General features: G+C 65.7%; 51 protein-coding genes and 7 tRNA genes (2 of these 58 only partly in view). 37 read left to right on the forward strand and 21 right to left on the reverse strand.

Annotated features, from left to right (window positions below; all coding sequences use genetic code 11):
• The 6 genes from NFU04_RS00495 to NFU04_RS00520 form a co-directional block, all read right to left on the reverse strand.
• Window positions 1-565: the beginning of a cupin domain-containing protein gene (locus NFU04_RS00495; protein ID WP_251307592.1), read on the reverse strand. 638 nt of this gene lie to the left of the window's left edge; only the first 565 of its 1,203 coding nucleotides appear in the window; it begins with the start codon at window positions 563-565; its stop codon lies off the left edge, out of view.
• A 149-nt stretch (window positions 566-714) separates the two neighbouring features.
• Window positions 715-2,079 (reverse strand): adenylosuccinate lyase, encoded by a 1,365-nt coding sequence (gene purB / locus NFU04_RS00500; RefSeq protein ID WP_251307593.1) that lies wholly within the window; start codon window positions 2,077-2,079, stop codon window positions 715-717.
• Window positions 2,080-2,105: 26 nt separating this feature from the next.
• Entirely contained in the window at window positions 2,106-2,744 is a 639-nt protein-coding gene (hflD, locus tag NFU04_RS00505) for a high frequency lysogenization protein HflD (protein ID WP_251307594.1), read from the reverse strand.
• Window positions 2,741-3,880 (reverse strand): tRNA 2-thiouridine(34) synthase MnmA, encoded by a 1,140-nt coding sequence (mnmA, locus tag NFU04_RS00510; RefSeq protein WP_251307595.1) that lies wholly within the window; start codon window positions 3,878-3,880, stop codon window positions 2,741-2,743. The genes hflD and mnmA overlap by 4 nt, the downstream gene beginning before the upstream one ends.
• Window positions 3,881-3,979: 99 nt before the next feature.
• Window positions 3,980-4,429, reverse strand: coding sequence for an NUDIX hydrolase (locus tag NFU04_RS00515; RefSeq protein ID WP_251307596.1), 450 nt, complete (start codon window positions 4,427-4,429; stop codon window positions 3,980-3,982).
• A complete protein-coding gene (locus NFU04_RS00520) occupies window positions 4,426-5,073 on the reverse strand; it encodes a pseudouridine synthase (RefSeq protein WP_251307597.1) in 648 nt (215 codons plus the stop codon). Before NFU04_RS00520 ends, NFU04_RS00515 begins: the two co-directional genes overlap by 4 nt.
• A gap of 294 nt (window positions 5,074-5,367) precedes the next feature.
• On the opposite strand from NFU04_RS00520, the gene NFU04_RS00525 reads away from it, so the two are divergent.
• The 3 genes from NFU04_RS00525 (at window position 5,368) to clpA (ending at window position 10,549) form a co-directional block, all read left to right on the forward strand.
• Complete coding sequence (locus NFU04_RS00525; protein ID WP_251307598.1) at window positions 5,368-7,602, forward strand: NADP-dependent isocitrate dehydrogenase; 2,235 nt, start codon at window positions 5,368-5,370, stop codon at window positions 7,600-7,602.
• A 195-nt stretch (window positions 7,603-7,797) separates the two neighbouring features.
• Complete coding sequence (gene clpS / locus NFU04_RS00530; protein ID WP_251307599.1) at window positions 7,798-8,157, forward strand: ATP-dependent Clp protease adapter ClpS; 360 nt, start codon at window positions 7,798-7,800, stop codon at window positions 8,155-8,157.
• A 118-nt stretch (window positions 8,158-8,275) separates the two neighbouring features.
• The gene (gene clpA, locus NFU04_RS00535; protein WP_251307600.1) at window positions 8,276-10,549 is read left to right on the forward strand and encodes an ATP-dependent Clp protease ATP-binding subunit ClpA; all 2,274 of its coding nucleotides are present in this window, start codon (window positions 8,276-8,278) and stop codon (window positions 10,547-10,549) included.
• Between the two features lie 137 nt (window positions 10,550-10,686).
• Here clpA and infA read toward each other — a convergent pair whose 3' ends face one another.
• From infA to aat, 3 genes are all read right to left on the reverse strand, one after another.
• Complete coding sequence (gene infA / locus NFU04_RS00540; RefSeq protein ID WP_013332816.1) at window positions 10,687-10,905, reverse strand: translation initiation factor IF-1; 219 nt, start codon at window positions 10,903-10,905, stop codon at window positions 10,687-10,689.
• Between the two features lie 118 nt (window positions 10,906-11,023).
• Window positions 11,024-11,761, reverse strand: coding sequence for an arginyltransferase (locus tag NFU04_RS00545; RefSeq protein WP_251307601.1), 738 nt, complete (start codon window positions 11,759-11,761; stop codon window positions 11,024-11,026).
• 29 nt (window positions 11,762-11,790) lie between these two features.
• Window positions 11,791-12,513, reverse strand: coding sequence for a leucyl/phenylalanyl-tRNA--protein transferase (gene aat, locus NFU04_RS00550; RefSeq protein ID WP_251307602.1), 723 nt, complete (start codon window positions 12,511-12,513; stop codon window positions 11,791-11,793).
• Window positions 12,514-12,704: 191 nt separating this feature from the next.
• Between aat and NFU04_RS00555 the strand changes: the two genes are divergently transcribed.
• A complete protein-coding gene (locus NFU04_RS00555) occupies window positions 12,705-15,869 on the forward strand; it encodes a DNA translocase FtsK (RefSeq protein ID WP_251307603.1) in 3,165 nt (1,054 codons plus the stop codon).
• Window positions 15,870-15,985: 116 nt separating this feature from the next.
• On the forward strand, window positions 15,986-16,621 hold the full coding sequence (gene lolA, locus NFU04_RS00560) for an outer membrane lipoprotein chaperone LolA (protein ID WP_251307604.1): 636 nt from the start codon (window positions 15,986-15,988) through the stop codon (window positions 16,619-16,621).
• A 118-nt stretch (window positions 16,622-16,739) separates the two neighbouring features.
• On the opposite strand, the gene NFU04_RS00565 is transcribed toward lolA, so the two are convergent.
• Entirely contained in the window at window positions 16,740-18,077 is a 1,338-nt protein-coding gene (locus NFU04_RS00565) for a replication-associated recombination protein A (RefSeq protein WP_251307605.1), read from the reverse strand.
• Between the two features lie 178 nt (window positions 18,078-18,255).
• On the opposite strand from NFU04_RS00565, the gene NFU04_RS00570 reads away from it, so the two are divergent.
• The 6 genes from NFU04_RS00570 (at window position 18,256) to NFU04_RS00600 (ending at window position 27,969) form a co-directional block, all read left to right on the forward strand.
• A complete protein-coding gene (locus tag NFU04_RS00570; RefSeq protein WP_251307674.1) occupies window positions 18,256-18,801 on the forward strand; it encodes a hemerythrin domain-containing protein in 546 nt (181 codons plus the stop codon).
• Window positions 18,802-19,015: 214 nt separating this feature from the next.
• Window positions 19,016-19,903, forward strand: coding sequence for a LysR family transcriptional regulator (locus tag NFU04_RS00580; protein WP_285835095.1), 888 nt, complete (start codon window positions 19,016-19,018; stop codon window positions 19,901-19,903).
• A complete protein-coding gene (murI, locus tag NFU04_RS00585) occupies window positions 19,900-20,691 on the forward strand; it encodes a glutamate racemase (RefSeq protein ID WP_251307606.1) in 792 nt (263 codons plus the stop codon). Before NFU04_RS00580 ends, murI begins: the two co-directional genes overlap by 4 nt.
• 38 nt (window positions 20,692-20,729) lie before the next feature.
• On the forward strand, window positions 20,730-21,839 hold the full coding sequence (gene trmA, locus NFU04_RS00590; RefSeq protein WP_251307607.1) for a tRNA (uridine(54)-C5)-methyltransferase TrmA: 1,110 nt from the start codon (window positions 20,730-20,732) through the stop codon (window positions 21,837-21,839).
• Window positions 21,840-22,008: 169 nt separating this feature from the next.
• Window positions 22,009-26,847 (forward strand): NAD-glutamate dehydrogenase, encoded by a 4,839-nt coding sequence (locus tag NFU04_RS00595; RefSeq protein WP_251307608.1) that lies wholly within the window; start codon window positions 22,009-22,011, stop codon window positions 26,845-26,847.
• Window positions 26,848-26,952: 105 nt separating this feature from the next.
• Window positions 26,953-27,969 carry a quinone-dependent dihydroorotate dehydrogenase gene (locus tag NFU04_RS00600; protein ID WP_251307609.1) on the forward strand — a complete coding sequence of 339 codons (1,017 nt, stop codon included), beginning with the start codon at window positions 26,953-26,955 and terminating at the stop codon, window positions 27,967-27,969.
• Window positions 27,970-28,158: 189 nt separating this feature from the next.
• Here NFU04_RS00600 and rmf read toward each other — a convergent pair whose 3' ends face one another.
• Complete coding sequence (rmf, locus tag NFU04_RS00605; protein ID WP_146804486.1) at window positions 28,159-28,365, reverse strand: ribosome modulation factor; 207 nt, start codon at window positions 28,363-28,365, stop codon at window positions 28,159-28,161.
• A 298-nt stretch (window positions 28,366-28,663) separates the two neighbouring features.
• On the opposite strand from rmf, the gene rlmKL reads away from it, so the two are divergent.
• Both rlmKL and NFU04_RS00615 read left to right on the forward strand, forming a co-directional pair.
• On the forward strand, window positions 28,664-30,868 hold the full coding sequence (gene rlmKL, locus NFU04_RS00610; RefSeq protein WP_251307610.1) for a bifunctional 23S rRNA (guanine(2069)-N(7))-methyltransferase RlmK/23S rRNA (guanine(2445)-N(2))-methyltransferase RlmL: 2,205 nt from the start codon (window positions 28,664-28,666) through the stop codon (window positions 30,866-30,868).
• A 97-nt stretch (window positions 30,869-30,965) separates the two neighbouring features.
• Window positions 30,966-31,331 (forward strand): glutaredoxin family protein, encoded by a 366-nt coding sequence (locus NFU04_RS00615; RefSeq protein WP_251307611.1) that lies wholly within the window; start codon window positions 30,966-30,968, stop codon window positions 31,329-31,331.
• 80 nt (window positions 31,332-31,411) lie between these two features.
• On the opposite strand, the gene NFU04_RS00620 is transcribed toward NFU04_RS00615, so the two are convergent.
• Window positions 31,412-31,693: a hypothetical protein gene (locus NFU04_RS00620; protein WP_251307612.1), complete on the reverse strand. Its 282-nt coding sequence runs from the start codon at window positions 31,691-31,693 to the stop codon at window positions 31,412-31,414.
• 94 nt (window positions 31,694-31,787) lie between these two features.
• Here NFU04_RS00620 and pdxB point away from each other — a divergent pair, with 94 nt between their 5' ends.
• A complete protein-coding gene (gene pdxB / locus NFU04_RS00625; RefSeq protein ID WP_251307613.1) occupies window positions 31,788-32,948 on the forward strand; it encodes a 4-phosphoerythronate dehydrogenase PdxB in 1,161 nt (386 codons plus the stop codon).
• Window positions 32,949-33,208: 260 nt separating this feature from the next.
• On the opposite strand, the gene htpX is transcribed toward pdxB, so the two are convergent.
• From htpX to msrB, 4 genes are all read right to left on the reverse strand, one after another.
• Window positions 33,209-34,111 (reverse strand): protease HtpX, encoded by a 903-nt coding sequence (htpX, locus tag NFU04_RS00630; protein WP_146804481.1) that lies wholly within the window; start codon window positions 34,109-34,111, stop codon window positions 33,209-33,211.
• 155 nt (window positions 34,112-34,266) lie between these two features.
• Window positions 34,267-35,499, reverse strand: coding sequence for a pyridoxal phosphate-dependent aminotransferase (locus NFU04_RS00635; RefSeq protein WP_251307614.1), 1,233 nt, complete (start codon window positions 35,497-35,499; stop codon window positions 34,267-34,269).
• A 55-nt stretch (window positions 35,500-35,554) separates the two neighbouring features.
• Window positions 35,555-36,511: a ribosome biogenesis GTPase YlqF gene (gene ylqF, locus NFU04_RS00640; protein ID WP_251307615.1), complete on the reverse strand. Its 957-nt coding sequence runs from the start codon at window positions 36,509-36,511 to the stop codon at window positions 35,555-35,557.
• An 88-nt stretch (window positions 36,512-36,599) separates the two neighbouring features.
• A complete protein-coding gene (gene msrB, locus NFU04_RS00645; protein WP_146804478.1) occupies window positions 36,600-37,001 on the reverse strand; it encodes a peptide-methionine (R)-S-oxide reductase MsrB in 402 nt (133 codons plus the stop codon).
• 172 nt (window positions 37,002-37,173) lie between these two features.
• Between msrB and NFU04_RS00650 the strand changes: the two genes are divergently transcribed.
• From NFU04_RS00650 to NFU04_RS00710, 13 genes are all read left to right on the forward strand, one after another.
• Window positions 37,174-37,249, forward strand: a tRNA-Glu gene (locus NFU04_RS00650).
• Between the two features lie 28 nt (window positions 37,250-37,277).
• Window positions 37,278-37,352, forward strand: a tRNA-Gly gene (locus tag NFU04_RS00655).
• Window positions 37,353-37,385: 33 nt separating this feature from the next.
• Window positions 37,386-37,461, forward strand: a tRNA-Glu gene (locus NFU04_RS00660).
• A 32-nt stretch (window positions 37,462-37,493) separates the two neighbouring features.
• Window positions 37,494-37,568: transfer RNA gene (locus NFU04_RS00665), tRNA-Gly, on the forward strand.
• 97 nt (window positions 37,569-37,665) lie between these two features.
• A tRNA-Glu gene (locus NFU04_RS00670) sits at window positions 37,666-37,741 on the forward strand.
• A 21-nt stretch (window positions 37,742-37,762) separates the two neighbouring features.
• A tRNA-Gly gene (locus tag NFU04_RS00675) sits at window positions 37,763-37,837 on the forward strand.
• Between the two features lie 314 nt (window positions 37,838-38,151).
• Window positions 38,152-39,105 (forward strand): ABC transporter ATP-binding protein, encoded by a 954-nt coding sequence (locus tag NFU04_RS00680; RefSeq protein ID WP_251307676.1) that lies wholly within the window; start codon window positions 38,152-38,154, stop codon window positions 39,103-39,105.
• Window positions 39,102-39,875, forward strand: coding sequence for an ABC transporter permease (locus NFU04_RS00685; RefSeq protein WP_251307616.1), 774 nt, complete (start codon window positions 39,102-39,104; stop codon window positions 39,873-39,875). Before NFU04_RS00680 ends, NFU04_RS00685 begins: the two co-directional genes overlap by 4 nt.
• The gene (queF, locus tag NFU04_RS00690; protein WP_251307617.1) at window positions 39,872-40,708 is read left to right on the forward strand and encodes an NADPH-dependent 7-cyano-7-deazaguanine reductase QueF; all 837 of its coding nucleotides are present in this window, start codon (window positions 39,872-39,874) and stop codon (window positions 40,706-40,708) included. Before NFU04_RS00685 ends, queF begins: the two co-directional genes overlap by 4 nt.
• 73 nt (window positions 40,709-40,781) lie before the next feature.
• Window positions 40,782-41,342 carry a nitroreductase family protein gene (locus NFU04_RS00695; protein ID WP_251307618.1) on the forward strand — a complete coding sequence of 187 codons (561 nt, stop codon included), beginning with the start codon at window positions 40,782-40,784 and terminating at the stop codon, window positions 41,340-41,342.
• Between the two features lies 1 nt (window position 41,343).
• Window positions 41,344-41,841 (forward strand): YiiD C-terminal domain-containing protein, encoded by a 498-nt coding sequence (locus NFU04_RS00700; RefSeq protein WP_251307619.1) that lies wholly within the window; start codon window positions 41,344-41,346, stop codon window positions 41,839-41,841.
• Window positions 41,842-41,971: 130 nt separating this feature from the next.
• Window positions 41,972-42,059 (forward strand) — tRNA-Ser (locus NFU04_RS00705).
• Window positions 42,060-42,432: 373 nt separating this feature from the next.
• Window positions 42,433-42,759 (forward strand): hypothetical protein, encoded by a 327-nt coding sequence (locus tag NFU04_RS00710; protein WP_251307620.1) that lies wholly within the window; start codon window positions 42,433-42,435, stop codon window positions 42,757-42,759.
• A gap of 174 nt (window positions 42,760-42,933) precedes the next feature.
• Here the strand turns inward: NFU04_RS00710 and NFU04_RS00715 are convergent, their stop codons facing one another.
• Complete coding sequence (locus NFU04_RS00715; protein WP_251307621.1) at window positions 42,934-43,857, reverse strand: LysR substrate-binding domain-containing protein; 924 nt, start codon at window positions 43,855-43,857, stop codon at window positions 42,934-42,936.
• A gap of 86 nt (window positions 43,858-43,943) precedes the next feature.
• Between NFU04_RS00715 and NFU04_RS00720 the strand changes: the two genes are divergently transcribed.
• From NFU04_RS00720 to NFU04_RS00735, 4 genes are all read left to right on the forward strand, one after another.
• Window positions 43,944-44,822, forward strand: coding sequence for a HalD/BesD family halogenase (locus NFU04_RS00720; RefSeq protein WP_251307622.1), 879 nt, complete (start codon window positions 43,944-43,946; stop codon window positions 44,820-44,822).
• Window positions 44,823-44,859: 37 nt separating this feature from the next.
• Window positions 44,860-46,110 carry a M24 family metallopeptidase gene (locus NFU04_RS00725; protein WP_251307623.1) on the forward strand — a complete coding sequence of 417 codons (1,251 nt, stop codon included), beginning with the start codon at window positions 44,860-44,862 and terminating at the stop codon, window positions 46,108-46,110.
• Between the two features lie 377 nt (window positions 46,111-46,487).
• The gene (locus NFU04_RS00730; protein ID WP_285835096.1) at window positions 46,488-46,634 is read left to right on the forward strand and encodes a GMC oxidoreductase; all 147 of its coding nucleotides are present in this window, start codon (window positions 46,488-46,490) and stop codon (window positions 46,632-46,634) included.
• 393 nt (window positions 46,635-47,027) lie between these two features.
• A complete protein-coding gene (locus NFU04_RS00735; protein ID WP_251307625.1) occupies window positions 47,028-48,689 on the forward strand; it encodes a BCCT family transporter in 1,662 nt (553 codons plus the stop codon).
• Window positions 48,690-48,890: 201 nt separating this feature from the next.
• On the opposite strand, the gene NFU04_RS00740 is transcribed toward NFU04_RS00735, so the two are convergent.
• From NFU04_RS00740 to NFU04_RS00755, 4 genes are all read right to left on the reverse strand, one after another.
• Entirely contained in the window at window positions 48,891-49,622 is a 732-nt protein-coding gene (locus tag NFU04_RS00740; protein ID WP_251307626.1) for a glutathione S-transferase family protein, read from the reverse strand.
• 88 nt (window positions 49,623-49,710) lie between these two features.
• Complete coding sequence (locus NFU04_RS00745; protein WP_251307627.1) at window positions 49,711-50,511, reverse strand: SDR family oxidoreductase; 801 nt, start codon at window positions 50,509-50,511, stop codon at window positions 49,711-49,713.
• A 28-nt stretch (window positions 50,512-50,539) separates the two neighbouring features.
• Window positions 50,540-50,887, reverse strand: a complete 348-nt coding sequence (locus NFU04_RS00750) for a cupin domain-containing protein (protein WP_251307628.1) — start codon at window positions 50,885-50,887, stop codon at window positions 50,540-50,542.
• 29 nt (window positions 50,888-50,916) lie between these two features.
• On the reverse strand, window positions 50,917-51,504 hold the full coding sequence (locus NFU04_RS00755) for an NAD(P)H-dependent oxidoreductase (protein ID WP_251307629.1): 588 nt from the start codon (window positions 51,502-51,504) through the stop codon (window positions 50,917-50,919).
• Window positions 51,505-51,745: 241 nt separating this feature from the next.
• Here NFU04_RS00755 and NFU04_RS00760 point away from each other — a divergent pair, with 241 nt between their 5' ends.
• From NFU04_RS00760 to NFU04_RS00785, 6 genes are all read left to right on the forward strand, one after another.
• A complete protein-coding gene (locus NFU04_RS00760) occupies window positions 51,746-52,117 on the forward strand; it encodes a winged helix-turn-helix transcriptional regulator (RefSeq protein ID WP_251307630.1) in 372 nt (123 codons plus the stop codon).
• 113 nt (window positions 52,118-52,230) lie between these two features.
• Window positions 52,231-52,920, forward strand: coding sequence for an IclR family transcriptional regulator (locus NFU04_RS00765; RefSeq protein WP_251307631.1), 690 nt, complete (start codon window positions 52,231-52,233; stop codon window positions 52,918-52,920).
• Window positions 52,921-53,068: 148 nt separating this feature from the next.
• A complete protein-coding gene (locus NFU04_RS00770; protein WP_251307632.1) occupies window positions 53,069-53,476 on the forward strand; it encodes a GlcG/HbpS family heme-binding protein in 408 nt (135 codons plus the stop codon).
• Window positions 53,473-54,663, forward strand: coding sequence for an MFS transporter (locus tag NFU04_RS00775; protein ID WP_251307633.1), 1,191 nt, complete (start codon window positions 53,473-53,475; stop codon window positions 54,661-54,663). Before NFU04_RS00770 ends, NFU04_RS00775 begins: the two co-directional genes overlap by 4 nt.
• Window positions 54,664-55,355: 692 nt before the next feature.
• Window positions 55,356-55,664 (forward strand): hypothetical protein, encoded by a 309-nt coding sequence (locus NFU04_RS00780; protein WP_251307634.1) that lies wholly within the window; start codon window positions 55,356-55,358, stop codon window positions 55,662-55,664.
• A 115-nt stretch (window positions 55,665-55,779) separates the two neighbouring features.
• Window positions 55,780-56,219, forward strand: the 5' portion of a protein-coding gene (locus tag NFU04_RS00785) for a DoxX family protein (protein WP_251307635.1). 7 nt of this gene lie beyond the right edge of the window; only the first 440 of its 447 coding nucleotides appear in the window; it begins with the start codon at window positions 55,780-55,782; the stop codon falls past the right edge of the window.

The following is a 56,219-nucleotide window of genomic DNA, read 5'->3' on the forward strand; positions in this document are numbered from 1 at the left end:
CCGGCTCCAGGACCCAGTCCTCCCCCGGCGTCACCTCGAAGCGCTGGAGGATACGCAGGTCGATGCCGTCGAGGATGGGGGCGTCGTCGGGCACGCGCCCGCCGAGCTGCCAGCGGCGCTGACCGCTGCCCTGGAGCAGGAAGACATCGTACTGGTCGACATGGGGGCCGACGCTGCCCCCCGGGGGAGCGTAGCTGATCATGATGTCGTCCAGGCGCCAGCGCGGCAGGAAGGCGAAGGCCTCGAGGAGCTCGGCCACCTGGGGGACATAGTGGTCCACCGCCTGGACCAGCAGGGTCCAGTCCCGCTCGGGGAGCCTGGCGAAGACGCTCTCATCGAAGGGACCGTGGCTGACCTGCCAGGGGCCCTGGGGACCGCGCTCTTCCACTAGGCGTGCCTCCACCCCGGCCTCGCAGGCCAGGCCGGCCAGCTCGTCCGGCGCCAAGGGGCACGGGAAGTCGGGGAAGGCGCCGCGAATCAGCAGCGGTTTCTGCTGCCAGTAGTCGCGCAGGAAGTCGGCGGCGCTAAGGCCGCCGAGCATGGGCAGTGGCGTATCGGTCGACATAGGGATCCTGGGACTCGAATGGGGTGGAGGAGCAACCGGGCCATAGCGTGAAGCGGGAAGAGCGCCCGCTTCACGGGCTTGAGCTGGAAGCCGGAAGTCGCCCCTGGCGCCTGCGGCAGAAGCCGGCAATCCAGCTTCCAGCTTCCAGCTTAGAGCTTACGCGCCTGCTCGACGGCGTTGCCGATATAGCCGGCCGGGGCCAGGGCCTTGAGCTCGGCCTTGACCGCGTCGGGCAGCGCCAGGGTATCGATAAAGGCTTTGAGCCCGGCCTGATCGATACGCTTGCCGCGAGTCAGCTCCTTGAGCTTCTCATAGGGCTTCTCGATGCCGTAGCGGCGCATCACCGTCTGGATCGGCTCGGCGAGCACCTCCCAGCTGGCATCCAGGTCTTCCGCCAGGCGCGCCGGGTTGGCTTCCAGCTTGCCGATGCCCTTGAGGGTCGCCTGGTAGGCGATCAGGCCATAGGCCAGGCCCATGCCCAGGTTGCGCAGCACCGTGGAGTCGGTGAGGTCGCGCTGCCAGCGGGAGATGGGCAGCTTCTGGGCCAGGTGGCCGAGCACCGCATTGGCCAGCCCCAGGTTGCCTTCGGAGTTCTCGAAGTCGATGGGGTTGACCTTGTGGGGCATGGTGGAGGAGCCGATCTCGCCGGCCACGGTGCGCTGCTTGAAGTAGCCCAGGGAGATATAGCCCCAGACGTCCCGGTCGAAGTCGATCAGGATGGTGTTGAAGCGGCACACGGCGTCGAACAGCTCGGCGATATAGTCGTGGGGCTCGATCTGGGTGGTGTAGGGGTTGAAGGTCAGCTCCAGCCCTTCCACGAAGGCCTGGGCGTGGGCCTCCCAGTCGATCTCCGGGTAGGTGGCCAGGTGGGCGTTGTAGTTGCCCACGGCGCCGTTGATCTTGCCCAGCAGTTCGACGCTTTCGACCTGCGCGAGCTGGCGACGCAGGCGGTAGGCGACGTTGGCCATCTCCTTGCCCAGGGTGGTGGGGCTGGCGGTCTGACCATGGGTGCGCGACAGCATCGGCTGGTCGGCGTGGGCCTCGGCCAGACGTGCCACCTCGTCGGTGACCCGGCGCATCATCGGCAGCAGTTCGTCGAGGCCGCCCTTGAGCATCAGCGCGTGGGAGAGGTTGTTGATGTCCTCGCTGGTGCAGGCGAAGTGCACGAACTCGGTGATGGCGTGCAGCTCCGGCTGGCCCTCGATCTTCTCCTTGATGAAGTACTCCACCGCCTTGACGTCGTGGTTGGTGGTGCGCTCGATCTCCTTGATGCGCTCGGCGTCCTGTACCGAGAAGTCGCGCACCAGGGCCTCCAGGAAGGCCACCGCCTCGGCGGAGAGCGGCGGCACCTCGGTGATCTGGGCGTGACCGGCCAGGGCCTGCAGCCAGCGGATCTCGACGGTGACCCGGGCCCGGATCAGGCCGAACTCGCTGAAGTGTTCACGAAGGGCCGTGGCCTTGTCGGCATAGCGACCATCGACGGGGGAGAGGGCGGTAAGGGCAGAGAGTTGCATGGGTTCGATCCGTACTGGGTGAAGGGTCAATTCAGGGCGTCGAGGGCGCGTTGCATGGCCTTGCGCTGGAAGATCAGCTTCCAGCGCCGCCCGCCCTGCTGGTGCCAGAGCAGGGCGAAGCGAATGCCGGTGAGCAGGGCGGCGCGCACCCGCTCCGGCATGCCGCGGCTCTGCAGCAGCCCCGGGTCGCCCTGTACCACGATGCGGTACTTGAAGTTCGACAGGGTCTGCTGGTAGAGCTCGCCGAGGCTGGCCACCACGTTCTCGTGCTGCTCGCCGAAGTGCTCGGCCTGGCCCTGGATGCGCGGCAGTTCCTGGCCCAGGGTGGCCATCATGCGGTCGTTCTTGCGCAGCTTGTTCATCAGCAGCAGCAGCGAGAAGCCGTAGCGCAGTACCACCGGATTCTGCTGGCGGCGACCGAGCACCGCCTCCAGCACCTCGAGGCCCTGGCGCAGGTGGTTGGGGTGGCCGCCATAGATCGCCTCGAAGCTCTCCGGGTCGGTATCCAGGGTGGCGTGGAGCAGGGTGTTCCAGGCGCGTTCGTCGGCCTGGCCGGTGCGGGCCAGTTCGTCCACCACCCGGGCGGCCTGGAAGACCCCCGCCAGGGCCAGGGCCTGGCGAGTGGTGGCGTCATCGGCGGGACGATGGATGGGCGTCGGGGTCATGCGACGGCCTCCGCCCGATTCCAGGTGGCGCGGATCACCCCGCCGCCGAGGCAGATCTCGCCATCATAGAGCACCAGGGACTGGCCCGGGGTCACCGCCCGCTGGGGCTCATCGAAGTGCACCTCGACGCCGCCGTCGTCCCGAGCGTGCATCACGCAGGGCACGTCGGACTGGCGGTAGCGGGTCTTGGCGGTGAGCCGGGCCTCGGCCGCCGGGGGATGGCCGGCCACCCAGTCCATGGCCTCGGTGGCCAGGCTGTCGCTGTAGAGCAGCGGGTGGTGCTTGCCCTGGACGGCGACCAGGACGTTGCGCTCCAGGTCCTTGGCGGCCACGTACCAGGGCGCCTCGGAGTGGTTGGGCAGGCCGCCGATGCCGAGCCCCTGACGCTGGCCCAGGGTGTAGTACATCAGCCCCATATGTTCGCCGATGACCTCGCCTTCGGGGGTCTCGATGCGCCCCGGCTGAGCCGGCAGGTACTGTTGCAGGAAGTCGCGGAAGCGCCGCTCGCCGATAAAGCAGATGCCGGTGGAGTCCTTCTTGCGGGCGGTCACCAGGTCGTGACGCTCGGCGATGGCGCGTACCTCGGGCTTCTCCAGCTCGCCCACCGGGAAGAGGGTGCGGGCGATGGCGGCCTCCGGCACGGCGTGCAGGAAATAGCTCTGGTCCTTGTTGGGGTCCAGCCCCTTGAGCAGCCGCGGCCGGGTCTCGCCGTCGAGGCGCCCGAGCGCCTCGCCCTGGCGCACATAGTGGCCGGTGGCGATCTTCTCGGCGCCGAGCATCTCGGCGTAGTCCAGGAACACCTTGAACTTGATTTCCCGGTTGCACAGGATGTCCGGGTTCGGCGTGCGCCCGGCCTTGTATTCGGCCAGGAAGTGCTCGAAGACGTTGTCCCAGTACTCGGCGGCGAAGTTGGCGGTATGCAGCTTGATACCCAGCTTCTCGCACACGGCCTGGGCATCCGCCAGGTCCTCCTTGGCGGTGCAGTACTCGGTGCCGTCGTCCTCGTCCCAGTTCTTCATGAACAGGCCTTCGACCTGATAACCCTGCTCGAGGAGCCGCAGGGCGGACACGGATGAATCGACACCGCCGGACATGCCGACGATGACCTTGCCCGAAGATGACCCCGAAGATGACATAGACGCTCTCGGATTGGCGTGGCTGGCAAATAGGCGGGGATTATACCCGACGGAGCCGATCGGCGGTAAGGGTGGCCGGGCGAAGCCGGTGCGTTCCGCTTAGAGGTCGTGGATCACCCCCAGCGGGTAGTGGGGTCCCGCCGCGGCGTCATGGATGCGCCGCAACACCAGGGGGCTACGCAGGCGGCCGTCCCGGTCCAGGGCCTCCAGTTCGTCGAGGGTCAGCCAGTGGCAGGCGAGGATGTCGCCATCGAGGGCGCGCTCGAGGCGGGCCTCGGCCCGGGCGACAAAGCCGTGACTGTGGAAGGTCAGCCCCGAATCGGTGCGAAAGCAGTAGAGTCCCAGGTAGGCCTGGGGGCGGACCCGCCAGGCGGTCTCCTCGAGCACCTCGCGACACACCGCCTCGAGCAGGCGCTCGTCCGGCTCCAGGTGGCCGGCGGGCTGATTGAAGAGGGTGGCGGAGCCGCCGCGCTCCTCTTCCACCATCAGGTAGCGGCCGTCACGCTCCACCACGCAGGCCACGGTGACCCGGGGGCTCCAGCGGCTCATCGGCCGCGCCTCGGCTTGGCGTGGCCCCGGCTCGCCGGCTTGCCGCCGCGCCCAGCGCCCTTGGCGGGGCGTCCCTGGGGCTTGACCGGGGCATGCAGGGTCTCGCGGCGCCACTCCCCGGGAGCCAGGCCGTCCAGGCGCCAGGGGCCGATGGCGATGCGTACCAGGCGTAGGGTGGGGTGCCCCACCCGGGCGGTCATGCGCCGTACCTGGCGATTGCGTCCCTCGCTGATGGTCAGTTCCAGCCAACTGGTGACCGGGTGGCGCCTGGGATCCAGGGGCGGATCGCGCTCCGCCAGGCCAGAGGCGTCCAGGCGACGCACCTTGGCGGGGCGGGTGGGGCCGTCGCCCAGGGTGACGCCGCGACGCAGCGCCTCCAGGGCGGCGTCATCGGGCACGCCCTCGACCTGGACCCGATAGGTCTTGGGCTGCTTGTGGCGGGGGTGGCTGATGCGATGGATCAGCTCGCCGTCATCGGAGAGCAGCAGCAAGCCTTCGGAGTCGTGGTCGAGGCGCCCCGCCGGATAGATGCCCGGCACCCGGATGATATCGGCCAGGGTGGCGCGGCGCTCCGCACCGGCCGCGCGGTCGGTGAACTGGGAAAGCATGCGATAGGGCTTGTGGAGTAGGTAGAGGGTGCTCATAAGGGCAAGCTTACCGGCAAGCGGGGCGGGATGGCAGGGGGAGAGGAGAGGCCCTTACCCTTATTGCTTATGCGTCGAACCGGGCGCGCTGGTATAATGCCGCCGCTCGCCGGGAGCGCCCTCGATACGTCGGGGCCTGCTACAAGCAACCTGCCGGGCGCCGATGTTCCTCGCAAGACCCGGTCTCATCGCCTTGCCGGGCGGGCCGCATAGAGCCCCCGAGGCGGACATCGTCAGCGCGCGCTACCGATCCAGTTTCATGCCACCGCAGTGACCAGAGAGATCAACGCCAACATGTCAAAAACGCCGAAGATTATCTATACGCTTACCGACGAAGCACCGGCCCTGGCCACCTATTCCCTGCTGCCGATCATCGATGCCTACACCGACTCCGCCGGGATCAGCGTTGAGACCCGGGATATCTCCCTGGCCGGTCGCATCATCTGCCTGTTCCCCGAATACCTGAGCGACGAGCAGCAGCTCGGCGATCACCTGGCCGAGCTCGGCGAGCTGGCCAAGACCCCCGAAGCCAATATCATCAAGCTGCCCAATATCAGCGCCTCGGTGCCGCAGCTCAAGGCGGCCATTCGCGAGTTGCAGGGCCAGGGCTACAAGCTGCCCGACTATCCGGACGAGCCCACCAGCGACGTGGAGCGCGACATCAAGGCGCGCTACGACCGGGTCAAGGGCAGCGCCGTTAACCCGGTGCTGCGTGAAGGCAACAGCGACCGTCGCGCCCCCAAGTCGGTGAAAAACTACGCCCGCAAGTACCCGCACCGCATGGGCGAGTGGAGCGCCGACTCCCGGTCCCACGTGGCCTGCATGAGCGAGGGAGACTTCTACGGCAGCGAACGGTCCGCCACCATGAGCGCCGAGGGTGCGGTGAAGATCGAGCTGATCGGCAAGGACGGCAGCACCACCGTGCTCAAGGAGAAGACTCCGGTCCTGGCCGGCGAGGTGATCGATGCCGCGGTAATGAGCCACCAGGCGCTCACGGCCTTTATCAAGGAGCAGGTGGCCGACGCCAAGGCCCGTGACGTGCTCTTCTCCCTGCACCTCAAGGCCACCATGATGAAGGTCTCCGACCCGATCATGTTCGGCATCGTGGTCGAGGCCTTCTACGGCGAGGTGCTGGAGAAGCACGCCGAGGCCCTGGCCGAGGTCGGTTTCGATGCCAACAACGGCATCGGCGACCTCTACGCCACCATCGCCAAGCTGCCCGCCGACAAGCAGGACGAGATCAAGGCCGATATCGAGGCCCTCTATGCCGAGCGCCCGCGCCTGGCCATGGTCAACTCCCACAAGGGCATCACCAACCTGCACGTGCCCAGCGACGTGATCATCGACGCCTCCATGCCGGCGATGATCCGCGACTCCGGCAAGATGTGGGGCGCCGATGATGCCCTGCACGACGCCAAGGCGGTGATCCCGGATCGCTGCTACGCGACCATCTATCAGGCCACTATCGACGACTGCAAGGCCAATGGCGCCTTCGATCCGACCACCATGGGCAGCGTGCCCAACGTCGGCCTGATGGCCCAGAAGGCCGAGGAGTACGGCTCCCACGACAAGACCTTCCAGGTTCCCGCCGATGGCACCGTGCGCGTCACCAACGACGCCGGCGAGGTGATCTTCGAGCACGCCGTGGAGAAGGGCGATATCTGGCGCATGTGCCAGACCAAGGACGCGCCGATCAAGGACTGGGTCAAGCTCGCCGTGACTCGCGCCCGGGACAGCGAGACCCCGGCGGTGTTCTGGCTCGACGCCAATCGTGCCCACGATGCCGAGCTGATCAAGAAGGTCGAGGCCTACCTCGCCGAGCATGACACCAGCGGCCTGGATATCCGTATCCTGGCGCCGGTGGATGCCATGAAGCTCTCCCTGGAGCGCATCCGCCGCGGCGAGGACACCATCTCCGTCACCGGCAACGTGCTGCGCGACTACCTCACCGACCTCTTCCCGATCATGGAGCTGGGCACCAGCGCCAAGATGCTCTCCATCGTGCCGCTGATGAACGGCGGTGGCCTGTTCGAGACCGGTGCCGGCGGCTCCGCGCCCAAGCACGTCCAGCAGCTCCTCGAGGAGAACCACCTGCGTTGGGACTCCCTGGGCGAGTTCCTGGCCCTGGCCGCCTCCCTCGAGCACCTGGGCAAGACCTTCGATAACGCCCGGGCGCGAGTGCTGGCCAAGGCGCTGGACGAGGCCAATGGCAAGTTCCTCGACAGCAACAAGTCGCCGTCTCGCAAGGTCGGCGAGCTGGACAACCGCGGCAGCCACTTCTACCTGGCCATGTACTGGGCCGAGGCCCTGGCCGCCCAGGACGAGGATGCCGAGCTCAAGGCGCTGTTCGGCAAGCTGGCCGAGGAGTTCCACGCCAAGGAGGCGGTGATCGTCGAGGAGCTCAACGCGGTACAGGGGCAGGCCGTGGATATCCAGGGCTACTACCACCCCAACGGCGAGCTGACCGAGCGGGTCATGCGCCCCAGCGAGACCCTCAACGCCGCCCTGGCCCTGGTGGCCAAGGGCTAAGCGGCTTCGCTCGCTTTCGGCACGCGAGCGCTCAGGCCCCCGCCCGACTGACGGGCGGGGGCCTTTTGCGTCTGGCGCTTGCATGCGTGTCCGTCAGGCCGCATCTTGATAAATGAACCCGCCACCGGGGTGGGCGTCCAAGCAGGGTTGAGACGCCCATCGCCGGTCGGCTTGTAGAAATGGATAGTGCTTCATATGTTCAAGACAGAAGAACCCTGGCGGGGTGCCATCGCCGGCATGACCCGACCCGAGGAGGGCGACGGCGACCTGGCGGTGCAGAGCGCCGACCCGGAGCTGGCTCATCCCCCCATGTACAAGGTGATCTTGCATAACGACGACTTCACCCCCATGGAGTTCGTGGTGGAGGTGCTGCAGACCTTCTTTCATATGGATCAGGAGAAGGCGGTGCAGGTGATGTTGGCGGTGCATACCCAGGGCAAGGCGACCTGCGGCATCTTTACGCGTGATATCGCGGAAACCAAAAGCCACCAGGTCAATCAATATGCCAGAGAGTGCCAGCACCCGTTGCTGTGTGATATCGACCAGGCCGATTGAGCGGCCACCGCACTCGCGGGCAATGCCCCCAGGGGGTTGCCAACGTCGTGAAAGTGCCCGATGGTGAAATTGCCGGTGCCCACCGGTCGAAGCCCGAGGCGGCAAGAAGGGGACTGCCATGCTGAGCAAAGAACTTGAACTGACCCTGAACACGGCCTTTACCGTGGCGCGCTCCAAGCGTCATGAGTTCATGACCGTGGAGCATCTGCTGCTGGCCCTGCTGGACAACGCCTCCGCGGCGGATGTGCTCAGGGCCTGTGGGGCCAATCTCGACAAGCTGCGGTCCGACCTGCAGGATTTCATCAACTCCACCACGCCGCTGATCCCCGAGGATCAGAGTGATCGCGAGACCCAGCCGACCCTGGGGTTCCAGCGGGTGCTGCAGCGTGCCGTCTTCCACGTGCAGTCCTCCGGCAAGAGTGAGGTGACCGGCGCCAATGTGCTGGTGGCGATCTTCTCCGAGCAGGAGAGTCAGGCGGTCTACTTCCTCAAGCAGCAGAACGTGGCGCGGGTCGATGCGGTCAATTACATCGCCCACGGCATCTCCAAGGTCGCCGGCCACGGCCAGAGCGCGGCGCCCCAGTCGCCGGAGGCCGAGGAGTCCGAGGAGGGCGTGGCCGAGGGCGGCAACCATCCGCTCACCAGCTATGCCACCAACCTCAACGAGCAGGCGCGGCTCGGCAAGATCGATCCGCTGATCGGCCGCGATCACGAACTGGAGCGGGTGGTGCAGATCCTCGCCCGGCGGCGCAAGAACAACCCCCTGCTGGTGGGCGAGGCCGGCGTCGGCAAGACCGCCATCGCCGAGGGGTTGGCCAAGCGTATCGTCGAGGAGGACGTGCCCGACGTCATCGCCGATGCCGTGGTCTACTCCCTGGACATGGGGGCCCTGCTGGCCGGCACCAAGTATCGCGGCGACTTCGAGAAGCGCCTCAAGGCGCTGCTCGCCGAGCTGCGCAAGCAGCCCAATGCGGTGCTCTTTATCGACGAAATTCACACCGTGATCGGCGCCGGGGCCGCCTCCGGCGGCGTGATGGACGCCTCCAACCTGCTCAAGCCGCTGCTCTCCTCCGGCGAGCTGCGTTGCATCGGCTCGACCACCTTCCAGGAGTATCGCGGTATCTTCGAGAAGGACCGCGCCCTGGCGCGGCGTTTCCAGAAGGTCGATGTGATGGCGCCCTCGGTGGACGACACCATCCGCATCCTCAGGGGGCTGCGCGGCCGCTTCGAGGAGCATCACAAGCTGAAGTACACCGATGCGGCCCTGGAGAGCGCGGTGCGCCTGGCGGATCGCTACATCAATGATCGCCATCTGCCCGACAAGGCCATCGACGTGATCGACGAGGCCGGCGCCCACCAGCGGCTGCTGCCGCCGGAGGTGCGGGTCGATACCATCGACGTGGATCAGGTCGAGGCGGTGGTGGCCTCCATCGCGCGGATTCCGCCGAAGAGCGTCTCCAGCTCCGACCGCAAGCTGCTCTCCAACTTGGAGCGCGACCTGAAGATGCTGGTGTTCGGCCAGGACGAGGCGATCCAGAGCCTCTCCGCGGCCATCAAGCTCTCCCGGGCCGGCCTCAAGTCGCCGGACAAGCCGGTGGGCAGCTTCCTCTTCTCCGGTCCCACCGGGGTCGGCAAGACCGAGGTGGCGCGCCAGCTTTCCAAGATCATGGGCATCGAGCTGGTGCGCTTCGACATGTCCGAATACATGGAGCGCCACACGGTGTCCCGGCTGATCGGGGCGCCCCCGGGCTATGTGGGCTATGACCAGGGTGGGCTGCTCACCGAGGCGATCACCAAGCAGCCCCACTGCGTGCTGCTGCTCGACGAGATCGAGAAGGCGCATCCCGAGGTCTTCAACCTGCTGCTGCAGGTAATGGATCACGGCCGCCTGACCGATAACAACGGCCGCGAGGCGGACTTCCGCCATGTGATCCTGATCATGACCTCGAATGCCGGGGCCGAGCAGATCTCGCGCCGTTCCATCGGCTTCCAGACCCAGGACCACTCCACCGATGGCATGGAGGTGATCCGCAAGACCTTCTCGCCGGAGTTCCGCAACCGCCTGGACGGCATCATCCAGTTCCACGGCCTGGATCCCAAGGTGGTGCGCAACGTGGTGGACAAGTTCCTGGTGGAACTGCAGGCGCAGCTCGACGAGAAGCGGGTGCAGCTGGACGTGGATGAGGCGGCCCGCGCCTGGCTGGCCGAGCGTGGCTACGACCCGGAGATGGGCGCGCGACCCATGGCGCGGTTGATTCAGGAGAAGCTCAAGAAGCCGCTGGCGGAGCTGATCCTGTTCGGCGAGCTGGCCGGGCACGGTGGCGTGGTCCACGTCACCGTGGAGGAGGGCAGCGACGAACTGCATCTGGCCACCGAGGCCGAGGTGGCCTGAGCCGTGTCCCTTGGGCCGGCCTTCGGGCTGGCCACCACCGACCGGCGCCCTGTCTTTCGACGGGGCGTCGTTCTTTTCGGGCCGGTGGTTCGGGTGGCGCCGGCGTGGCGCGGAGGGGCGAGCCCGTCAGGCTCGACTCAGCGGGAGCGGTAGACGATGCGTCCCTTGGAGAGATCGTAGGGGGTCAGCTCGACCTTGACCTTGTCGCCGGTCAGGATGCGGATGTAGTTCTTGCGCATCTTGCCGGAGATGTGGGCGGTAACGACGTGGCCGTTCTCCAGCTCCACGCGGAACATGGTGTTGGGGAGGGTGTCGACGACGACCCCTTCCATTTCGATATGGTCTTCACGTGCCATATAGGCGCTTCCTCGTTGATGGTCACTCGGCTGTCGCGACGCGACACTGACGGCCAACGGGCCGTCGCTGATCAAGATAGCGCGATATTGTGCCGCATGCCGTGCGTCAAGGCAAAAATCACAGCGCGATCAGGCGTCGCCAGGTGCGTCCATCCAGGTACTCCAGGGGCTGGAAGGCCTGCTTGTAGTTCATCTTGCGGCACTCGCGGATCCAGTAGCCCAGGTAGACATGGGGCAGTTCCCGGTCCTCGGCGAGGCGCAGGGTACGCAGCACCGCATAGGTGCCCAGGGAGCGGCGGTCGAAGACCGGGTCCGGATCGAAGAAGGTGTAGATGGCCGAGATGCCGTGACTCAGCAGGTCGATGGCGGAGACCGCCAGCAGGCGGCCGTCGAGGCGAAACTCCAGCAGCCGCGCATAGGGGTGATCGAGGGTCAGGAAGGTACGGTACTGCTCGTGGCTGGGCGGATACATGTCGCCGTCGGCATGGCGGGTGCGGATATAGCGGTCGTAGAGCCGGTAATGCTCCTCGTGGAAGCGCGCCGGGCGCTCGAACATGACCAGGTCGGCATTGCGGTGCAGCAGCTTGCGCTGGGTACGACTGGGGTGAAACTCCGCCACCGGGATGCGCACCGAGATGCAGGCGTGGCAGCCCTCGCAGTGGGGCCGGTAAAGGTGGCGCCCGCTGCGCCGAAAGCCCAGCAGGGAGAGGGCGTCATAGACCCCCTGGCCCGGGGACTCCTGGGGGTCCAGGAAGAGGGTGGTGGCCTCCCGCTCCTTGAGGTAGCTGCAGGGGTGCGGGATGGTCAGAAAGAAACGCAGGTCTCGTACCGGTCGCTGCGGCGCATTACTGCTCACGGTCGCCGTCTCCTCCGGGCTCGCGGGTGTCAAAGCAAGGTGGGCGTACCGGGAGGCTCCGGGTGCGTCCGGCCGCCGGTCACCCAGGCCCCACTGGGCTGGTCGACATACTGCTCAAGATAGCCGATGAACGACTCCCGGGCGATATCCCGGGCCCCCAGGCTGGCCAGGTGGCCGGTGTGCATCTGGCAGTCGATCAGGCCGCCGCCGTGGGCCTCGAGGTGGCGGCAGAGGTGCACCAGGGCCACCTTGGAGGCATCCGACACCCGGGAGAACATCGACTCGCCGAAGAAGACCCGGCCCAGGGCCATGCCATAGAGGCCTCCCACCAGGTCGTCATCTCGCCAGACTTCCACCGAATGGGCATGGCCCTGAGCATGCATGCGACAGTAGGCGTCGCGCATCTCGGGGGTGATCCAGGTGCCCTCATGAGCCGCCCGGCTGTCGGCGCACTGCTCGATCACGGCATCGAAGGCCTGGTCCCGGGTGACCCGAAAGCCGCCATTGCGCAGCCGCTTGGCCAGGCTGCGGCGTACCCGGAGCTCCGCGGGGAAGAGCACCATACGCGGGTCGGGACTCCACCACAGGATCGGCTGATCGTCGCTGTACCAGGGGAAGATGCCGCGCCGATAAGCGGCCAGCAGCCAGGCCGGGGTCAGGGCGCCACCGGCAGCCAGCAGGCCGTCGGGATCGCGCAGGGCCTGATCCAGAGGAGGGAACTGCACCGGAAAGGGGGCGAGCCAAGGCAGCATGGGCGGTCGTATCATCGCGGAAGAAGTCAGGCGGCGCGGCCGCCCCTGGCGTCTAGTGTGACCGGCTTTCCCGGCCTCGACAAGGCAGCCTCGTCGGGGCACGCTAGGCTCGGTATGATGGCGCCACGAAAGTGCCGACGAGATGCCCGGAGCGGCACGCCGGGCGAGGCAGACACAAGGGGGATGACCACTTGAGCGTCGACAAGAAGACCACGGGTCGTCGTGTCTCTACACAACAGGCCAGGGAGCAGGCGCGGCGTTTCGGCGTGCGCCTGCAGGGGGCCTCCCGAGAGGGGGCGGTGATTCTGCTCCTGGCCGGCTGCGTCTTCCTGCTGCTGGCGCTGTTCAGCTATCAGCAGGGCGATCCCGGCTGGTCACATAGCGGGCCGGAGCGTGAGGTCGCCAACTGGATGGGGCCCATCGGCGCCTGGCTCGCCGATGTCCTCTATTCGTTGTTCGGGGCCAGCGCCCTGTGGTGGCCCGGCATGCTGGGCTTCGCCGCCTGGCGCTTATTGCGCACCCGGCGCCTGGAGCTGGAGTGGGACGCGACGGCCCTGGCGGTGCGCCTGGGCGGCCTGGTGCTGCTGCTGCTGGGCACCACCACCCTGGGCGCCCTGCACTTCTTCAGCCCCGACAGCACCCTGCCCTATGCGGTGGGGGGTATCCTCGGCGAGGGGCTGATGATGGGCCTGGCCCCGCTGGTGGGGAGCCACGGCACCACCCTGCTGGCCCTGGTGGCCCTGCTCTGCGGCCTGCCGCTGTTCAGCGGGCTCTCCTGGCTGGCGCTGATGGATGAGCTGGGGCTGCGAGCCCTGCGCCTGGGCAAGCGACTCTGGCGCTGGATCGGCGGCGGGCAAGAGGCCGAGGCGGCCATGGCCGAGGAGCCGGCCGATACCGGGGACGAACCGTCCCAGGCCCCGGGGCGCCCCTGGTGGCGACGCTGGCTGCCTCGCCGTGGGGCTCCCCAATTGGCCGCGGCCTCTGGTGTGGTGGCCTCCCGTCGCGCCGAGCCGAGCCTCGAGGGCGATACCGAGATCCCCTGGGACGTGCCCGCCCGCACTCCTTCCGCCAAGGACCCCGGGGCGGCCTATGCGCGCCGCCTTGGCGAGTCCGATGAGCCGGTCGCGACGCCTGAGCCGGGGCTGAGCGCCCGTCGCGATGAACCCGAGGCGCCGCTGGCGGCGGATATGCCCCTGCAGGCCGAGCCTGAGGCTCCCCGGGAGCGGGAGCCGACCAGATCCGCGGCGCCATCGTCCGAGGCGCCCGGCGAAGCGCTGAGCGCGGACGAGCCCGCGGCGGAATCCGCGCCATCGTCCGAGGCGCCCGCCGAGACGCGGAGCCTGGACGAGCCCGCGGCGGCCCCCATGCCGTCCGCCGAGGAGCCCGTCGACAAGGCGCCCCATGGCACGCCGACACCCTCGGCAACGTCGACCCCGGCGAGCGACGCCCGGGAGGCGTCGACGGCGCGGCGTGAACCGAGCCTGGTGAGCTGGAGCGAGGCGGGCTGGGAGGATGAGGCGCCGAGCGACCCCTCCCTGACGATCGCCCATCCCGAGGTGACCGAGTCGCGGGCCGCCGAGCCATCCACGGAGACCGAGCCATCCCGACAGACCGAGCCGTCCCAAGAGGTCGAGTCGTCCCAAGAGGTCGAGTCGTCCCAAGAGGTCGAGTCGTCCCAAGAGGCCGAGCCCCTGGATCTGCCCGTCGCCCCGGCCGGGCTGGAGGAGGAGGCGCCGCGCCTGGCCAGTGCCGAGCAGGGGCGCGCCGCCGCCGCCGAGGGGCCGGCCCTGTGGACCGTGGAGCATCTGCAGAATCAGCGCCCGCTCTTCGAGGACCTGGGCGACCCGGAGGGGGAGCTGCCCTCGGTGCGCCTGCTGACGCCCCCCGAGGCCCATGAGCCCAACTACACCCCGGAGCAACTGGCCAGCATGGCCGAGCTGCTGGAGGTGCGGCTGCGCGAATATGGCGTCAAGGCCGAGGTGGTGGAGACCTGGCCGGGGCCGGTGATCACCCGCTTCGAGATCAAGCCGGCGGCCGGGGTCAAGGTCTCCAAGATCAGCAACCTGGCCAAGGACCTGGCGCGTTCGCTGATGGTCAAGAGCGTGCGGGTGGTGGAGATCATCCCCGGCCGCCCCACGGTGGGCATCGAGATCCCCAATCCCAAGCGCGCCATGATCCGCCTGCGCGAGGTGCTCGACTCCGACCGTTACCTCCACGAGGCCTCGCCCCTGGCCCTGGCCCTGGGCCAGGATATCGGCGGAGCGCCGGTGGTGGCCAACCTGGGCAAGATGCCCCACCTGCTGGTGGCGGGGACCACCGGCTCGGGCAAGTCCGTGGGGGTCAACGCCATGCTGATCTCCATGCTGCTCAAGGCCAGCCCGGAGGAGCTGCGCCTGATCATGGTCGATCCCAAGATGCTCGAGCTCTCCGTCTACGACGGCATTCCGCATCTGCTGGCGCCGGTGGTCACTGACATGAAGGAGGCCGCCAATGGCCTGCGCTGGTGCGTGGCGGAGATGGAGCGCCGCTACAAGCTGATGGCCGCCATGGGGGTGCGCAATATCGCCGGCTTCAATGCCAAGCTCGACGAGGCCGCCCGGGCCGGCGCCCAGGTGGCGGACCCGCTCTGGGAGCCGCAGCCCTGGCAGATGCATGAGCACCCGCCGGTGCTGGAGAAGCTGCCCTATATCGTGGTGGTGATCGACGAGTTCGCCGACATGTTCATGATCGTCGGCAAGAAGGTGGAGGAGCTGATCGCGCGCCTGGCCCAGAAGGCCCGGGCCGCCGGCATCCACCTGATCCTCGCCACCCAGCGTCCCTCGGTGGACGTGGTCACCGGCCTGATCAAGGCCAATATTCCCACCCGCATCGCCTTCCAGGTCTCCTCCAAGGTGGACTCCCGGACCATCCTCGATCAGGGCGGCGCCGAGAACCTGCTGGGCCACGGCGACATGCTCTACCTGCCCCCCGGGGCGGGCCTGCCGATGCGCGTGCATGGCGCCTTCGTCGATGATGACGAGGTGCACCGGGTGGTGGAGGACTGGAAGCGTCGCGGCGAGCCGGAGTATATCGACGAGATCCTCTCCGGTGGCGTCTCCGCCGACGCCCTGGCCGGCCTCGAGGCCGAAGGCGGCGGCGAGGGGGACGACGCCGAGCAGGACGCCCTCTACGACGAGGCGGTGGCCTTCGTCACCGAGTCGCGCCGTGCCTCCATCTCCGCGGTACAGCGCCGCTTCAAGATCGGCTATAACCGGGCCGCGCGCCTGGTCGAGGCCATGGAGCTGGCCGGCGTGGTCTCGACCATGGGTACCAATGGCGGCCGCGAGGTCCTGGCCCCGCCGCCGGCGAGCGACTGAGCGGCGGCGCGTTCGAAATCTTGCAGCAACCATGAAAGCCCGCCCGGTCCCGGCACTTACGCGCCGGGGCCGGGTCCATCTATCGCCATGCCTTGCCATCCTTTCGGGAGTGAAAGATGCGACTGATCAAGACCCTGACGACCCTGGCCCTGGGGGCGATCCTGGCCCTGCCGGCCGTCGCCCTGGCCGATGAGGCCGCCGAGCGCCTCAACCAGTTGCTGGAGCCGGTGCATACCTATCGTGCCGACTTCGAGCAGCAGATCCTCGATGGCAGCGGCCAGCGCCTTCAGCAGGCCGAGGGCCGCATGTGGCTGTCGCGGCCCGGCAAGTTCCGCTGGGAGGTGGACGCACCCTATGCCCAGGTGGTGGTCTCCGATGGCCAGGAGGTCTACCTCCATGATCCCGACCTGGAACAGGTGACCGTCCAGGCCCTGGATACCCGGGTCACCCATACCCCGGCCCTGCTGCTCTCCGGTCGCGTCGCCGACCTGACCGAGGCCTATGCGGTCGGCCGTCGTCAACAGGGCACCGCCGAGACCTTTACCCTGACGCCGCGCTCCGCCGACACCCTCTTCGAGGAGCTGGCCCTGACCTTCTACGGCGAGCGACTGGGAGTGCTGCAGATGGCCGACAGCACCGGCCAGCGCACCGCCATCTATTTCAGCGATGTCGCGGTTAACCCGAGCCTCCCGGACGAGCGCTTTACCTTCGTGATTCCCGAGGGAGCCGATGTGATTCGCGATTCGCACTAGGCCGGAAGAGCGGCACCTCGCGCCTGGAAGCACGAAGCTGGAAGAACGACACCCCGCCACCAGGGTTGCGGGGTGTCTTGTCTCTACGGCTGTTGGACCATGGGCTTCCAGCTCGGCGTTAGGCGCCGCCATCCGCCTCGGCGTCGAGCTGGGCGCGCCACGCCATCAGCTGCTTGAAGCGCGCCTCCTGGCCGTAGTCGCTGGGCTGGTAGAGGCGGGTGGGCGCCAGCCCCTCGGGCCAGCAGTCGTGACGGCTGCCGGCGGGGTAGCCATGGGGCTCGTGGTGGGCGTAACGGTAGCCCTGGCCGTGGCCCAAAGATTCCATCAGCTTGGTTGGGGCGTTGCGCAGGTAGGTGGGCACCGCCAGGGTCGGGTGGGCCGCCGCCTGGGCCTTGGCCTGCTTCCAGGCCTGGTCGATGGCATTGCTCTTGGGGGCCACCGCCAGGTGGATCATGGCCTGGGCGATGGCGCGTTGCCCCTCGTAGTCGCCGAGGCGCAGGTAGGCGTCCCAGGCCGCCATCACCAGGGGCAGGGCGCGGGGGTCGGCATTGCCCACGTCCTCGGAGGCGATGGCCGCCAGGCGTCGGATCACATCCAGCGGGTCGCCGCCTCCCTGAATAAATTGCGCCATGTAGAGCAGGGCCGCATCGACCCGGGAGGAGCGTACCGACTTGTGAATCGCCGACAGCAGGTCGTAGTAGTGATCGCCCTGCTTGTCGAAGGCGCTGGCCTGATGGCCCAGCACCTCGCCGAGCCCCTCGGCGTCGAGACGCTCGCCATCGGTCTCGGCGGTGGTGAAGTCGCAGGCGGTCTCCAGCAGCCCCAGGGCGCGGCGCGCATCGCCGCCGGCGGCCCGGGCCAGCAGCCGCAGCACCTCGTCGTCGACCTGGATACGGCGCTCGCCCAGCCCCCGCTCCGAGTCCTCCAGGGCCTGGCGCAGCACCCTCAACAGCGCCACCTCGTCCAGTGGCTTGAGCACATAGACCCGGGCCCGGGAGAGCAGTGCCGAGTTGACCTCGAAGGAGGGGTTCTCGGTGGTGGCGCCGATCAGCGTCAACAGCCCCGATTCCACATGGGGCAGCAGGGCGTCCTGCTGGCTCTTGTTGAGGCGATGAATCTCGTCCAGGAAGAGCAGGGTGCGGCGCCCCTGGGCCTGACTCAGCCGGGCCCGCTCCACGGCGGCGCGGATCTCCTTGACGCCGGCCATCACCGCCGAGAGATGCTCCAGCTCGGCGCCGGACTCCCGGGCCAGGATCTCCGCCAGGGTCGTCTTGCCGGTTCCCGGCGGCCCCCACAGGATCATCGAGCGTACGGTGGCGGTCTCGGCCATGCGTCGCAGTGGTTTGCCGGGGCCCACCAGGGCGGCCTGGCCGAGGTATTCGTCCAGGCGCCGCGGGCGCATGCGGAAGGCGAGGGGAGCCGCCTCATCGGCGTGTGACTGGCTGAAGAGATCCATGCTGTCTCCATGCGACTACGACTTTAGGCGATAGGCAGGATCGCCCCGCAGGCACTAGGGTTAAACATCCATGCCTGCGGTAGTCCCGGCAGGCGCATCCTGTTGGTGAACCCCTGTCTTGCTGGCGACTCCAATATTAATGGTACGCCAGGACAGCAGAGGAGGCCCGACCATGCCCATGCTGACTCAACTGCGCCAGGATCATGCCAATATGGCGCGGCTGTTGCACGTGCTGCAGCTCAAGCACAAGACCCTGGCCGACGGCGAGCGTCCCGATTTCAATCTGGTACGCGAGGTCGTCGACTATATTCTCGAGTATATGGAGGGCTATACCCAGCCTCTCGAGCGGCTGTGCAGCGAGAAGCTACTGGCTAGTCTGCCACAGGCCGAGCGGCTGACCCGTCGTCTGGCCGACGATTATCGCCAACTGCGCGAGCGCCTGATGCGTCTCTCCCAGGACATCGACATGATCCTGATGGATGCCGTGGTGCCCATGGACCGCTTCGCCGATGACCTCAAGGCCTACCTGGAGGCGCATCGAGCCTACCTGCGTGACGAGCGCGAGGAGCTCTTCCCGCTGATCGCCGAACACCTGAGCGACGCGGAGCTGGCTCAACTCGACGAGCTTCTGCCTGAGGGCGCGGCCGCCCGCCTGAAGCAGCTTCATGACGCCTACCCCGAACTCTACGCCGAGTTTCGCGGCGCGCCGGAGCCGGTGGTCTGATCCCGAGCCTCTTTATGATGCCGAATGTCGCGGCGCGCCGGAGCCGTGATACCACGATTCGTTGCCGAAACGCCCAGGCCTTGGCCTGGGCGTTTGTCGTGGCCGAGCAATACGCCGTTAAGTCCGGGCCTCGGCTGGGGTAGAATGCCTCCCCTGTGCCAACCCTATGCCAACCGGGGGAAGGGGAAACTCGCCGATGGATCGACTCCAGGCCATGCAAATCTTTCGCGCCGTGGTGGAGGCGGGCAGCTTCGCCGGGGGCGCCCGCAAGCTGGACCTCTCCAATGCCATGGTCAGCAAGCAGGTGGCTCGCCTGGAGGGCGAGCTCGGCGTGCGACTGCTGACCCGCACCACGCGTCGCCTGCAGTTGACCGCCGAGGGCGAACGCTACCTGCAGGGCGCCGGCCGGCTGCTGGACGAGCTCCAGGAGCTGGAGGCGAGCCTCGGCGAACAGCGTGGCGAGATTCGCGGGCGCCTGCGCCTCTCGGCGCCCCTGGATTTCGGGGTGCGCGAGCTGATGCCGGCCCTCCAGGCCTTCGAGGAGGCGCATCCGGCGGTGGAGCTCGAGGTGGTGCTGGAAGACCGGCGTGTCGATCCCCTGGCGGAAGACTTCGATCTGGTGGTGCGTATCGGCGAGTTGGAGGATTCCAGCCTGATCGCCCGACCGCTGATGTCGATGCCGATCCACCTCTATGGCGCCCCCGGCTATCTGGAGAGCCATGGCGTGCCCGAGCACCCCCGCGACCTGAGCCATCACCGCTGCCTGCACTACAGCCTGCAGCGGGGCGGTGCCGGCTGGCATTTCCTGGTGGAGGGGCGCCTGGAGCGGGTCCGCTTCCGGCCGGTACTGACCTGCAATAACGGCAGGGCGTTGATCGAGGCCGCGGCCCGTGGCATGGGGCTGGTGCTCAAGCCGACCTTCCTCGGCGAGCCGGAGGTGCGCCGTGGGCGCCTGGTGCGCCTGCTGGAGGCCTACTCGCCGCCCCCCATGCAGGTGCATCTGCTCTATGCCGAGCGGCGCCTGATGCCGGCGCGCCTGCGGGTCCTGGTGGATGCCCTGCTGGCGCACTTCCAGGAGCCAGCGACGGGAGGGCAAGGGTGAGCGGTCCTATCCTGATCTTCGACTCCGGGGTCGGTGGCCTCTCGGTGGCGGCGGCGATTCGCCGCCGCCTGCCCACGGCGGCCCTGGCTTATGTCTGTGACAATGCCATGCTGCCCTACGGCACCAAGCCCGACGCCTGGCTGGTGGAGCGCATCGTCGCGGTCTGCCGGGCGGCCGTGGCGGCCGCTCGACCCAGCGCCCTGGTGGTGGCCTGTAACACCGCCAGTACCCTGGCCCTGGCGGCGTTGCGCGAGGCGCTGTCGATCCCGGTGGTGGGCACGGTGCCGGCCATCAAGCCGGCCGCCGCCCTGAGCCATAGCGGTCATATCGCCCTGCTGGCGACGTCCGCCACCATCGATCGTCCCTATACCCTGGGCCTGATTCGCGATTTCGCCGCCGGCTGTCGGGTACACCGCCTGGCCGCCGATGCCCTGGTGGTGCAGGCCGAACGCCACCTGGCCGGGGCGCCCCTGGACCGGGAGGCCATCGCCGCTTGCCTGGCCCCGCTCTGGGAGGATCCCGAACTCGACACCCTGGTGCTGGGCTGCACCCACTTTCCGCTGTTGCGGGACGCCCTGAACCGGGCGGCGCCGCGGCCGGTGACCTGGGTCGACTCCGGCGAGGCCATCGCCCGCCGGGTCGCCCAGGTGGTGCCCGCGCCCCGGATCACCGAGGGGCCGGGACCGGCCTGGGTCACCGCCGAGGCGCCGGGGCTCGCCGCCGCCCTGGCCGGTGTCGGTTTCGCCGCGCCGCAATGCCTTGATCCGAGCGAAGTCGCTGCACGCTGAGCGTTTCGCCCTCTTGATTTCATCGTAAAGGAGGCCCCGTGGCCGTACCCGTCGTCGACCCCGAGCGTTATGCCGATCAGCTCGAGGCCAAGCGTCAACGCATCACCGCGCAGTTCGCGCGTTTCGCGCCTCCCGAGCTGGAGGTCCATGCCTCGCCGCCCAGCCACTACCGTATGCGCTGCGAGTTCCGCCTCTGGCATGAGGGCGATGACCTCTTCTACGCCATGTTCGAGGTGGACTCCGAGGACCCCAAGAAGAAAACGGTGGTCCGCCTGGACGATTTTCCCGTGGCCAGCCGGCGCATCAATGCCTTGATGCCGGCGCTGCTGGATGCCATTCGCGATGAGCCGCTGCTGCGTCGCAAGCTGTTCCAGGTGGAATTTCTCACCACCCTCAGCGGCGAGGCGCTGCTGACCCTGATCTATCATCGCCCCCTGGACGAGGCCTGGGAGGCCGAGGCGCGGCGTCTCCAGGAGACCCTGGGCGTGATGATCATCGGCCGCTCCCGCAAGCAGCGCCTGGTGCTCGAGCGCGACCATGTCTGGGAGCGCCTCTCGGTGGAGGGGCGCGACTTCGTCTATCAGCAGGTGGAGAACAGCTTTACCCAGCCCAATGCCGAGATCTGCCGCGCCATGCTGGGCTGGGCCCGGGACGTGACCCGTGGCAGCCAGGCCCGCGACCTGGTGGAGCTCTACTGCGGTAACGGCAATTTCACCATCGCCCTGGCCGAGAATTTCCGGCGGGTGCTGGCCACCGAGATCTCGCGTACCTCGGTGGCCTCGGCCCGCATCAACCTGGAAGCCAACGGCATCGCCAACGCTAGCGTGGGGCGCATGTCGGCGGAGGAGTTCAGCGCCGCCCTCAAGGGCGACAAGGGCGGGCGCCGGGTCACCGAGATGGGCCTGGCCGATTACGACTTCTCTACCGTCTTGGTGGACCCGCCCCGGGCCGGCCTCGACGAGGCCAGTTGCGACCAGCTCAGCGGCTATGAACGCATCGTCTATATTTCCTGTAACCCGGACACCCTGGAGCAGAACCTGGAGCGGCTCTGCCGGACCCACCGTATCCGCCGCATGGCGCTCTTCGATCAGTTTCCGTGGACCCACCATTGTGAGTGTGGCGTGCTGCTCGAGCGCATCGACGACTAAAGTCAAGGGCAGAGCCCCGTCGCCTTGATGCGCAACTGACATGCTCCATGAGAAAACGTGCAACTCGATAGGGACGGGGCGGGTGCTACAGTACCCTTCGGTAAACGCGGTTCTTGCCGCGTTTCACCCTAATTCGACGGCCCCAGGCCGACAGCAGCCGAGGTGATGGATGCAACACGTCGTGATCGATGGCAAACAGGAATTTCTCGCCCAGTTGAAGGAGCAGCTCACCAAGCGTCTTCCCGAAGAGAAGGTGGGGGTGATCGCCGATTTCGCCGAACTCTTCTATGCCAATGTGCCCTTCGCCGACCTGGCCGAGCGGCGCCTCGACGACCTTTACGGCGCGACCCTGTCGACCTGGCACTTCGTCCAGGAGCACGACGTCAAGGCTCCCAAGGTGCGGGTCTTCAACCCCGACTATCAGGAGCATGGCTGGCAGTCCCTGCATACCGTGGTCGGGGTGTTGCACCAGGATATGCCCTTCCTGGTGGACTCGGTGCGCATCGAGCTCAATCGCCGCGGCATTACCCTGCATGCCATCCATAACCTGGTGCTGGCGGTGGAGCGGGACGCCAAGCATCAGGTCAAGCGGCTGGCGCATCCTCAGGATGCCGAGGCCCCCGAAGGGCGTGAATCGCTGATCGTCATCGAGATCGACCGCCACTCCGATCCCGAGCTGCTGGCCGATATCGAGGCTGGCCTGCAGGAGGTGTTGCGTGACGTGCGCACCGCGGTCGGTGACTTCGAGCCGATGCGCGATCAGGTGTGTGCGGCCCTCGAGGAGCTCAAGGCGACTCGGCCGGACCAGGTCGATCCCGCCGATCACCAGGAGGCCATCGCCTTCCTGGAGTGGCTGCTGGACGACAATTTCACCTTCCTCGGCTGCGACGAGTACGAGGTGGTCAGCAAGAAGGGGCAGGAGCAACTGACCAAGCGCAAGGGCAGCGAGCTGGGGGTCTTCAGGCTCGATACGCCTCGCTATCAGGAGCGCATCCATAACGATCAGGGCGTCGAGGACGATCATTATGTGCTGATCCCTGAGCTGCTCTCCTTCGCCAAGAGCGCCTACCATGCCCGGGTACACCGCCCCTCCTATCCGGATTACATCTCCATCGATCGCTACGACGATCAGGGCAAGGTGATCGGCGAGCGCCGTTTCCTGGGCCTGTTTACCGCCACCGTCTACAACGACTCGCCGCGGCATATTCCGGTGCTGCGACGCAAGATCGAGGCGGTGATGAAGGCCGCCGGGGTCAATCCCAAGGCGCACGATGGCCATCAGCTGCGCCAGATTCTCAATGTCTATCCCCGTGACGACCTCTTCCAGATCAGTATCGAGGAGCTGACCCGGACCACCCTGGGCATCCTCAATATCCGCGAGCGGCGCCGGGTGCGCCTCTTCGTGCGCGAGGACCGCTTCGGCAAGTTCTACTCCTGCCTGGTCTTCGTGCCGCGGGATGTCTTCTCCACCGACCTGCGGGTGCGCATCCAGACCATGCTCTGCGAGGAGCTGGACGCCACCTTCGGCGACTTCAATACCCACCTCTCCGAGTCGGTGCTGGCGCGCATCCAGTTGATCCTGCGCTTCAACGGCGATGAGCCGGTCGGCTATGACCTGGAGCGCCTGGAGCAGAAGGTGACCCAGCTGGCGCGCAGCTGGAACGACGACCTCCAGGCCGCCATGGTGGAGGGCTTCGGTGAGGAGCAGGCCAACCGCCTGATGGACGACTACCGTGACGCCTTCCCGGCCAGTTATCGGGAGGATTTCTCCGCGCGTACCGCCGTCTACGATATTCATCACCTCGGCGAGGTGGAGGGCGGTGCGCCGCTCTCCCTCTCCCTCTATCGCCTGGTGGAGGAGGACGTCGACGGGGTCAACCTCAAGCTGTTCCACAAGGATCAGCCGATCCCGCTTTCCGACGTGTTGCCGGTGATGGAGAACCTGGGGCTGCGGGTGATCGGCGAGCGCCCCTACGAGATCGCCTCGCCCAAGAGCAACTACTGGATCCATGACTTCAACCTGGAGCATCACGGCAGCGAGGTGGTCAATCTCCAGGAGATGCGTGAGCCCTTCGTCGAGGCCTTCAAGCGCATCTGGGACGGGCAGGCCGACAATGACGCCTTCAACCGCCTGGTGATCGGTGCCAACCTGAGCTGGCGCGAGGTGGCCATGCTGCGCGCCTATGCCCGCTACCTGAAGCAGATTCGCTTCGGCCTGTCGCAGTTCTATATCGCCAATACCCTGGCCAGCTACCCGGAGATTACCCGTGAGCTGGTGAGCCTGTTCGAACTGCGCTTCGACCCGGAGCAGCAGGACGCGGCGCGGGAGCGCGAGAGCGAGGCCTGCGTGGCGCGCCTGCAGGCGCTGCTGGACGACGTGGCCAGCCTCAACGACGATCTGCTGCTGCGTCGCTATATCGCCCTGATTCAGGCCACCCTGCGCACCAACTATTATCAGCGCGGCGCCGACGGCGACTACAAGGAGTACATCGCCTACAAGCTGGATCCCAGCCAGGTGCCGGATATGCCCAAGCCGCGCCCGGCCTTCGAGATCTTCGTCTATTCGCCGCGGGTCGAGGGCGTTCACCTGCGCGGCGGCAAGGTCGCCCGGGGCGGGCTGCGCTGGTCGGATCGTCGCGAGGACTTCCGCACCGAGGTGCTCGGCCTGGTCAAGGCCCAGCAGGTCAAGAACTCGGTGATCGTGCCGGTGGGGGCCAAGGGCGGCTTCGTCTGCAAGCGCCTGCCCGAGGGCGACCGGGACGCTATCCAGGCCGAGGGCGTCGCCTGCTACAAGACCTTTATCCGCGCCCTGCTGGATGTCACCGATAACCTGGATGGCGCCGAGATCGTGCCGCCGGTGGACGTGGTGCGTCACGATGACGACGACCCCTACCTGGTGGTGGCCGCCGACAAGGGCACCGCGACCTTCTCGGACATCGCCAACGAGATCTCCGCCGAATATGGTCACTGGCTGGGCGATGCCTTCGCCTCCGGCGGTGCCAATGGCTATGACCACAAGAAGATGGGCATCACCGCCAAGGGCGCCTGGGAGTCGGTGAAGCGCCACTTCCGCGAGCTGGGCGTCAATACCCAGGCCGACGAGTTCAGCGTGGTGGGCATCGGCGACATGGGCGGCGACGTCTTCGGCAACGGCATGCTGCTCTCCGACAAGATTCGCCTGGTGGGCGCCTTCAACCACCTGCATATCTTCGTCGACCCGAGCCCGGATGCAGCCAGCTCCTTCGCCGAGCGTCAGCGCCTCTTCGCGCTGCCCCGCTCGAGCTGGGAGGACTACGACGCCAGCCTGATCTCCAAGGGCGGCGGCATCTTCAAGCGCAGCGCCAAGTCCATCGCCATCACCCCGGAGATGAAGGCGGTCTTCGGCATCGCCGAGGACAAGCTGGCCCCCAATGACCTGATTCGCGCCATGCTCAAGTCGCCAGTGGACCTGATCTGGAACGGTGGCATCGGCACCTATGTGAAGGCCGCCAGCGAGAGCGATGCCGAGGTGGGCGACAAGGCCAACGACGCCCTGCGCATCAATGGCGGCGAGCTGCGCTGCCGGGTGGTGGGCGAAGGCGGCAACCTGGGCCTGACCCAGCGTGGCCGCATGGAGGCCGCCAAGGCCGGCGTGCGCGTCAATACCGACTTCATCGACAACGCCGGCGGGGTCAACTGCTCCGACCACGAGGTCAATATCAAGATCCTGCTCGACGATATCGTCAAGAGCGGCGACATGACCGACAAGCAGCGCAATCAGCTGCTGGCAGAGATGACCGAGGATGTCTCGCGGCTGGTGCTGCGCGACAACTACCAGCAGACCCAGGCGCTCTCCCTGGCCGAGATCCTCTCCAAGGAGGGCATGGGACCCTACCGTCGCTTTATCTCCGAGCTGGAGGCGAACGGCCAGCTGGATCGCGAGCTGGAGTTCCTGCCCGATGACGAGACCCTGCTGGAGCGCTCCAATGCCGATGAGGGGCTGACCCTGCCGGAGCTGTCGGTGCTGATCTCCTATTCCAAGATGGTGCTCAAGGGGGACCTGATCGATTCCGAGGTGCCGGATGATCCCTATATCCAGCAACACCTGGAGCGGATCTTCCCGACGGTGCTGGTGGAACGCTTCAAGGAGACCATGTACGAGCACAAGCTGAAGCGCGAGATCGTCGCCACCCAGATCGCCAACGACCTGGTGGATCATATGGGCATCGTCTTCGTGCGCCGGTTGATGGATACCACCGGGGCCAAGCGCGCCGATATCGCCCGCGCCTATATCATCGCCCGGGACAGCTTCAATCTGAGCGGCCTCTGGGAGCAGGTGGAGGCCCTGGACAACCAGGTGCCGAGCCGCGTCCAGTACGCCATGATGATCGACCTGATGCGTCTGCTGCGTCGCGCCACCCGCTGGTTCCTGCGTCAGCGCAGCGGCATGACCACCAAGGACAGCATCGCCCACTTCGCACCGCGCCTGGCCCAGCTCCAGGAGAGCCTCGGCAAGCGCCTGCGCGGCGACGAGCTGGCCGCCTGGCAGGCACGCCGCGACGAGCTGGTGGCGGCCGGCGTGCCCGAGGCCCTGGCCAGTGCCGTGGCGGCGGCCAACAGCCTCTACGCCGGTCTCGGCATCATCGAGGCGGCCAAGCTCTCCGGCGAGAAGATCCAGCGGGTCGCCGAGGCCTACTACGAGGTGGGTCACCGTCTCGAGCTGCCGTGGATGATCGAGCAGATCAATGCCCTGGAGGTCCGCGACGGCTGGCAGGCCCAGGCCCGGGAGACCTTCCGCGACGACCTGGATCGTCAGCAGCTGGCCCTCACCGTGGCGGTGCTGCAGCTCGAGGATGCGCCGCGGGAGATGGAAGCCCGGGTCGAGCAGTGGGTACAGCGCCACGATAGCCTCTATCGTCGCTGGTGTGGCCTGCTCGGCGAGGTGCGCTCCGGCAGCCAGGTGAGCTTCCCGCTGTTCGCCGTGGCCATCCGCGAGCTGGTCGACCTGGCCGAGAGTCGCCACGACTGACGGTCATCTCTCGCCACCCTGACGAACCCCGCCTCCTGGCGGGGTTCGTCGTTTCCGGGTCCCTTGAGCTATAATGCGGCGCCGCTCATCCACCCGAGGATTCCCATGTACGCCCTGGCCCGCTCGCTGCTCTTTCGTCTCGACCCGGAAACCGCCCATGGCCTGGCCCTCAAGGGGCTCGATCTGGCCAATGCTATGGGACTGGCCCGGCGCCTCGGCGGGGCGCGGGTGGATGATCCGGTGGAGCTGATGGGGCTGCGTTTTCCCAATCGGGTGGGGCTGGCCGCGGGCCTCGACAAGAATGCCGATCATCTCGATGCCCTGGGCGCCCTGGGCTTCGGCTTCGTCGAGGTGGGCACCGTGACCCCCAGGCCCCAGGACGGCAATCCCCGGCCGCGACTCTTCCGCCTGCCCGAGGCCGGCGCCATCATCAATCGCATGGGGTTCAACAACGCCGGTGTCGACCACCTGGTGGCGCGGGTCAAGGCGAGCCGCTATGACGGGGTGATCGGCATCAATATCGGCAAGAACCTCACCACCCCGGTGGAGAAGGCGGTGGACGACTACCTGACCTGCCTGGGCAAGGTGCATGCCCATGCCCACTACATCACCGTCAATATCTCCTCGCCCAATACGCCGGGGCTGCGCAACCTGCAGTTCGGCGAACAGTTGGATGCCCTGCTGGGCGCCCTGCGCGAGGAGGGGCGGCGCCTGGACGAGGCGAGTGGCCGTCGCGTGCCGCTGGCGGTGAAGATCGCCCCGGACATGAGCGTCGACGAGGTGGGCCTGGTGGCCAAGGCCCTGGCCGATAACGCCATCGATGCGGTGATCGCCACCAATACCACCATCGCCCGGGAGGCGGTGGCGGGGCTGGCGCACGGGGACGAGCAGGGTGGGCTCTCCGGGCGACCGGTCTTCGAGGCCTCGAACACGGTGATTCACGAGCTGCGCCGTCGCCTTCCGGAGATGCCGATCATTGGCGTCGGCGGCATCGATAGCGGCGAGGCGGCACTCGCCAAGCGCGAGGCGGGCGCCGACCTGGTGCAGCTCTACTCGGGCTTTATCTATCGAGGCCCCGAGCTGGTGGGGGAGTGCGCCCGGGCCCTCAAAGGGCGAGGCTAGGGCGGAAACAAGGGCGGCGGCAACAAGGGCGGCGGCAACAAGGGCGGCGGCAACAAGGGCGGTGGCAACAAGGGCGGTGGCAACAAGGGCGGCGGCAACAAGGACGGCGGCAACAAGGGCGAGCAATAGAAAGGCCCGCGAGTGCGGGCCTTGGGAATGGGTAGTGTCAGATAGTGTCTAGAAAAGACGTCACATTACCATGGGGTTTTTATGGATGCCGGCGACTCCCGTCATGCCAGCCCACTGGTCCCCACGACCTTCACGCCAACCGCTCATCCAGTATTCTCGAAGATCCACATCTTGGCTGGGACACTCATCTCTGGAACGACCACTGAGTCCCGCCTTGTAGCCATGAACATAAGCACGCTGGAAGCGATCACGTTTCTGTCGTTTCATCGGATGGCCTCTTCAGAACCTTAGACTTTGTGACGTTTGCAGTACACGAGACTCCTGTTCGGCCCTGAGCGATTCATTCGCTCGACCGTAGTTATCCAGCATCTGCGGCAAGCAACGCATGCGTTATTTCGTAGCTACGCTTATACATTTAGACCATGACGAGACCGGTTGTCGACCGGTATTTTGGCATAAGAGCCATAGCAAAACGGGATGACGGGAATATGACGCCCGTCCCCGGCGCCCGGGCCCCGAGGCCAAGCGCCTCGCCAACCGCCCTAGCGAATCTCCACAGCACACCATGAGTGAGATGCAAGTGACGAATCTTCCAGCCTTTTTTGCCGCCTGCCCCCGCGGGCTCGAGACCCAGTTGGGCGAGGAGCTGACGGCTCTGGGAGCCCAGGTGGAGAAGACCACGGTGGCCGGCGTGCATTTTCGTGGCGAGCTGGCGGTGGCCTATCGAGCCTGCCTCTGGTCGCGCCTGGCCAACCGCATCATCCTCTGCCTGGCCCGGGAGGAGGGCATCGAGAGCCCGGAGCAACTGGCGGACGCCGCGGCCCGGGTGGCCTGGGCGGAACACCTGGTGCCGGGGCGCAGCCTGGCGGTGGACTTCCATGGCCAGTCGGCGACGATCCGCCATACCCGCTTCGGCGCCCAGACCGTCAAGGATGGGGTGGTCACCGCCATGGCCCGGGCCGGTCGCGAACGGCCGACGGTCGAGCCCCGGGACCCGGACCTACGCCTCTATGCTCACCTGCACCGGGGGCGCCTGACCCTGGGTATCGATTTCAGCGGCGAGAGTCTGCACCGGCGCGGCTACCGCCGCGAGCTGGGGCATGCGCCCCTCAAGGAGAACCTGGCCGCGGCCCTGCTGATGCGTGCCGACTGGCCGGCCCGGGCCAAGGCCGGCGAGGCCCTGGTGGACCCGCTCTGTGGCTCCGGCACCCTGGTGATCGAGGCGGCGCTGATGGCAGCGGATATCGCCCCCAACCTCAATCGGGCGCGCTTCGGCCTGGAGGCCTGGGCGGGTCATGATCGCGAGCTGTGGCGGGAGCTCAGGCGGGAGGCCGAGGCCCGGGCCAGCCTGGGCCGCAAGCGCTGCAAGGCGCGGCTGTTCGGCAGCGACCAGAGTCCCCAGGCCATCTCCGCCGCCAGGGCCAATGCCATGCGTGCCGGCATCCCGGCGCTGATCCACTTCCAGGGTGCCTCGGTGGCCGAGCTGACGCGCCCCGAGAGCCTGAGTCCCGAGGCCAGGGGGCTGGTGATCACCAACCCGCCCTATGGCGAGCGCATCGGCGAGCTGCCGGAGCTGGTGACCCTCTATCGTCAGTTGGGCGAGCGGCTGCGTGAGGCCTTCCCCGGCTGGAGTCTGGCGCTGTTCACCGGCAATCCCGACCTGGGCCACCGCCTGGGGATGCGTGCCCACAAGCACTACGCCTTCCGCAATGGGCCCCTGGAGGCGCGCCTGCTGCTGATCGCCATTCCCGAGGCGAGCGGCGAGGCGGGCAGCGACGCCAGGCCCGAGGCGCCGGTGCGTTCCGAGAATGCGCAGATGTTCGCCAACCGGCTGCACAAGAACCGCAAGCGCCTCAAGAAGTGGCTCAAGCAGTCCGGCGAGTCCTGCTATCGACTCTATGATGCCGATATGCCGGAGTTCGCCCTGGCCATCGATGTCTACGGTGACTGGGTGCATGTGCAGGAGTATGCGCCGCCCAGGTCGGTGGATGCGGCCCAGGCCCAGAAGCGCCTCTTCGATGCCCTGGGGGTGATCCCCGAGGTACTGGAGGTATCCCCCAGCCGAGTGGTGATCAAGCGTCGCGAGCGTCAGAGCGGCCGCGCCCAGTACCAGAAGCAGGGCAGCCATGGCGAGCGCTTCGAGGTGCGCGAGGGACGGGCGCGGCTCTGGGTCAACCTGCGCGACTACCTGGATACCGGGCTCTTCCTCGACCACCGCCCGGTACGGCGGCGACTCGCCGAGATGGCCGCCGGCAAGCGCTTCCTCAACCTCTTCTGCTACACCGCCACCGCCACCGTGCAGGCGGCGCTGGGCACCGAAAAGGCAGGGGGCGCCAGCGACACCATCAGCGTCGACCTCTCCAATACCTACCTGAGCTGGGCCCGAGACAACTTCACCCTCAATGGCCTCGACCCGGCCCATCATCGGGTAGTCCGCGACGACTGCCTGCGCTGGCTGGAGACCGCCAAGGCGGAGTTCGACCTGATCTTCATGGATCCGCCGACCTTCTCCAACTCCAAGAAGATGGAGGCGACCCTGGATATCCAGCGCGACCACGGGCGGCTGATTCGCCTGGCCATGGCGCGCCTGGCCGAGGGTGGTACCCTGGTCTTCTCCAACAATCAGCGGCGCTTCGCGCTGGATGCCGACCTGGCGGAGCAGTATCGGGTGGAGGACATCTCGGCGAAGACCTTCGATCCGGATTTCACACGTAACCCCGACCTGCACCATGTCTTTCTGATTCGCCACCGGGGAAAAGCAACGGCATGAGACCTTCGATCCACTCTTTATTCGGCACGAGAACCCCCGACCTGCACCACGTCTTCCTGATTCGCCATCGCGGGGAAGGGGCCCGGGGGGAGGGCGCATGATCCAGCTTCGGCTCTATACCACCCTGGGCTGTCATCTCTGCGAGGCGCTCGAGGCACTGCTGGCGAGGCTCTGCTCGGTGGAGTACGCCCTAGAGCGGGTCGAGATCAGCGAGGATGACGCCCTGGTGGCGCGCTATGGGGTGAGGATCCCGGTGCTGGAGGCGGAGGAGGGCGAGGCGCTGGATCGCGGCTTCGAGGCGCCGCGGCTGGCGGCCTGGCTGGCCGCCCGGGGTTGGCTCGACTCGGATGCCTGGCGCCAGTTGCAGGCGCCGGCCCCATCGGCCGAGCCTGCGAAGGTGCAGGTTCGCCACGGGCGCCGCTACCTTGGCCGGGCTACGGTAGGTCGGATAAACGAGCCGTAGGCGAGGGCATCCGACAGGCGGTGCCAGATGCGTTCGCTCGTCGGGTGCGTTCGCTGGCGCTCGCTTACCCGACCACGTCTTCAGGCGTTATCCAGCAGCGAGAGCTGGCGCACGGCGTCCTGGCCCTCGGGGGAGTCGGCCTGTACTTCGAGGACCTTGTGCAGGCCCCGGGAGCGCTGGATGGTGGCCTCGTCGTCGAGCCACATCATTGCCTGGTTGTGATCCTCGGCCAACTGGTGCTTGAGGCCGCCGAACTGGGTGCCGATCTGCCCCCAGGCGCGGCTGAAGATCCAGTCACCGAACATGTCCTGGTGGATATGGATCAGCACATAGTCATGGTCACTTTCCCAGCGGACGATCACGGCGACTCCTGATGGCGGCAAGGGGCCCCGGCGGGGCGAAGCTGTTATTGTAGCGACCTGCCTCCCATGAACAAGCCATCTCCAGGAGTGATGCATGCCCGCCCCCCGACGGATCATCGTGGACACCAACATCCCCGCCGCCGAGGCCTGCTTCGGCGAGCTGGGCGAGGTCCGGCGCCTGCCCGGTCGCCAGCTTCCCCCCGAGGCGCTGGCCGAGGCCGAGGTCTTGATCACTCGTTCCATTACCCGGGTCGACCGGGCCTTGCTGGATCAGGCGCCGCGGCTGCGCTTCGTGGGCACCTGCACCATCGGCACCGACCATATCGACCGCCAGGCGTTGGCCGAGCGTGGTATCGGCTTCAGCAGCGCTCCGGGCTGCAACGCCGAGGCGGTGGTGGACTATGTGCTGGCGGCCCTGACCTGGGCGGCGGAGCGGGAAGGCCAGGAACTCGAGTCGCGCCGGGTGGGGATCGTCGGGGTCGGCCAGGTGGGGGAGCGCCTGGCCGCGCGACTGACGGCCCTGGGCATCGAGACGCTGTGCTGCGACCCGCCCCGGGCCGAGGCGGAGGGTGGCGAGGGCTTTCACGACCTGGAGACCCTGATCGAGCAGTGCGACGTGCTCTGCCTGCATACTCCCCTGGTACGGGGCGGGCCCCATGCCACCCACCATTTGCTCGATGCGCGGCGCCTGGCGGCCCTGCGCCCGGGCACCTGGCTGCTAAATGCCGGGCGGGGCGACTGCCTGGATGGCGCGGCCCTGAAGGCGCGGCTGGCCGCCCGGGGCGACCTGACCACCCTGCTGGATGTCTGGGAAAACGAGCCCGCCATCGACGAAGCCCTGTGGCGGGCGGCCGACCTGGCCACCCCCCATGTGGCGGGCTACAGCCTGGATGGCAAGCTGCGTGGCACCCACCAGGTCTATGGCGCCGCCATGCATCACTTCGGCCTGCCGGTGCGTCGGGAGCTGAGCGAGCTGCTACCCGTGCCGGCCCTGCCGCGTCTGACCCTGGACGCCGGCCTGAGCCCCTGGGACGCCCTGCGGCTCTGCATCCGTGCCTGCTATGATCCGCGGCGCGATGCCCTGGGGCTGGCGCGCTTCGCCCGCGAGCGTGGCATGGCCCGTGGCTTCGATGGCTACCGGGCCGCTTATCCCTTGCGTCGCGAGTTCGCCACCCTGACGGTCGAGCTTCGAAAGGGTGCCGCCGACCTGGCCCCCTGGCTCGACGGCGCCGGCTTTCGCGTCGAGCGCCGCTAAACGCATCGGGCCCGCCAATGGCGGGCCCGATGCGTTGTTGAGTCGATGGACGCCTTACTGCCGATAGGCGGCTTCCTTTAGCGCGCGGATACGATCGGGCTTGTGGAAAGGGGCGGGTGGCGATAGCCAGGGATCCGCCCCGGTTGGTAGCTACTGCCGATAGGCGGCTTCCTTGAGCGCGCGGATACGATCATGCGGATACGATCGGGCTTGTGGAAAGGGGCGGGTGGCGATAGCCAGGGATCCGCCCCGGTTGGTAGCTACTGCCGATAGGCGGCTTCCTTGAGCGCGCGGATACGATCATCCAGCGGCGGGTGGCTGGCGAAGAGTCGCTCCATGATCTTGCGGGTCCGACCGGTGGTGATGGCGAAGGCGGTCAGGGTGTCCGGCATCTGATCGGGTAGCTCGGTCTCGGCCTTGAGGCGGGCCAGGGCGTTGATCATGGCCCCGGAGCCGGCCAGCCGGGCCCCCGCCGCGTCGGCGCGGTACTCCCGGAAACGCGAGAACCAGGCCACCACCGCCGAGGCGATGATGCCGAAGACGATCTCGGCGACGATCACCACCGCGAAGTAGCCCATGAAGCCGAGCCCTTCGCCATCGGTGCGGCTCTTCAGGAACTGATCCACCAGGTGGGCGACGACCCGGGCGAAGAACATCACGAAGGTGTTCACCACCCCCTGGATCAGCGCCAGGGTGACCATGTCGCCGTTGGCCACGTGGCCGATCTCGTGGGCCAGCACCGCGCGCACTTCTTCGGGACGCATGCGGTTGAGCAGGCCGGCGGAGACCGCCACCAGGGCGTCGTTCTTGTTCCAGCCGGTGGCGAAGGCGTTGGACTGCTGGGCGGGGAAGATGCCCACCTCCGGGGTCTTGATGCCGGCCTCCCGGGAGAGCTCCTCGACGGTATCCAGCAGCCATTTCTCGGTGGCGTTGGAGGGCGTCTCGATGATCACGGTGCCGGTGCCGCGCTTGGCCATCCACTTGGAGATAAACAGCGACACCAGGGAGCCGGCCATGCCGAAGATAAAGCAGAAGATCAGCAGGCTGTTGAAGTTGATGCCCTGGGCATTGAGGTAGGGCTCGACGCCCAGCAGCCGCAGGGTAATGCTGGCGACGACGATCACCGCCAGGTTGGTGCCCAGGAAGAGCAGGATTCTCATCATCGGGGAAATCTCCGTAGGAGTGGCAACCTCAGAGGGCGGCGGTCCCCGCCGCCCGGAAAAATCATGACGATTAGATACGGCCTTTGGCGTCGGGTTTCAAGCACGCTTTCAAACCGTTAGCTCGCCGAATCAGGGCCCTTGGTTAGAGCCCCTTGTTAGAGCCCCTTGCGGTAGCGCTCCAAAAAGCGCGCGAAGCGATCTAGGGCGTCGCCCAGCTGGTCGGCCCAGGGCAGGGTGACGATGCGCACATGGTCCGGCGTCGGCCAGTTGAAGGCGGTGCCCTGCACCAGCAGGATCTTCTCCTGCAGTAGCAGGTCCAGCACCAGCTTCTCGTCGTCGGCGATGGGGTAGACCGCGGGGTCCAGGCGTGGGAAGGCGTAGAGGGCCCCCTTGGGCTTGACGCAGCTGACCCCGGGGATGGCGTTGAGCTTCTCCACGGTGATATCGCGCTGGGCCAGCAGGCGCCCGCCGGGCAGGACCAGATCGTTGATCGACTGGTAGCCGCCCAGCGCCGTCTGGATGGCGTGCTGGGCCGGCACATTGGCGCACAGACGCATCGACGCCAGCATATTGATGCCCTGGATAAAGTCGGCGGCACGCTGCATGGCCACCTGGCCGGAGAGGGTCATCCAGCCGGAGCGGAAGCCGGCGCAGCGGTAGCTCTTGGAGAGGCCGTTGAGGGTCACCACCAGCTGGTCGTCGCCGGCCAGGGCGCCGGTGGAGACATGCTCCACCCCGTCGTAGAGGATCTTGTCGTAGATCTCGTCGGAGAACACGATCAGGTCGTGCTCCCGGGCGATCTCCAGGATCTCCTTGACCACCGTCGGCGGGTAGACGGCGCCGGTGGGGTTATTGGGGTTGATGATCACGATGGCCCGGGTATGGCCGGTCACCTTGGCGCGGATATCCTCCAGGTCCGGGGCCCAGTCCGCCTGCTCGTCGCACAGGTAGTGCACGGCGCGACCGCCGGCCAGGTTGGCGGCGGCGGTCCACAGCGGATAGTCGGGGGCCGGGATCAGTACCTCGTCGCCGTCGTTGAGCAGCGCCTGCATGGCCATCACGATCAGCTCGGAGACCCCGTTGCCGATATAGATGTCCTCGATGCCGACATGGGGAATCTGCTTGCGCTGGCATTCCTGCATGATCGCCTTGCGCGCCGAGTAGAGTCCCTTGGAGTCGCAGTAACCCTGGGCGGTGGGCAGGTTGCGCATCACGTCCTGGAGGATCTCCTCCGGGGCCTCGAAGCCGAAGGGGGCGGGGTTGCCGATATTCAGCTTGAGCACCCGCTGGCCTTCCTCTTCCAGGCGCTTGGCATGGTCGAGCACCGGGCCGCGGATGTCGTAGCAGACGTTATGCAGCTTGTGTGACTTCTTGATCGGGGTGTCCATGGGCGTTGGGAATCCGCTGTCCAGTCGGGGGCGCGGTGCCCCCGAGGGTTGTCATCTAGGAATCTGCCGGCGAGTCCGGCGTCTCGTCCTCGGCGACCGGCTCCGGGGGAATATCCGCCGGAGTCTCCAGGGTCAGGTGCCCCAGCTTGCCGGCGCGCAGCTCATGCAGCAGCACCTCGGCACCGCGGTGCAGGTCCACCTCGCCGCCGGGACGCAGGCCCCCGCGCTTGGCGGCGATCTCGGTGAGAATGGCGTGGCCATCGAAACCGGCCAAAGCCAGCAGGTCGAGGCGACGGGGACCGTCGGCATCCACCGCCTCGGCCTCCGGGTTGGCGGCATAGGCGGGCAGGGCCTTGAGCTTGTAGCGGCTCGTCAGGGCCTCGGGATAGCGCTTGGCCAGCTCCGCCGCGGTGACGATGGCCACCTCCACATAGTCGATGGCGGTATCGCGAATGGCGCCGCTGGCGGCCAGGCGGAAGGCGCTGGCCTGATCCTCGATCTTCGGCCACAGCACCCCCGGGGTGTCGATCAGCGCCACCCGGCCGTCGATGCGTACCTTCTGCTGGCGCTTGGTGACCGCCGGCTCGTTACCGGTCTTGGCGATCTTGCGGCCCGCCAAGCCATTGATCAGGGTCGACTTCCCCACATTGGGAATGCCCATCACCATGACCCGCACATCGCGGTCGGCGCGGACCTGGCCGGCCAGGACATGGCACAGCTTGGGGATACCCTTGAGCTCTCGGGCCTGGGTGGTGGTCACCGCCAGGGCGCGGGTATCCGGCAGGCCATCGAAATAGTCGACCCACTCCCGGGTGCGCACCGGATCGGCCAGGTCGGCCCGGGACAGCAGCTTGAGCACCGGCTTGTGCTGGGTCAGTTCGGCCAGCATGGGGTTGGCGCTGGAGTAGGGCAGGCGGGCATCGAGCACTTCCAGTACCACATCGATCTCGGGCAGGGCCTCGGTGATCTGGCGGCGTGCCTTGTGCATGTGTCCCGGGTACCAGCCGAGCATGATGCGTGTCTCCTGGGCAGAAAAAACGGCCGTTCATCTTAGCAGATGAACGGCCGTCGGCGCTGCTTCAACTCGGGGCTCGCGGAGACTATTCGCCTTCGTGGAAATTGATGGCTAGGGAGTTGATGCAGTAGCGCAGGCCGGTGGTCTCGGCGGGACCGTCCTCGAAGACATGCCCCAGGTGGGCATCGCAGTGGGCACAGACCACCTCGGTGCGCACCATGCCGTGGGAAGTGTCCGCATGCTCCTCCACCGATGACTTGCCGAGGGGGCGGTCGAAGCTCGGCCAACCACAGCCGGCATCGAACTTGTGCTCATTCTCGAACAGGGGGGCATGACAACAGACACAGTGGTAGATGCCCTGGGCATCATTGACCCGGTAGTCGCCGCTGAAGGGGGCCTCGGTGCCCTTCTCGCGGGTCACATGGAACTGCTCGGGGGTGAGCTGGCTGCGCCATTCGGCGTCACTCTTCTCGATCTTCTTGCGCATGGCGTCCTCTCTGGCTGCTGCCGGTCGCCGCCCTGGGGCGGCAGGGTCGGGGGCGGCCGATCGCCCCATCTATAGGGTAGCTTCTCGAGAGCAAAAATTGGCGCTTAACCATAGGCTTGACACCATCTCGGTGGCTCAGTAATATACGCGCCACCTCGACGAGGCAAGCAGCGTCCCATTCGTCTAGTGGTCTAGGACACCGCCCTTTCACGGCGGTAACAGGGGTTCGAACCCCCTATGGGACGCCACTCCTCGACGTGGCAGGATGATCGAAAAGCGGGAATAGCTCAGTGGTAGAGCATCGCCTTGCCAAGGCGAGGGTCGCGAGTTCGAATCTCGTTTCCCGCTCCAGGTTTCGGCCTGGTAACAGCTGAAAAGCTATGCGTCCCATTCGTCTAGTGGTCTAGGACACCGCCCTTTCACGGCGGTAACAGGGGTTCGAACCCCCTATGGGACGCCACTTCGATCCATCCGAGGCGAAGCATGCAATCAGCGGGAATAGCTCAGTGGTAGAGCATCGCCTTGCCAAGGCGAGGGTCGCGAGTTCGAATCTCGTTTCCCGCTCCAGGCTTCGGTCTGGTAATGAAGCGGCGGCACAGGGTCGCGAGCTGGTACGCCAGCCCGGTCGATCTCGTTTCCCGCTCCAGCTTTTACAAGCTATTGCGTCCCATTCGTCTAGTGGCCTAGGACACCGCCCTTTCACGGCGGTAACAGGGGTTCGAACCCCCTATGGGACGCCACTTCGCACATATCGATGATTAGCGGGAATAGCTCAGTGGTAGAGCATCGCCTTGCCAAGGCGAGGGTCGCGAGTTCGAATCTCGTTTCCCGCTCCAGTCGATACCTAAAGGAACTGCCAAGCGTAAGGCTTCGGCGGTTTTTTTGTATGTATAGCCAAGGCTCGGGTCACGAGCCGGTACGCCGGTCCGATCGAATCTCGTTTCCCGCTCCAATCGATACCTAAAGGAACTGCCAGGCACCTGCCTAGGCGGTTTTTTCGCTTTTGTCTCTCTTCTCTGTTGGCGCCTTCCTCGCCCGGGCTCCGTGCCCCACACCCTAGTTCCCCTCTCGGCATTGCAATTGCCGCGCTGGCCCACATAATTTGTAGCCTAATGAGTGACGCAGAGGTGACTTCATGGCCGACTCGGCCCTGTCCATACCGGCCCTGTCCATACGCGGCCTGACCAAGGTCTACGCCAACGGCTTCCAGGCCCTCAAGGGGATCGACCTGGAGGTGGCCGAGGGCGACTTCTTCGCCCTGCTGGGCCCCAATGGCGCCGGCAAGTCCACCACCCTGGGGGTGGTCAGCTCCCTGGTGCAGAAGAGCGACGGCAAGGTCGAGATCTTCGGCACCGATATCGATCGTGACTTCGCCCGGGCCAAGTACCACCTGGGCGTGGTGCCCCAGGAGTTCAACTTCAACCAGTTCGAGAAGGTGATCGATATCGTCCTGGCCCAGGCCGGCTACTACGGCATGCCGCGCCGCGAGGCGCTGCCCCGGGCCGAGGAGCTGCTCCGCGACCTGGGCCTGTGGGACAAGCGCAACGGCAGCGCCCGGATGCTCTCCGGGGGCATGAAGCGCCGCCTGATGATCGCCAGGGCTTTGATGCACCGCCCGCGGCTGCTGATCCTCGACGAGCCCACCGCCGGGGTGGATATCGAACTGCGCCGCAGCATGTGGGACTACATGCGCCGCATCAACCGCGAGGAGGGCACCACCATCATCCTGACCACCCACTACCTGGAGGAGGCGGAGAGCCTGTGCCGCAACGTGGCGATCATCAACCACGGCGAGATCGTCCGTAATACCGGCGTGCGCGAGCTGCTCGCCGAACTCGACACCGAGACCTTCCTGCTCGACCTGGCCCACCCCCTGGGGGAGGCCCCCGTGGTCGAGGGCTTCGAGGTCAGTCTCAGCGAGCCGGCCCAACTGGCGGTAGCGGTGCATCGTGGCCAGCGCCTCAATGACGTCTTCGTCGCCCTCAACGAGCGGGGCATCGAGGTGGTCTCCATGCGCAACCGGGCCAATCGCCTGGAGGAGATGTTCGTCTCCATGGTGGAGCAGGGCAATGGCGCCACCGCCAAGGCGGAGGGCCAGGCATGAGTTCGCAACAGATCGCCATCGCCCTCTGGACCCTGCTGGTCAAGGAGATCAAGCGCTTCACGCGTATCTGGCCGCAGACCCTGCTGCCGCCGTCGATCACCATGACCATGTACTTCATCATCTTCGGCAGCCTGATCGGCTCGCGGATCGGCGAGATGGACGGTTTCGGCTATATGGAGTTCATCGTGCCGGGGCTGATCATGATGTCGGTGATCACCAACAGCTACTCCAACGTGGCCTCGAGCTTCTTCTCCAATAAGTTCCAGCGCAGCATCGAAGAGATGATGGTCTCGCCCATGCCCAACTGGGTGATCCTCTCCGGCTTCGTTCTGGGCGGCATGGCCCGGGGCCTGGGGGTGGGGGTGATCGTCACCATCGTCTCGCTGTTCTTTACCCGGCTGAGCGTGGCGCACCCGCTGCTGACCATCGGCGTGGTGGTGCTGACCGCGGCGCTGTTCTCCCTCGGTGGCTTTATCAATGCCCTGCTGGCGGACAAGTTCGACGATATCTCCATCGTGCCCACCTTCGTGCTGACGCCGCTGACCTACCTGGGTGGGGTCTTCTACTCCATTTCCCTGCTGCCGAGCTTCTGGCAGGGGGTGTCGCTGCTCAACCCCATCCTCTATATGGTCAATGTGTTCCGCTACGGCTTCCTCGGCGTCTCCGATATTCCGGTAGGCTGGGCCCTGGCGGCCATCCTCTGTTTCATTCTGGTGCTCTTCGCCATCGCCCTGTGGATGCTGGAGCGCGGTAAAGGTATTCGCTCATGACCAGTCACCGTCCCGAGACTCTCGAGCACGCCCCCCTGGGGCGTGACTCCGCCTACCCGGAGCACTACGACGCCGGGCTCCTCTACCCCATTCCCCGGGCCGCCAATCGGGCGCCCCTGGGGATCACCGAGGGGGCGCTGCCCTTCGTCGGCGAGGACGAATGGCACGCCTTCGAGCTCTCCTGGCTCAATGCCCGCGGCAAGCCGATGGTCGCTGTGGCGCGCTTTCGGCTGCCGGCGGACTCGCCGAACCTGATCGAGTCCAAGTCCTGGAAGCTCTACCTTAATAGCTTCAACCAGACCCGCCTCGAGAGCCGCGAGGCGCTGATCGCCACCCTCGAGGCCGACCTGGCCGCCGCCGCCGGCGCCCCGGTGTCGGTGGAGCTCTTCGGCGTGGACGACGCGGCCCTCGCCCCCCAGCGGCTGCCCGGCGACTGCCTCGACGACCTGGATATCGAGGTCGACGACTACACCCCCAGCGCCGAGCACCTGGTGGTGGGGGAGACGATCGTCGAGGAGACCCTCCACTCCCACCTGCTCAAGTCCAACTGCCCGGTCACCGGCCAGCCCGATTGGGGCAGCGTGCTGATCCGCTACCGGGGACCCCGCCTCGACCGGGAGGGGCTCTTGCGCTATCTGATCTCCTACCGCCAGCACCAGGACTTCCACGAACACTGCGTGGAGCATATCTTCACCGACCTGCTGGCCCGGGCGCGGCCCGAGCGGCTCTTGGTGATGGCGCGCTACGTGCGTCGCGGCGGCCTGGACATCAGCCCCTGGCGCGGCACCCCCGGCGAGACGCCGCCGCTGCCGCTACGCCTGGCACGACAGTAAGCCCCGGGCGGTGCTAGAGTGGCCGCCAAGGCCTGCCGAGAACTTTTCGCATTGGATCTGGAGACAGAAGCGGATGGATGCCATTTCCCTGCTGCACGAGCGTAGCTCCATGGGCAAGCTGGTGGGCCCACCCCCCAGCCCCGAACAGCTCGAGGTGATCTACCGCGCCGCCCTGCGCGCGCCGGACCACAAGGAGCTCACCCCCTGGCGCTTTATCGAATTCTCCGGCGAAGGGCTCGACCGCCTCGGTGAGCTCTTCGCCGAGGCGGAGTATCGCTCCGACCCGCATATCGGCGATGCCGCCCTGGACGCCGCCCGCAAGAAGCCCAAGCGGGCGCCGATGATCATCGCGGTGATCGCCAGGGTGCGCCCGGACATCCCCAAGGTGCCCAAGCTGGAGCAGGTGATCTCTGCCGGCTGCGCCGCCCAGGGCATCCTGCTGGCGGCCCATGCCCAGGGCCTGGGGGCCATGTGGCGCACCGGCCACTACGCCTTCGACGCCACCGTGCACAAGGGCCTCGGCCTCGGTGAAGAGGACGAGCTGGTGGGCTTTATCTACCTGGGCCAGCTGGCCGGCCGCCACAAGCCGCTGCCCAGCCGCGACCCCGCCGACTTCGTCGAGCGCTGGAGCTGAGATGCGCCTGCCGGGCCACCCCCACCCGCGCCTGCCCTTGCCCCCCGCGGGGCAGGACGAGGATCTGGACGCCTTCCTGGCCTGGCTGGGGGAGGCGATTCCCCTGGTCCGGCACCTGGGCATCCGTGCCATGCACTGGGAAAGCGAGGCCCTGGTCTGGGAGCTGGCGCTTTCGCCCAACCTGAACGACAAGGGCACCGGCTTCGGCGGCGCCCTGACCGCCCAGACCACCCTGCTGGGCTGGTGCTGGACTACCCTCTGGCTGCGCCGCCAGGGGCGCGCCCAGGGCGTGGTGGTGGCCGAGGCCGGCCAGCGCTTCCTGGCCCCGGTCAGCGGCGACTACCGCCTGGAGTGTCGTCCCGAGCGACACGATGGCCCGGCCCAACTGGCCGAGCGCCTCGCCGCCAAGGGCCGCGGCCGCCTCGCCCTGGTTCAGCGGCTCTGGTGCGGCGACACCCTCTGCCTGGAGGCACGCGGCGACTACGCCGTGCTGCCCTGACGCCGGCTGATGTCTCACCGCACGCGGCGGGTTTTTCCAAAAAACGGCTTGCAATCGAAGACTTATATCGATAACATACGCGCCGTTCTTGAGCGAAAGGCCGCGCGCGCCAGCCCGAGAACCACAATGCGGAGGGGTGTCCGAGTGGTCGAAGGAGCACGCCTGGAAAGTGTGTAAGTCGAAAGGCTTCGAGGGTTCGAATCCCTCCCCCTCCGCCACTAATATCGATTAAGCCGCTGATTTCAGCGGCTTTTTCTTTTTCTTACCATGGCCAGTCCCCCACTCAGTCCCCCAATCGTTTTTGTAATGGGGGACCGCGTCATTGAGCCCCCTTGAGCCATCTGTGGCAGCGGGCCGGGGACAGATGCCGGCATTTCCTTCAGAAACGGCACTGTCACCCTCATACGCTTCGCCCTTGAGCCTAGATACCATCTCCCCTAACCGGCCACAAACCGCCTGATGGGATGTTTGTGGCCGGTTAGGGGAGATGGTATCTAGGAAGCAGACGTGGTCGCAGCCGCTGCAAACAGGCGGAGTCCGGTCATCGGGCTCCAGTTGGAGCCGTAGCGTCTGAGGATCCAGGAACTCGTGGTGGGCGACAGTGAACCCTTTCCAGAACAGGCTGAGCGGGGTAGCATCCATGGCAACGGCGGTGTCCGTAGGCTGACGTTTTGGCGAATATCAGCTTACTCGGATTCACCGCCGTTTCTCTATCCAGCTCCCGCCTCACGCCCTGCCTGTTTCACGCTGATCTGCGAAGAACCTTTAATCTCCAGGGGCGTGTCGCTGGAAACGCTTGACGGCCGTGCGAGCAACAAAGGGATGCTCTACCAGCGCTGTAAGGGGCTGCCCGCCCAGACGCAGGGCACTCTCAAAGGTCTCGCGTTCGACGTGATGGCGATCATCGGCGCAGGCTAGGACCGTGACATTGGACCAACGGCTGGTCACTTGCTCGACCATGCGGGTCTGTTTGTCGCGATCGTCCAGGGCTAACCAGCAATCAGGCTGACTCGAGCCCTGCCGCTCACTCGCGGCAGATCGGGGCGAATGGCGGCGCCGTAGTCGACATCGCCCAAGTGAGCTTGCCAAAGATCAAGGTGGAGGCTCCGAGCCGGTATCGTCGAGCGCGGGGTCGGTAGCAAGCAGCTCCCTGATCAAGGCGATTAGGACGTCTCCGGCGGGATGCTGGAAGCTGGGCGACCGGTGTAGTTCCAGATGGGCCGGCGGCAGCGGAGGAAGTCCGGAGGACTCGTCTAGCACCTGCCAGTCGGCCGGTAGCGTACGTCGATCGGTGACGGTCACGGCGTCGCGCTGGTTGACGGCCATGCGCAGCCCGGTGGGGCTCTGACTCGTGTATTGCAGCGACCAGCGACGCCCTTGGCGAGTTAGGCTCTCCAGCGCACGCTGACGGTAGGGGCAATGGTCCGGGAAGAGTGCGAGGGGGAGGGCCGTTCTCGCGTCTTGGCGGAAGTCACGATGCGCGGCCCAGACCAGCGACTCGGTGCCCAGGACTTCTCCGTTGCCATGATTGGCGTGCCGTACCGTCAGCGCCAGATCGAGCTCGCCGTCCTCCAGGACCTCGACCAGTTCGCTAGACATTCGGCAGTGGATGTGAGGGCGGATGTGCGGATAGCGCTTGGCAAAGCGGTCCAGTAGCCGTGGCAGCCAGGCTTCCGCGTAATTTTCGGGTAGGCCGAAACGAATCACCCCCTCCCTGTCGCCATGGCCGAGCGCGCTGATGGCCTCGCGTTGCAGCTGGAGCAGCCTGCGTGCGTAGACCAGGAAGGTCTCGCCGTCCGGCGTTAGGCTCAGCTGCCGGCTGGTGCGATGCAGCAGCGGAGTCCCCACCCGCTGCTCCAGAGTCCGGATGCGCTGACTGATGGTCGACTGCGTCTTGTGCAGTTGGCGGGCGGCTGCCGTGAATCCTCCGTTTTCGATCACTGCCACGAAGGCGCTGAGCAGCTCGGTGTCGAGGGCTGGAGGATCAGAGGGATCGTTTATGTCGATGGAATTCATCGGAACAAATTGTTTTATCGATGCTGAGGGTTTCTTCACGATAGCTGAATCTGAAGTCACTTAGGAGAGCCCCAATGGTCACTGCCATGCAACTGGCCGATGCCGAGCGCCATGACTTGTCCGATCTGGTCGATAGCGAGCGATACCCTCTCGACCGCCCCAATGATCCAGCCCTGAGGTCGGCCATCGAGCAGGCGCGCGCCGACCTGGATCGTGAGGGCTGCGCCGTGCTGCGTGGCTTCTTGCGCGAAGACCGCCTGGCGCAGATGCGCGAGGAGTGTCAGGAGCTGGCGGAGAAGAGCTTCTACAACACCCGGGAAGTCAATGCCTACTTCACTGCGGACGATCCCACACTCCCTGAACAGGATCCTCGCCGCCTGTTCATGACCCGGACCAGTGGCTTTGTGACCCGCGACATGATTGCGGCCGATCGCATCATGCAAAGGCTGTACGTCTCGCAGGGTATGAAATCCCTGGTGGCCCGCTGCCTCGGCGAGGAGCAGGTCTACGAATATGCCGATCCCTACGCCGGGCTGGTGCTCAACGTGCTACCAGAAGGCACGGAACAGCCGTGGCACTACGACACCAACGAATTCATCGTCACCATGATGACCCAGGCACCTGAATCCGGCGGCAGCTTCGAGTACTGCCCGGACATTCGGACGCCTCAGGATGAAAACTATGCCGGGGTAGGTGCGGTGATCCGCGATGAGGACCGAGAGGGCGTGCGCCGACTGGACCTGCAACCCGGGGATCTCCAGCTATTCAAGGGCCGCTTCAGCCTGCATCGAGTGACACGCGTCGAGGGCGCGACCCCGAGGCTGACAGCGATTTTTGCTTATTCCCAGTCACCGGGCGTGGTCGGTCGGCTCGAGCGCACGCGTCAGCTGTATGGCCGGGTGTCGGAACTGCACATCCAGGCCGAGCAGGATCGCGCTGAACGTGTCGATGGCCTGCTTGACTGATCCTTTTCCGCCAATGAATCGCTATGGAGCATCGCTGATGAACATGGATCTGGACGCAATGGGCATCCTTGCCCCCACCCATCGCCCCGAGGACTGCGAACCGACGCGCGAGGAGATTTCACAGATCCTGCGCGATCGGCTGGGGCGCGTGAGGGCGCAGCTCAAGGCCCGCGACATCTCGGCCGCCGTGCTGTTCGATCCGGCGCACGTGCGCTATGCCACCGGCTCTCGCAACATGCAGGTCTACAGCTCCCGCAACCCGGCGCGTTACGCTTTTGTGCCGGCCGAAGGACCGGTGGTGCTGTTCGAGTTTTCCGGTTGTGAACACCTGGCCTCTCATCTGCCGACCATTGATGAGATTCGGCCGGCCAAGGCCATTTCGTACTACTTCAATGAGCGCAATACCCATGCGGTGACAGAGGCCTGGGCCGACGAGATCGACGACCTGATCCAGCAGCGTTGCGGTGGTGGTGGCAAGGTGGCGTTGGAGAGCGCCACCGCCCAGGCGGCCTTCGCTCTCAAGGAGCGCGGCTACCGGGTGCTGGATGCTCAGGAGCCGCTCGAACAGGCACGCGCCTACAAGGTGCCCAACGAGATCAAGATGATTCGTTCGTCACTGCGCGCGGTCGAAGAGGGGGTGCGTCAGTTGGAGGCGGCCATTCGGCCCGGCGTTACCGAGAACGAAGTTTGGTCGAAACTTCATCAGCATATCATCGCCACCGATGCGGATTTTGTAGAGACGCGCCTGATGAACTCGGGGCCCAGGACCAACCCTTGGTTTCAGGAGTGTTCCGACCGTCGCATACAGGCGGGGGAGTTGGTGGCGCTAGATACCGATGTGGTCGGGCGCTACGGTTACTATGCCGACTTCTCGCGCACTTTCCTCTGTGGCCGTGGTGAGCCGACCCAGGCACAGAAAGACCTGTATCGCATGGCCTATGATCAGATTCAGACCAATATGGCCAATCTCAAGCCGGGAGTCAGCTTCAAGGAGTACGCCGAGCGTGCTTGGCAGATCCCGCCCGCCTACAAGGCGCGCCGGTACTTTGCCTTGGCACACGGCGTCGGCATGAATGGCGAATATCCCTATATCGTGCATCGCGAGGATATCGAGGATAAGGGATACGACGGCATCATCGAGCCGGGCATGACTCTATGCGTCGAGAGCTTCATCGGCCATGAGGCCGGGGGCGAAGGGGTGAAGCTCGAGGAGCAGCTCTATATCCGGGAAGACGGCCAGGTGGAGCTGCTGTCCGACTACCCCTTCGATGCCCGCCTGTTGAGCTGATCTGCACTGCAGATGCGTCAAGGTGGCTATCACGAAGCGGTAAACTGCGAGCATCTGCCCGGCTTCCAGTTGGAAGCCGGGCAGCGCCATCCTCCCGCAGGATTGCAGCCTGTTACCTTCGAAGCGGTGGTATGACATGACTGCATAGGCTGCTGTTTGAGCGAAGGCTTGTCAGAAAGAACCGGTGAACGGGCACGCGAACGGCGTTGCTGTAAGCTCCCTGCGAGCCTTCCGAAACGACGAGGCCGCGCTGGCGGGCTCCCTGCACCTCGCTCCACCACCCTCTTCCTCGAACAGCCTATGACCGAGACAGCACCGGTACTTGGCTCAGGTGACTTGACCAGCCCACCCATGGCTATCGGCTCGGTGTCGGGTCGATGCGGCCGACCAGCCGGGGAACGGTGGGACTCGATCCGAGAGAGTCCATGGGGCGGCCACTGATCGACCCCAATTACCGCGCTACCGAGAGTGATCGACAGAAGATGCAAGAGGGCCTACGCATGAGTCGCGATATCCTTCGCTAGCCGGCCTTTCGCTCCTTTCATCGCCGAGAAGGCCAGCGACTGGATTCGAGGCCAGACGTTTCCCCCCAGAACCCAGGGACTACTAGCCTACTATCAGGCGAAGGCCACCCCAGCGGCAAGTGTCGGCGCTGTCGCCGACTCAGTGCCGACCTGACAATTCCCAAGGCCCGCGGCGTGGGAGTTTGCGGCACCTGCCGGGGCGCGTGCTGGAGAGGGAAACCACCCTGGAGGCCTCTGCGAGGAGGAAATGCCGATGGCTATGGGCTGAGCTGCTGAACCACTATCAAAGGCAACGTAGGGTAGAGTACTGAGTTGCTAGTGCCGATCGCCATGGAAATGGACATGCCCGTTACCATGGCGATCGGTAAGTAACAGTCAAGCAAGGGTTTATCCATGACCGACAATGAGAATACGAGCGAATCGTCCACGGCGGGGCAGGGAATTCCCTCGCCCCAGGGGCCGGCTAACCTCATCAACACCGATTACGTGATCGGCCAGGATAACGTCGCTTTCAAGCGCTTCGGGCTCGATCTGGACGTGCACGGCCAGGTGTTCTCCATCTCGGCGCTGACGATCTTGTTCTTCGTGATCGTCACGCTGGCGCTTCAGGAGGAGATCGAGCCGATTTTAGATGCGATCTTCGGCTATCTGACCGGCTATCTCGACTGGTTTTTCCTGCTGGCGACCAACATCATCCTGCTCGTGGCGGTGGTGCTGATCTTCACGCCGTTAGGCAAGGTGCGCCTCGGCGGGGCCAAGGCCAAGCCGGAGTTCAGCTACGCCGGCTGGTTCTCCATGCTGTTCGCCGCCGGAATGGGCATCGGCCTCATATTCTATGGCGTCTCCGAGCCGTTGACGCATTTCGGGACCGCCCTAGGCGGTACCAGCCTGGAGGAGGGTTCGCGCACCGACTGGGCGCCGCTGGGCGCCGCCGCCGGTGACCAGGAGGGCGCCATCTCGCTGGGCATGGCCGCCACCATCTTCCATTGGGGGCTCCACCCCTGGGCGATCTACGCCATCGTCGCCCTGTCGCTGGCCCTGTTCTCGTTCAACAAGGGCCTACCGCTGACCATGCGCTCGATCTTCTACCCGATCCTGGGGGAACGCGTCTGGGGCTGGCCAGGTCACCTGGTCGACATCCTGGCGGTCTTCGCCACCTTGTTCGGCCTGGCGACTTCGCTCGGCTTCGGCGCTTCCCAGGCGTCGGCGGGGCTCGGATACCTGTTTGGCATTCCCGACAACAACGTCACCATGGTGTTTCTGATCCTGGGCATCACCCTGGTCGCGCTGATGTCGGTGGTGGCCGGCGTGGATAAGGGCGTGCAGCGCCTCTCCCAACTCAACATGGTGCTGGCCTTCCTACTGCTGGCTTTCGTGATTGTCGTCGGTCCGACCTTCATGATCGTGACCGGCTTCTTTGAAAGCCTCGGCGCCTACCTGGTCAACCTGCCGATGCTGTCCATGCCCTTCGGCCGCGAAGACGCCAACTTCAGCCAGGGCTGGACCGCTTTCTACTGGGCCTGGTGGATCTCCGCGTCACCCTTCGTCGGTATGTTCATTGCCCGCGTCAGCCGTGGCCGCACCGTGCGTGAGCTCCTGATCGCCGTGCTGCTGGTGCCCTCGCTAGTCTCGGTGCTGTGGATGACCGCCTTCGGCGGCACCGCCATCGACCAAGTCGTTACCGATGGTTTCCAGGATGTCAAAGACGCCGCCCTTGAACTGCAGCTGTTCGTGATGCTGGGCCAGCTACCGCTGGCCAGCATCACCTCCTTCGTCGGCATCGTGTTGGTGATGGTGTTCTTCATTACCTCCTCGGACTCCGGCTCACTGGTGATCGACTCCCTTACCGCCGGCGGCAAGGTGGATGCGCCCAAGCCGCAGCGCATCTTCTGGGCACTGATCGAGGGGGCCATCGCCATCGCGCTGCTGCTGGGCGGCGGCCTGGGCGCCCTGCAGACGGCTGTGATCGCCACCGGCCTGCCATTTGCGCTGGTGCTGCTGGCGGCCTGCTTCGCAGTCATCAAGGGGCTCAAGAGCGAACCCAGAACCGTCTAGCGACCGGTTGTCGCCCGGCTTGTCGGGCCTTCGCCACGCCAACAGGCATCGTCATTGAGGAGATGGTGGTGCCTTTTTCTTGAGCGTCTGTCAGATTCTGGGCGCGATGCGCTGGCAGCCTCACATTTCGGAGTGTGAGGCACCCAAGACTATTCTGCTCGAGCTCACGGTCAGGCATTCTCGTGCAGCCGTGATGGGCTCTCAGTTCCTGACGTCGGTAGCGAAGCGAGCGGCGTTTTCCCTGAGGAACTCGCTATCATCGGCGTCACCCCAGAAGGCCGGCTGTGCCTTCGGGATGGTCAAGGCCTTCTGAATCTTGGGGCGCGCATCGAGGCGGTCAAACCAGGCCTTCAGGTTGTCGAGACCGCCGATCGACACCTTTGCCCAGACATGAGCGCGTGCCCAGGGGTAGGTCGCCATGTCGGCGATGGTGTACTGATCCCCCGCCAGCCACTCGCGTCCCCGAAGGCGGGTGTCCAGGACCTCCAGCAGGCGACGGGATTCATCCACGTAGCGCTTGATGGAGAAGGGTTCTTCCTGACCATTGGGAGCGGCGATGCGCTGGAAGTACATGGCCTGGCCCATCATCGGGCCGATGCCGCCCATCTGGAACATCAGCCACTGCAGCGTTTCGCTGCGGGCCTTCGCTTCCTTGGGGAGAAAACGGTCGTACTTCTCGGCCAGGTACCAGAGAATGGCGCCACTCTCGAACACGGCGAAATCGTCGTTGCCCCGGTCGACGATGGTGGGAATACGCCCATTGGGGTTTAGCTTGAGATAGTTGGGCGCCTTCTGCTCCTTCTTGCCGAAGTCGATGAAGGTCAGTTCGTAGGGCACCTCCGCTTCCTCGAGAAAGATGACCGGCTTGTAACCGTTCATGGTGGCGGCGGTGTACAGATGAATATCCGGCTGTGACATGGCGAGCGTCCTCATGGGGGTGACGAGAGTGGCGGCGTCCTGAGCCGGGCCCACTGCGCTCCGACGCCGGGCCCGACGAGCACTTTCTGCAGGAAATGGGCGATCACATCTGCCGGTCCCAGAGGCTCTCCTGATAGCGCTTCACATCCTCCTCGAATCGCGCGGGATGCACATTGCGGAACGCATGCTCGTCCAGCGGGATCAGCCGCACCATCTCATCGATCATGGATGACGGGTCGAGCTGCAGGTCGTCCCCGGCAAACAGCTGCTGGGTCTCACGGATCGGCGCCTCGGGGGTGACGTGCGTCTTCGGGTCGTACCACTGGTCGAGGGTGTCGTACATGCGGTCGTTGAAGCCGGTGCGGAAGGGGCCCGGGTTGATCGTGGCCACCTTCACGCCCAGCGGTGCCAGCTCTTCATGCAGGAGCTGGGCGATGCCCTCCAGGGCATGCTTGGACGCGACATAGGGCGCGAGGTAGGGGAAGGTGGTGAACCCGGCGATTGACGATACCAGCACGATCTTGCCCTGGCCGCGGCTGGCGAATGCTTTGGCGTAAGGCTGAACGAACTCGAGGGTCGAGAAGACGTTCGTCTCGAAGACCTTGCGCACGCGAGCTACGGGAATCTCGGCGATGGGACCGGTCTCGCCGATCGCCGCGTTGGCCACCACGACATCGACCTCGGCGCCGTAGCGCGCAAAGACGCTGTCGCGATCCTGGGCATCGGTAATGTCGAGTTTCTCGACCTCCAGGCGAACGCCCTGCTGCTGCGCCTTCTCTTTCAGGGCTGACACCTGGGGCCAGATTTCCACCGTGGCAATCACGCGATGCCCTTGCCGGGCCAATGCCAGTGCCGCACCTTCCGCCAGGCCGCTGCCGGCCCCGGTCATCAGAATGGTTTTCATCGTATCTCTCCTCGAGATAGGTCGGGGGCTACGCCAGGTCGTCGCGATCCAGGCGCTCGAAAATGATGGCCTCGACGGGGGTATCGCCGACGTTGGTCACCTGGTGCGCCCAGGCTTCGTTGTGCATGACGTCTCCTGCCACCACGTCCCGCTCCATCACCTCGCCGTTATCCAGTGCGATACGCAGGCGCCCGGCTGACAGGAAGTAGACGATTTCTTCAGGATGGCGGTGAGGCGCATCGGCGGCGCTGGGGGCCATGGTCATGTGAACCAGCCGTGTTTCACCGGTGTTGATGAGCTCGCGATAGAACTCCGGGGAGGCCTGGTCGGCCAGCGGTACCGGGCGCCCATCGTCAGGCCATTGAGGCGTTGCCATGAGGTGATCTCCTGAATGTGACGGATGCATTAGCCGAAGACGCGCTCGAGGTGTGCGTCAAAGCGCGCGAGGTCGCTGTCGATATCGGGATTTTTCATCACGTCGTAGGCACCGAAGGTCGGCAGTGCGCTCATGTCGAAGAAGCGTGCGTTCAGGTGCACGGGCGCGACCAGGTCATCCAGCGACTTGCCGGCGAAGAAGGGTTCGTTGGGGTCGTTGAAAGCTTCGGCCGGGGCGTTGAGCGTGACGCTGAGCATGTACTGTGTGCCGGTGAGGGTGCCGCCAAGACCGTAGTTTTCTTTCGGCTTCTCGGCGGTGCGCCCGTCGCCCTCGCAGAAGCGCCCGTCCATGCCGGCCGTATAGACCTCATCCATGTACTTCTTGAAGGACCAGGGCACCATCATCCAGTTGATCGGGAACTGCATGATCACGACGTCGGCCCACTGGTGATCGGCGATCGCCTCCTCGACGTCGTAACCTTCGGAGATGCGGCTGACACGTACCTCGTGTCCTTGGTCGGCCAGCCATGAGCGGGCACGCTCAGCCAGAGTGTCATTCAGTGTGCCCTTGGCAAACGGATAGGGCTGGTGTCCGTTGATAATCAATACCTTACGCATGAAATCCTCCGCCATGAATGGCAATAAGTAGTGGATCAGCAAGCACTGCAGGCGTTAAGATGAAGCACGAGGTATGCAAAGACAACTAGTATACTTTTAGTAACCTGGTTCTTCGGAAAGCTGTGAAGGCCCAGCTCGGGCATGGCGAGCTCCTGGTAGGCGGCGCAGTCGGAGCCGGTTGGCGGCTTCCAGGCCCAGAACCCGAGTTGGCCTTGAGCGGAACAAGATAGGAGGCGTTCGATTGGAAGCGTTTGTGACTGAAGATGAAAAAGGCCGGCGCCAGGTAGCCTCGCCCTGCATGGAGCCGTGCGCCATCGAGAAAGGCATGCGCATCCTCGGTGGCAAGTGGACGGGGTCCTTGCTGTGGCACATCAATGACGGGCCGGTAAGGTTCAATGACCTGGCCCGGATGGTGGGAGGGGCCAGCAAGAAGATGATCACCGAGCGACTGCGTTTTCTCGAGGCGAAGGGATTGATCTCCCGCCACGTGCGCGACACCTCGCCCGTCATTGTCGAATATGCCATTACGCCGCTCGGTGAAACGGCTATCAGGGTGCTCGATGAGCTGCGCGAGTGGAGCGAGGCTTTGCCGGCGGACGTCCTGGAGGAGTGACGGGGTGTAGACAGTGGGCGGATCGCCTCGGGCTTCGTTGACGCCTCCAGGTTTTCACAGGGACATCAAGGAGGCCCCATGAATCGGCCCCACCGACACGACGAGGCATACCCATGCAGAAGATGATCCAGTCCGTGTCTCGCAGCTTCCGGCTGCTCGAGGCGTTACGTCGGGCGGATCGTCCGCAGTCACTGGCGCGTCTCAGCGCTGATGTGGGCCTGAGCAAGACCACCGTCCACGGACTGCTGGATACCCTGGTGGCATTGGGCTACGTCCGCCGCCTGTCCGAGGGATACTGGCTTGGCCTGCGACTCGATGAGCTGGCCGAGCCGTTGGCGAAGGAACGAGAGCAGCTCCGCCAGCACTACCGCGAGCTGCTGGACGAGGCCGCGGCGCTGAGTGATGAGACCGTCTATCTGGCCACCCCCTGCGGCAGCCAGGAGTACTTGTATCTCGAGGCCGTGGAGGGTCGGCAGCCGCGTCGCGTCCAGAGCCCTCGAGGTCGTCGGGAATCGTTACGCCATTCGGCGATCGGTCATGTCTTCCTGGCCAACGATGATGACCTGCTGCGCCAGGTACGGCGCAATGGTCCCTTGAGCGATGCGCAAGAGGCCCAGCTTCAGGAGGTCAGCGCCCAGGGCTTCGCGCTGGACCTCGAGGCCGTCGAGGCGGGCCTTTGTTGCCTGGCGATTCCCTTGCGGCAGCGGGGCGACTGCGTGGCGGCATTGGGCATGGCGGGGCCATCATCGCGCTGGACGCAGGCGCAGCTGAGCCGGTTGGCGAAGCAGCTTCTATCGCGCTGACCCTCCTATCCTCCTCGCCGTTCGACATTGTCGAATCTTGGTCGGCATCCGCTTCTTCCCCCTTTGCCTGCCTGCTCGTCGTAGGCATGCTCCTCATCGCGTCGTCGCCGACGGCGCTGATCTTGACTGGATTCTTGAGGAGAATGACATGCACCTTGACGATGCCCGCCACATCATTGCCGGTATCCGCCAGGCCGCCGCCGATGAGGGTTTCGCCGTCTCGCTGGCCATCGTGGATGCCAGCGGCCTCCAGGTCGCCTTCGAACGCATGGATGGCGCGGTTCCCGGCAGTATCGATGTCGCGATCAAGAAGGCGCGTACGGCGTCGCTGTTCCAGACCGACAGTGCCCAGCTGGGCCAGATCGCCGCCCCGGGGGAGGCCGTCTATACCCTGGAGAATACCAACGGGGGCCTGATCAGCTTCGGGGGTGGCGTGGTACTGCGCGATGCACAACAGCGCGTGGTCGGAGCCGTCGGTGTCGCCGGCGCGACCGTCGAACTGGATGAGACCCTGGCCCAACTGGGGCCGCGCCTGATGGCCCGGGAGGCGGCATGATGCGCGGCCAGCATCTTGCCGTCCTGGCATTGGCGGTGGCCGCCTTTGCCATCGGCATGGCGGAGTTCATCGTGGTCGGGGTGCTGCCCTCCATCGCCACCGACCTGGGTGTCACTCAGGATCGTGCCGGCGCGCTGGTGAGTGGCTATGCGCTGGCCCTGGCGATCGGTACGCCGCTGCTCATGCTGACGCTGTCCCGCTTTCCGCCTCGTCGGGTGCTGACGGGGCTGATGGCATTCTTCGTGATCGGCAACCTGCTGGCGGTCATCGCCCAGGACTTCACCAGCCTGATGCTCGGTCGCGTAATCACCGCCGTGGCACATGGTGCCCTGTTCGCGTTGGGGGCGACCGTGGCCAGTCGGCTGGCGCCGGAGGGGCAGTCTGGCAGTGCCATCGCGCTGATGTTCTCGGGGCTGACGCTGGCCATGGTCGTTGGCGTGCCGGTCGGCAGCCTGCTGGGGAACGGCATGGGGTGGCGGATGCCCTTCGTGGTGATTCTGGCACTGGCAGTCATCGCGCTCATCGCGCTGTGGCGTTGGTTGCCTGCACATCTGGCGGCTCAGCCGACGGGCGGCTGGGGGGAGCAGCTGTCTGCACTCGGGCATCCGGTCATCGTGTTGACCATGGCGCTGACGGCGCTGGGCTTCGGGGCGACCTTCCCGCTGTTTACCTATATCAGCGCCTGGTTGACCGAGCAGACAGGGTTCTCCACGGCGGCAGCCAGTGGCCTGCTGGTCGTCTTCGGTGGCGCGACCCTGGTCGGAAACCTGATGGGCGGGCGACTGGTCGGCGCCATCGGCTGGCGGCGCACGGCCGCCTGGCTGCTGCTCGGACTGGCGGCGATCCTGGCGATCATCCACGCCTGGGGAGAGGCGAGGTGGCTGATGCCGGTTTGGCTGGCAGTGTGGGGTGCCTTGGCCTTCGGAGTGTCGCCGGCATTCCAGTCCGGCATGCTGGCCACGGCCGAGCAGCATCGGCCGCGTGCGTTGGCCTTCGCCTCGGCGCTCAACATTTCGTCGTTCAACATCGGCATCTCGGCCGGCTCCGCCGTGGGGAGTGCGCTGGTCGCAGAGGAGGCGCTGGGGATGACGCCGCTGGCCGGAAGTGGACTGGCGATGCTGGCGCTGAGTGTGCTGTGGCTCCAGGGGCGAGTGAACCGCTCCCGTGTCGCCGAGGCCATGGCGTGATGGAACCGTCGTTCTACAAGGCTCCGGCCCCCTTTGCGAAGGGGGCATTGCCGGGCAGGCAGGGCAATAAGGGCTTGAGGCCGATTGTTCGCTCTTCCCCGTGGCCGAAGCCCGCTACTCGCTCAGGGTGGCGTCATAACCACTGGCCTGGTCCTCGTCGAGTCGCGGTGTCGTAGCCCAGCCGTCACGGATACGGAGCGAAGCGATCATTCAGGCCTCTGGGCTATCATCCCAATCGCACTGCGCCGGCGCTGCCAGTTGTCGTCCCTCTCAATGTCCTCGAACACTTGCCTCCGCATGGCGTCTCGGGGTTTGAACCACTCGCCATGGAGCGCCTCGACCTTGAGGCTGTGGAACAAGACCTCCGTACAGACATTGTCTTGGCAGTTACCTTTGGTACTCATGCTGCAATGGAGGTCGTTCCGGGGCAGAAGCGTCTGGTGCAGGGCAGTACCTACTGACCAACCATGCCTGACCAGCTTGTCTCAAGTTACCGGGGCAGCGATCTCGCGTCTGGCATAGATCAGAAACTGCTCTTCTTGGTAGTGGCGCGAGAGTGACCAAGGCTTGCAATTATTCGAAAATTTAGAATGAAATCGTCTAAATATGCCTCTTTTGTTCGATTATCTGCAGGTCTAGTATGCACTCATTCACTCAATGAGCTTCTCTAGCCAACACCAAGGAGATACACCATGACGATCAAGCCAACACTTGCAGCCCTTCTTATCGCTGCTATCCCCATGGCTGCACAGGCCGGTCAGGCCACTGCTCTTGCCATGCAGTTAAGCGAACCACTGTCCGCTGTCCAACAAGCCGATACCCACAGTATTTCTGGGGATGGAGCAGTGAGGGATATTGCCAGCGCTTATGAGCATGCAGACCAAAGCACCGCCATGGCCGAATCCCGAGCAAGACTGAATACGAGGTACCGGGACAGTGAAGTTAATAGTGCGAAGTTGACCAGCGCCGGACTTCAGTTGGCTCGCAACGCTACTAAATGAATGGGCGTCACCAACCGAAGCTACTCTTAGCCTTAAATTAATGAGCTGATTAATCTGATCAAGATCGACTGTCATCGTTCTGGCAGTGCGGAACGGGGAATTCCTAGGAGACAAGATGAATACTTCACTGGTTAAACACGCACTCGCGACCTCTAGCAGTTTGGCCCCCCTCGCCTTGCGCATTCCGGCAGGCATTATCTTCATGGCGCACGGTGCCCAGAAGCTTTTCGGCTGGTTTGGCGGTTACGGCCTGGAGGGGACCGGGCAGTGGATGGCCTCCATCGGCATGGAACCCGGCTACCTGATGGCCCTCGCGGCAGGTAGTGCTGAGTTCTTCGGCGGCCTCGCCCTGCTGATCGGTCTGTTGACACGCCCGGCGGCCTTGGTGCTGGCCGTCACCATGCTGGTGGCAATCTTCAGCGTCCATGCCGCCAACGGCCTGTTTATGAGCAACAATGGCTATGAGTTTGCTCTCTCCCTGCTGGCCATCTCGGTGTCACTGGTGCTTGGCGGTGCGGGGCGAGCCTCACTGGATCGAAACTTGGTACGGAAGCT

It is taken from the genome of Halomonas sp. NCCP-2165, assembly GCF_023708045.1.
Taxonomy (GTDB): domain Bacteria; phylum Pseudomonadota; class Gammaproteobacteria; order Pseudomonadales; family Halomonadaceae; genus Bisbaumannia; species Bisbaumannia pacifica.

Excerpts from the sequence above, each read along its gene's own strand:
- purB (WP_251307593.1), bottom strand. The coding sequence starts at position 2,079 with ATGCAACTCTCTGCCCTTACCGCCCTCTCCCCCGTCGATGGTCGCTAT.
- hflD (WP_251307594.1), bottom strand. The coding sequence starts at position 2,744 with ATGACCCCGACGCCCATCCATCGTCCCGCCGATGACGCCACCACTCGC.
- mnmA (WP_251307595.1), bottom strand. The coding sequence starts at position 3,880 with ATGTCATCTTCGGGGTCATCTTCGGGCAAGGTCATCGTCGGCATGTCC.
- NFU04_RS00515 (WP_251307596.1), bottom strand. The coding sequence starts at position 4,429 with ATGAGCCGCTGGAGCCCCCGGGTCACCGTGGCCTGCGTGGTGGAGCGT.
- NFU04_RS00520 (WP_251307597.1), bottom strand. The coding sequence starts at position 5,073 with ATGAGCACCCTCTACCTACTCCACAAGCCCTATCGCATGCTTTCCCAG.
- NFU04_RS00525 (WP_251307598.1), top strand. The coding sequence starts at position 5,368 with ATGTCAAAAACGCCGAAGATTATCTATACGCTTACCGACGAAGCACCG.
- clpS (WP_251307599.1), top strand. The coding sequence starts at position 7,798 with ATGTTCAAGACAGAAGAACCCTGGCGGGGTGCCATCGCCGGCATGACC.
- clpA (WP_251307600.1), top strand. The coding sequence starts at position 8,276 with ATGCTGAGCAAAGAACTTGAACTGACCCTGAACACGGCCTTTACCGTG.
- infA (WP_013332816.1), bottom strand. The coding sequence starts at position 10,905 with ATGGCACGTGAAGACCATATCGAAATGGAAGGGGTCGTCGTCGACACC.
- aat (WP_251307602.1), bottom strand. The coding sequence starts at position 12,513 with ATGCTGCCTTGGCTCGCCCCCTTTCCGGTGCAGTTCCCTCCTCTGGAT.
- lolA (WP_251307604.1), top strand. The coding sequence starts at position 15,986 with ATGCGACTGATCAAGACCCTGACGACCCTGGCCCTGGGGGCGATCCTG.
- NFU04_RS00565 (WP_251307605.1), bottom strand. The coding sequence starts at position 18,077 with ATGGATCTCTTCAGCCAGTCACACGCCGATGAGGCGGCTCCCCTCGCC.
- NFU04_RS00570 (WP_251307674.1), top strand. The coding sequence starts at position 18,256 with ATGCTGACTCAACTGCGCCAGGATCATGCCAATATGGCGCGGCTGTTG.
- NFU04_RS00580 (WP_285835095.1), top strand. The coding sequence starts at position 19,016 with ATGCAAATCTTTCGCGCCGTGGTGGAGGCGGGCAGCTTCGCCGGGGGC.
- NFU04_RS00595 (WP_251307608.1), top strand. The coding sequence starts at position 22,009 with ATGCAACACGTCGTGATCGATGGCAAACAGGAATTTCTCGCCCAGTTG.
- NFU04_RS00600 (WP_251307609.1), top strand. The coding sequence starts at position 26,953 with ATGTACGCCCTGGCCCGCTCGCTGCTCTTTCGTCTCGACCCGGAAACC.
- rmf (WP_146804486.1), bottom strand. The coding sequence starts at position 28,365 with ATGAAACGACAGAAACGTGATCGCTTCCAGCGTGCTTATGTTCATGGC.
- rlmKL (WP_251307610.1), top strand. The coding sequence starts at position 28,664 with ATGAGTGAGATGCAAGTGACGAATCTTCCAGCCTTTTTTGCCGCCTGC.
- NFU04_RS00615 (WP_251307611.1), top strand. The coding sequence starts at position 30,966 with ATGATCCAGCTTCGGCTCTATACCACCCTGGGCTGTCATCTCTGCGAG.
- pdxB (WP_251307613.1), top strand. The coding sequence starts at position 31,788 with ATGCCCGCCCCCCGACGGATCATCGTGGACACCAACATCCCCGCCGCC.
- htpX (WP_146804481.1), bottom strand. The coding sequence starts at position 34,111 with ATGATGAGAATCCTGCTCTTCCTGGGCACCAACCTGGCGGTGATCGTC.
- NFU04_RS00635 (WP_251307614.1), bottom strand. The coding sequence starts at position 35,499 with ATGGACACCCCGATCAAGAAGTCACACAAGCTGCATAACGTCTGCTAC.
- ylqF (WP_251307615.1), bottom strand. The coding sequence starts at position 36,511 with ATGCTCGGCTGGTACCCGGGACACATGCACAAGGCACGCCGCCAGATC.
- msrB (WP_146804478.1), bottom strand. The coding sequence starts at position 37,001 with ATGCGCAAGAAGATCGAGAAGAGTGACGCCGAATGGCGCAGCCAGCTC.
- NFU04_RS00685 (WP_251307616.1), top strand. The coding sequence starts at position 39,102 with ATGAGTTCGCAACAGATCGCCATCGCCCTCTGGACCCTGCTGGTCAAG.
- queF (WP_251307617.1), top strand. The coding sequence starts at position 39,872 with ATGACCAGTCACCGTCCCGAGACTCTCGAGCACGCCCCCCTGGGGCGT.
- NFU04_RS00695 (WP_251307618.1), top strand. The coding sequence starts at position 40,782 with ATGGATGCCATTTCCCTGCTGCACGAGCGTAGCTCCATGGGCAAGCTG.
- NFU04_RS00700 (WP_251307619.1), top strand. The coding sequence starts at position 41,344 with ATGCGCCTGCCGGGCCACCCCCACCCGCGCCTGCCCTTGCCCCCCGCG.
- NFU04_RS00715 (WP_251307621.1), bottom strand. The coding sequence starts at position 43,857 with ATGAATTCCATCGACATAAACGATCCCTCTGATCCTCCAGCCCTCGAC.
- NFU04_RS00720 (WP_251307622.1), top strand. The coding sequence starts at position 43,944 with ATGCAACTGGCCGATGCCGAGCGCCATGACTTGTCCGATCTGGTCGAT.
- NFU04_RS00725 (WP_251307623.1), top strand. The coding sequence starts at position 44,860 with ATGAACATGGATCTGGACGCAATGGGCATCCTTGCCCCCACCCATCGC.
- NFU04_RS00730 (WP_285835096.1), top strand. The coding sequence starts at position 46,488 with ATGCGGCCGACCAGCCGGGGAACGGTGGGACTCGATCCGAGAGAGTCC.
- NFU04_RS00735 (WP_251307625.1), top strand. The coding sequence starts at position 47,028 with ATGACCGACAATGAGAATACGAGCGAATCGTCCACGGCGGGGCAGGGA.
- NFU04_RS00740 (WP_251307626.1), bottom strand. The coding sequence starts at position 49,622 with ATGAGGACGCTCGCCATGTCACAGCCGGATATTCATCTGTACACCGCC.
- NFU04_RS00745 (WP_251307627.1), bottom strand. The coding sequence starts at position 50,511 with ATGAAAACCATTCTGATGACCGGGGCCGGCAGCGGCCTGGCGGAAGGT.
- NFU04_RS00750 (WP_251307628.1), bottom strand. The coding sequence starts at position 50,887 with ATGGCAACGCCTCAATGGCCTGACGATGGGCGCCCGGTACCGCTGGCC.
- NFU04_RS00755 (WP_251307629.1), bottom strand. The coding sequence starts at position 51,504 with ATGCGTAAGGTATTGATTATCAACGGACACCAGCCCTATCCGTTTGCC.
- NFU04_RS00765 (WP_251307631.1), top strand. The coding sequence starts at position 52,231 with ATGCAGAAGATGATCCAGTCCGTGTCTCGCAGCTTCCGGCTGCTCGAG.
- NFU04_RS00770 (WP_251307632.1), top strand. The coding sequence starts at position 53,069 with ATGCACCTTGACGATGCCCGCCACATCATTGCCGGTATCCGCCAGGCC.
- NFU04_RS00775 (WP_251307633.1), top strand. The coding sequence starts at position 53,473 with ATGATGCGCGGCCAGCATCTTGCCGTCCTGGCATTGGCGGTGGCCGCC.
- NFU04_RS00780 (WP_251307634.1), top strand. The coding sequence starts at position 55,356 with ATGACGATCAAGCCAACACTTGCAGCCCTTCTTATCGCTGCTATCCCC.